This window comes from Salinivibrio sp. VGrn1, from assembly GCF_009377995.1.
In the GTDB taxonomy this organism is placed as follows: Bacteria; Pseudomonadota; Gammaproteobacteria; order Enterobacterales; family Vibrionaceae; genus Salinivibrio; species Salinivibrio siamensis.
The window spans coordinates 346028-403698 of record NZ_SATA01000002.1 but is presented as its reverse complement, the minus strand read 5'-3'; the positions used below and the strand labels follow the sequence as shown (position 1 = coordinate 403698).

Annotated in this window: 50 protein-coding genes and 1 tRNA gene (2 of these 51 running past the window's edge); 28 read left to right on the top strand and 23 right to left on the bottom strand. The window is 49.3% G+C overall.

Features of this window, described 5'->3' with window-relative positions; genetic code table 11:
* The 6 genes from EHW56_RS04835 to EHW56_RS04810 form a co-directional block, all read left to right on the top strand.
* Nucleotides 1–235: the 3' portion of a methyl-accepting chemotaxis protein gene (locus EHW56_RS04835; protein WP_172969912.1), read on the top strand. It extends 1364 nt beyond the left edge of the window; only the last 235 of its 1599 coding nucleotides appear in the window; its start codon lies off the left edge, out of view; its stop codon occupies nucleotides 233–235.
* A 16-nt stretch (nucleotides 236–251) separates the two neighbouring features.
* Nucleotides 252–998, top strand: a complete 747-nt coding sequence (locus tag EHW56_RS04830) for an SDR family oxidoreductase (protein ID WP_046075632.1) — start codon at nucleotides 252–254, stop codon at nucleotides 996–998.
* 72 nt (nucleotides 999–1070) lie between these two features.
* Entirely contained in the window at nucleotides 1071–1658 is a 588-nt protein-coding gene (locus tag EHW56_RS04825; RefSeq protein ID WP_152794347.1) for a DedA family protein, read from the top strand.
* Nucleotides 1655–2767: a D-alanine--D-alanine ligase gene (locus EHW56_RS04820; RefSeq protein WP_152794345.1), complete on the top strand. Its 1113-nt coding sequence runs from the start codon at nucleotides 1655–1657 to the stop codon at nucleotides 2765–2767. The genes EHW56_RS04825 and EHW56_RS04820 overlap by 4 nt, the downstream gene beginning before the upstream one ends.
* Before the next feature lie 69 nt (nucleotides 2768–2836).
* On the top strand, nucleotides 2837–3385 hold the full coding sequence (locus EHW56_RS04815; RefSeq protein WP_069360923.1) for a hypothetical protein: 549 nt from the start codon (nucleotides 2837–2839) through the stop codon (nucleotides 3383–3385).
* Entirely contained in the window at nucleotides 3373–4155 is a 783-nt protein-coding gene (locus EHW56_RS04810; RefSeq protein ID WP_152794343.1) for an NRDE family protein, read from the top strand. The genes EHW56_RS04815 and EHW56_RS04810 overlap by 13 nt, the downstream gene beginning before the upstream one ends.
* Here EHW56_RS04810 and EHW56_RS04805 read toward each other — a convergent pair.
* Nucleotides 4123–4632: an outer membrane beta-barrel protein gene (locus EHW56_RS04805; protein ID WP_077606695.1), complete on the bottom strand. Its 510-nt coding sequence runs from the start codon at nucleotides 4630–4632 to the stop codon at nucleotides 4123–4125. The genes EHW56_RS04810 and EHW56_RS04805 overlap by 33 nt on opposite strands.
* 222 nt (nucleotides 4633–4854) lie before the next feature.
* Here EHW56_RS04805 and EHW56_RS04800 point away from each other — a divergent pair, with 222 nt between their 5' ends.
* The 5 genes from EHW56_RS04800 (at nucleotide 4855) to EHW56_RS04780 (ending at nucleotide 10088) form a co-directional block, all read left to right on the top strand.
* The gene (locus EHW56_RS04800; protein ID WP_077457121.1) at nucleotides 4855–5442 is read left to right on the top strand and encodes a nucleoside triphosphate pyrophosphohydrolase family protein; all 588 of its coding nucleotides are present in this window, start codon (nucleotides 4855–4857) and stop codon (nucleotides 5440–5442) included.
* Between the two features lie 314 nt (nucleotides 5443–5756).
* Complete coding sequence (gene fabI, locus EHW56_RS04795) at nucleotides 5757–6530, top strand: enoyl-ACP reductase FabI (RefSeq protein WP_172969911.1); 774 nt, start codon at nucleotides 5757–5759, stop codon at nucleotides 6528–6530.
* Between the two features lie 57 nt (nucleotides 6531–6587).
* A complete protein-coding gene (locus EHW56_RS04790; protein WP_046075639.1) occupies nucleotides 6588–8006 on the top strand; it encodes a bifunctional enoyl-CoA hydratase/phosphate acetyltransferase in 1419 nt (472 codons plus the stop codon).
* A gap of 6 nt (nucleotides 8007–8012) precedes the next feature.
* Entirely contained in the window at nucleotides 8013–9203 is a 1191-nt protein-coding gene (locus tag EHW56_RS04785) for an acetate/propionate family kinase (protein WP_152794339.1), read from the top strand.
* A gap of 195 nt (nucleotides 9204–9398) precedes the next feature.
* The gene (locus EHW56_RS04780) at nucleotides 9399–10088 is read left to right on the top strand and encodes a hypothetical protein (RefSeq protein ID WP_046075641.1); all 690 of its coding nucleotides are present in this window, start codon (nucleotides 9399–9401) and stop codon (nucleotides 10086–10088) included.
* A 32-nt stretch (nucleotides 10089–10120) separates the two neighbouring features.
* Here EHW56_RS04780 and EHW56_RS04775 read toward each other — a convergent pair whose 3' ends face one another.
* Nucleotides 10121–10828 (bottom strand): SDR family oxidoreductase, encoded by a 708-nt coding sequence (locus EHW56_RS04775; protein WP_152794337.1) that lies wholly within the window; start codon nucleotides 10826–10828, stop codon nucleotides 10121–10123.
* Nucleotides 10829–10861: 33 nt separating this feature from the next.
* On the bottom strand, nucleotides 10862–11593 hold the full coding sequence (gene fabG, locus EHW56_RS04770) for a 3-oxoacyl-ACP reductase FabG (protein WP_077578485.1): 732 nt from the start codon (nucleotides 11591–11593) through the stop codon (nucleotides 10862–10864).
* Nucleotides 11594–11801: 208 nt separating this feature from the next.
* On the opposite strand from fabG, the gene EHW56_RS04765 reads away from it, so the two are divergent.
* From EHW56_RS04765 to EHW56_RS04735, 7 genes are all read left to right on the top strand, one after another.
* Nucleotides 11802–12146, top strand: coding sequence for a hypothetical protein (locus EHW56_RS04765; RefSeq protein ID WP_046075644.1), 345 nt, complete (start codon nucleotides 11802–11804; stop codon nucleotides 12144–12146).
* A gap of 297 nt (nucleotides 12147–12443) precedes the next feature.
* Nucleotides 12444–13529 carry a 4-hydroxyphenylpyruvate dioxygenase gene (gene hppD, locus EHW56_RS04760; RefSeq protein ID WP_046075645.1) on the top strand — a complete coding sequence of 362 codons (1086 nt, stop codon included), beginning with the start codon at nucleotides 12444–12446 and terminating at the stop codon, nucleotides 13527–13529.
* A 223-nt stretch (nucleotides 13530–13752) separates the two neighbouring features.
* On the top strand, nucleotides 13753–16020 hold the full coding sequence (locus EHW56_RS04755) for a response regulator (RefSeq protein ID WP_152794335.1): 2268 nt from the start codon (nucleotides 13753–13755) through the stop codon (nucleotides 16018–16020).
* 151 nt (nucleotides 16021–16171) lie between these two features.
* Nucleotides 16172–17179 carry a sphingomyelin phosphodiesterase gene (locus tag EHW56_RS04750; RefSeq protein WP_152794333.1) on the top strand — a complete coding sequence of 336 codons (1008 nt, stop codon included), beginning with the start codon at nucleotides 16172–16174 and terminating at the stop codon, nucleotides 17177–17179.
* Between the two features lie 291 nt (nucleotides 17180–17470).
* Nucleotides 17471–18613 (top strand): HDOD domain-containing protein, encoded by a 1143-nt coding sequence (locus tag EHW56_RS04745; protein ID WP_152794331.1) that lies wholly within the window; start codon nucleotides 17471–17473, stop codon nucleotides 18611–18613.
* 68 nt (nucleotides 18614–18681) lie between these two features.
* The gene (locus EHW56_RS04740) at nucleotides 18682–20004 is read left to right on the top strand and encodes a sensor histidine kinase (protein WP_370517122.1); all 1323 of its coding nucleotides are present in this window, start codon (nucleotides 18682–18684) and stop codon (nucleotides 20002–20004) included.
* Nucleotides 20005–20009: 5 nt separating this feature from the next.
* Nucleotides 20010–21626, top strand: a complete 1617-nt coding sequence (locus EHW56_RS04735) for an EAL domain-containing protein (RefSeq protein ID WP_152798771.1) — start codon at nucleotides 20010–20012, stop codon at nucleotides 21624–21626.
* 15 nt (nucleotides 21627–21641) lie between these two features.
* On the opposite strand, the gene EHW56_RS04730 is transcribed toward EHW56_RS04735, so the two are convergent.
* The 6 genes from EHW56_RS04730 to EHW56_RS04705 form a co-directional block, all read right to left on the bottom strand.
* Complete coding sequence (locus EHW56_RS04730) at nucleotides 21642–23279, bottom strand: sensor histidine kinase (RefSeq protein WP_152794326.1); 1638 nt, start codon at nucleotides 23277–23279, stop codon at nucleotides 21642–21644.
* A 3-nt stretch (nucleotides 23280–23282) separates the two neighbouring features.
* Complete coding sequence (locus tag EHW56_RS04725) at nucleotides 23283–24101, bottom strand: phosphate/phosphite/phosphonate ABC transporter substrate-binding protein (protein ID WP_152794324.1); 819 nt, start codon at nucleotides 24099–24101, stop codon at nucleotides 23283–23285.
* Nucleotides 24102–24335: 234 nt separating this feature from the next.
* Nucleotides 24336–25547, bottom strand: coding sequence for an MFS transporter (locus EHW56_RS04720; protein WP_152794321.1), 1212 nt, complete (start codon nucleotides 25545–25547; stop codon nucleotides 24336–24338).
* Entirely contained in the window at nucleotides 25547–26866 is a 1320-nt protein-coding gene (locus tag EHW56_RS04715) for a lysine N(6)-hydroxylase/L-ornithine N(5)-oxygenase family protein (RefSeq protein WP_227486428.1), read from the bottom strand. Before EHW56_RS04715 ends, EHW56_RS04720 begins: the two co-directional genes overlap by 1 nt.
* A 10-nt stretch (nucleotides 26867–26876) precedes the next feature.
* On the bottom strand, nucleotides 26877–29543 hold the full coding sequence (locus tag EHW56_RS04710) for a GNAT family N-acetyltransferase (protein WP_152798769.1): 2667 nt from the start codon (nucleotides 29541–29543) through the stop codon (nucleotides 26877–26879).
* 111 nt (nucleotides 29544–29654) lie between these two features.
* A complete protein-coding gene (locus tag EHW56_RS04705) occupies nucleotides 29655–31889 on the bottom strand; it encodes a TonB-dependent receptor (protein WP_152798767.1) in 2235 nt (744 codons plus the stop codon).
* A 205-nt stretch (nucleotides 31890–32094) separates the two neighbouring features.
* On the opposite strand from EHW56_RS04705, the gene EHW56_RS04700 reads away from it, so the two are divergent.
* Nucleotides 32095–33813, top strand: coding sequence for an IucA/IucC family siderophore biosynthesis protein (locus EHW56_RS04700; RefSeq protein WP_152798765.1), 1719 nt, complete (start codon nucleotides 32095–32097; stop codon nucleotides 33811–33813).
* Nucleotides 33814–33861: 48 nt separating this feature from the next.
* On the opposite strand, the gene EHW56_RS04695 is transcribed toward EHW56_RS04700, so the two are convergent.
* Nucleotides 33862–34167 (bottom strand): DUF496 family protein, encoded by a 306-nt coding sequence (locus tag EHW56_RS04695; RefSeq protein WP_046075653.1) that lies wholly within the window; start codon nucleotides 34165–34167, stop codon nucleotides 33862–33864.
* Between the two features lie 276 nt (nucleotides 34168–34443).
* The gene (locus EHW56_RS04690; RefSeq protein ID WP_046075654.1) at nucleotides 34444–35373 is read right to left on the bottom strand and encodes a chemotaxis protein CheV; all 930 of its coding nucleotides are present in this window, start codon (nucleotides 35371–35373) and stop codon (nucleotides 34444–34446) included.
* A gap of 427 nt (nucleotides 35374–35800) precedes the next feature.
* Between EHW56_RS04690 and EHW56_RS04685 the strand changes: the two genes are divergently transcribed.
* From EHW56_RS04685 to EHW56_RS04675, 3 genes are all read left to right on the top strand, one after another.
* Nucleotides 35801–36745: a chemotaxis protein CheV gene (locus EHW56_RS04685; RefSeq protein ID WP_046075655.1), complete on the top strand. Its 945-nt coding sequence runs from the start codon at nucleotides 35801–35803 to the stop codon at nucleotides 36743–36745.
* Between the two features lie 73 nt (nucleotides 36746–36818).
* The gene (locus tag EHW56_RS04680; protein ID WP_152794311.1) at nucleotides 36819–37310 is read left to right on the top strand and encodes a histidine phosphatase family protein; all 492 of its coding nucleotides are present in this window, start codon (nucleotides 36819–36821) and stop codon (nucleotides 37308–37310) included.
* A 328-nt stretch (nucleotides 37311–37638) separates the two neighbouring features.
* Complete coding sequence (locus EHW56_RS04675; RefSeq protein WP_046075657.1) at nucleotides 37639–38997, top strand: hypothetical protein; 1359 nt, start codon at nucleotides 37639–37641, stop codon at nucleotides 38995–38997.
* On the opposite strand, the gene EHW56_RS04670 is transcribed toward EHW56_RS04675, so the two are convergent.
* From EHW56_RS04670 to EHW56_RS04660, 3 genes are all read right to left on the bottom strand, one after another.
* Nucleotides 38994–40913 carry a bifunctional diguanylate cyclase/phosphodiesterase gene (locus EHW56_RS04670; protein WP_152794307.1) on the bottom strand — a complete coding sequence of 640 codons (1920 nt, stop codon included), beginning with the start codon at nucleotides 40911–40913 and terminating at the stop codon, nucleotides 38994–38996. The two genes, EHW56_RS04675 and EHW56_RS04670, sit on opposite strands and share 4 nt — an antisense overlap.
* A 103-nt stretch (nucleotides 40914–41016) precedes the next feature.
* Complete coding sequence (locus EHW56_RS04665; RefSeq protein WP_172969910.1) at nucleotides 41017–41532, bottom strand: oxidoreductase; 516 nt, start codon at nucleotides 41530–41532, stop codon at nucleotides 41017–41019.
* 323 nt (nucleotides 41533–41855) lie between these two features.
* A complete protein-coding gene (locus EHW56_RS04660; protein WP_046075659.1) occupies nucleotides 41856–42233 on the bottom strand; it encodes a glutaredoxin in 378 nt (125 codons plus the stop codon).
* Nucleotides 42234–42427: 194 nt separating this feature from the next.
* Between EHW56_RS04660 and EHW56_RS04655 the strand changes: the two genes are divergently transcribed.
* Complete coding sequence (locus tag EHW56_RS04655) at nucleotides 42428–43270, top strand: 2OG-Fe(II) oxygenase family protein (RefSeq protein WP_046075660.1); 843 nt, start codon at nucleotides 42428–42430, stop codon at nucleotides 43268–43270.
* A gap of 82 nt (nucleotides 43271–43352) precedes the next feature.
* On the opposite strand, the gene EHW56_RS04650 is transcribed toward EHW56_RS04655, so the two are convergent.
* Nucleotides 43353–44360: an ABC transporter substrate-binding protein gene (locus EHW56_RS04650; protein WP_152798763.1), complete on the bottom strand. Its 1008-nt coding sequence runs from the start codon at nucleotides 44358–44360 to the stop codon at nucleotides 43353–43355.
* A gap of 133 nt (nucleotides 44361–44493) precedes the next feature.
* Here EHW56_RS04650 and EHW56_RS04645 point away from each other — a divergent pair, with 133 nt between their 5' ends.
* Nucleotides 44494–45249 carry a PilZ domain-containing protein gene (locus EHW56_RS04645; RefSeq protein ID WP_152798761.1) on the top strand — a complete coding sequence of 252 codons (756 nt, stop codon included), beginning with the start codon at nucleotides 44494–44496 and terminating at the stop codon, nucleotides 45247–45249.
* Here EHW56_RS04645 and EHW56_RS04640 read toward each other — a convergent pair.
* From EHW56_RS04640 to EHW56_RS04630, 3 genes are all read right to left on the bottom strand, one after another.
* The gene (locus tag EHW56_RS04640; RefSeq protein WP_077666068.1) at nucleotides 45246–46373 is read right to left on the bottom strand and encodes a PQQ-dependent sugar dehydrogenase; all 1128 of its coding nucleotides are present in this window, start codon (nucleotides 46371–46373) and stop codon (nucleotides 45246–45248) included. The genes EHW56_RS04645 and EHW56_RS04640 overlap by 4 nt on opposite strands.
* Nucleotides 46374–46385: 12 nt before the next feature.
* Nucleotides 46386–46625 (bottom strand): YdcH family protein, encoded by a 240-nt coding sequence (locus tag EHW56_RS04635; protein ID WP_046075664.1) that lies wholly within the window; start codon nucleotides 46623–46625, stop codon nucleotides 46386–46388.
* A gap of 103 nt (nucleotides 46626–46728) precedes the next feature.
* Nucleotides 46729–48603, bottom strand: coding sequence for an alkaline phosphatase D family protein (locus tag EHW56_RS04630; protein WP_152798875.1), 1875 nt, complete (start codon nucleotides 48601–48603; stop codon nucleotides 46729–46731).
* A 236-nt stretch (nucleotides 48604–48839) separates the two neighbouring features.
* Between EHW56_RS04630 and EHW56_RS04625 the strand changes: the two genes are divergently transcribed.
* Nucleotides 48840–48915: transfer RNA gene (locus tag EHW56_RS04625), tRNA-Asn, on the top strand.
* 325 nt (nucleotides 48916–49240) lie between these two features.
* Here the strand turns inward: EHW56_RS04625 and EHW56_RS04620 are convergent.
* Complete coding sequence (locus tag EHW56_RS04620; protein WP_152794299.1) at nucleotides 49241–50848, bottom strand: ABC transporter substrate-binding protein; 1608 nt, start codon at nucleotides 50846–50848, stop codon at nucleotides 49241–49243.
* 321 nt (nucleotides 50849–51169) lie between these two features.
* Here EHW56_RS04620 and EHW56_RS04615 point away from each other — a divergent pair, with 321 nt between their 5' ends.
* Complete coding sequence (locus EHW56_RS04615) at nucleotides 51170–51790, top strand: glutathione S-transferase family protein (protein WP_152794297.1); 621 nt, start codon at nucleotides 51170–51172, stop codon at nucleotides 51788–51790.
* 13 nt (nucleotides 51791–51803) lie between these two features.
* On the opposite strand, the gene EHW56_RS04610 is transcribed toward EHW56_RS04615, so the two are convergent.
* Nucleotides 51804–52466 (bottom strand): glutathione S-transferase, encoded by a 663-nt coding sequence (locus tag EHW56_RS04610; protein WP_046075667.1) that lies wholly within the window; start codon nucleotides 52464–52466, stop codon nucleotides 51804–51806.
* A gap of 90 nt (nucleotides 52467–52556) precedes the next feature.
* A complete protein-coding gene (locus EHW56_RS04605; RefSeq protein WP_052708116.1) occupies nucleotides 52557–53087 on the bottom strand; it encodes a hypothetical protein in 531 nt (176 codons plus the stop codon).
* A gap of 191 nt (nucleotides 53088–53278) precedes the next feature.
* Here EHW56_RS04605 and EHW56_RS04600 point away from each other — a divergent pair, with 191 nt between their 5' ends.
* Entirely contained in the window at nucleotides 53279–54835 is a 1557-nt protein-coding gene (locus EHW56_RS04600; RefSeq protein ID WP_172969909.1) for a cryptochrome/photolyase family protein, read from the top strand.
* A 48-nt stretch (nucleotides 54836–54883) separates the two neighbouring features.
* Here EHW56_RS04600 and EHW56_RS04595 read toward each other — a convergent pair whose 3' ends face one another.
* The gene (locus EHW56_RS04595; protein WP_069360956.1) at nucleotides 54884–55522 is read right to left on the bottom strand and encodes an OmpA family protein; all 639 of its coding nucleotides are present in this window, start codon (nucleotides 55520–55522) and stop codon (nucleotides 54884–54886) included.
* Nucleotides 55523–55807: 285 nt separating this feature from the next.
* On the opposite strand from EHW56_RS04595, the gene yiaY reads away from it, so the two are divergent.
* Nucleotides 55808–56956 (top strand): L-threonine dehydrogenase, encoded by a 1149-nt coding sequence (gene yiaY / locus EHW56_RS04590; RefSeq protein WP_152794293.1) that lies wholly within the window; start codon nucleotides 55808–55810, stop codon nucleotides 56954–56956.
* A 96-nt stretch (nucleotides 56957–57052) separates the two neighbouring features.
* Here the strand turns inward: yiaY and EHW56_RS04585 are convergent, their stop codons facing one another.
* Nucleotides 57053–57671, bottom strand: the 3' portion of a protein-coding gene (locus EHW56_RS04585) for a 2-hydroxyacid dehydrogenase (RefSeq protein ID WP_152794291.1). Its footprint extends 395 nt past the window's final position; 619 of the gene's 1014 nt are visible here — the last part of the coding sequence; its start codon lies beyond the right edge, outside the window — the gene reads right to left on this strand; the stop codon is at nucleotides 57053–57055.

Below are 57671 nucleotides of genomic sequence, written 5' to 3'. Positions count from 1 at the left end.
TTGCCAGCCTCTCACCGGTGATTATGCGCAAGATATCACCGGAAACCGGACTAAACGCTTATTTGATGACCGAACAGGTAGGCGTTGCGGTCAACATACTGATACCATGTTGTTGCAGACCTACAAGCGCGATACCGGTGAGGTAATGCATGATCTTTCTGTTCCTCTTTTTGTTGCAGGTCAACATTGGGGCGCAGTGAGAATGGGGTATTATCCACCGGTATCGGCGGATTAAGCGAAAAGGAGTAGCAATGAATCCAGTTGCGATTGTAACCGGGGCAAGTGGCGGCATTGGCCGTGAGACGGCAAAACTATTGGCACAGCGTGGCTATGCCATTTGCATCAATTATCTTAGCAACAGTGAATCTGCTTTTGCGCTTGTTGATGAGCTTCAAGCGATTGGTGTCAATGCGATTGCGGTTCAGGCGGATGTGTCGAGCGAAGAGGGCGTTAAACGCTTATTCAGCGAAGCAGACAACCGTCTGGGAAATATCACTGCACTGGTGAACAACGCGGGGATCATGTTGCCACAGTCGACGGTGAGCAGTATGGATGCCGATCGGATTAACGCGATGTTCCAAGCGAATGTCACTAGTGCCTTTTTGTGCTGCCGCGAAGCGGTACACCGCATGGCGCAGTCCCGCGGCGGGAACGGTGGCGCGATTGTCAACGTATCTTCCGCAGCGGTAAAAACCGGGTCGCCCAATGAATATGTTGACTACGCAGCCACCAAAGCAGCGCTTGATACGCTTACCATGGGGTTGGCAAAAGAAGTGGGGCGTGAAGGGATTCGTGTGAATGCAGTGCGGCCAGGACCCATCGATACGGATATGCATGCCGCAGGCGGTGAGCCGGATCGCGTCGCCCGTGTCGCGGATAACATTCCACTGGGTCGCGGTGGCTCTACCCTAGAAGTGGCAGAAATGATTGCTTGGTTATTATCTGATAATGCCTCGTACTCGACAGGAAGCTTATTTGATGTGGCGGGCGGCATGTAGCCTTATTTTTTCATCAATTTGTAAGTAACTTGGGCTTTCTCCTGTCTATGATTAATAAGGAGGAGAAAGCCAATGGTTGAGAGCATGATACCCAGTTTGGCGACCTTACCGTCACTGGGTTTATTTTTTGTCATTATAATTGCCTCGTATGTTTTTGAGGACGGTGCGATTGCGCTGGCTGCTTTTGTAGCGGTTGAATCGGTCTTGGCGTGGCACACGGCCTTGTTGGCGATTTTCCTGGGCATCGCAAGTGGTGATATCGCCCTATTCTTACTGGGCCGGTACGCGCGACGCTACCGGCGTTTACGTGCCCGTCTGTTAATGCTAAAAGGCGTCCGTGACGCGCGCCACTTGTTGCGTCGGCATGCTTTTTTAAACCTGTTTCTTATACGCTTTATTCCCGGGCTTAGAACGGTTACCTACAGCCTCAGTGGGTTTCTTTTTATCCCGTTTCGTACGTTTTTATTGTCCGTGGGGATTGCCACCGCCTGTTGGACAGGCGTGATCTTTTGGGGGGCATTCACCATTGAGCACAGTGAATGGCTAGCAGAGAAACAACTCACTGGGTGGGCCTTTGCTATTGCGGTTATCGCGTTGGTGCTGATGAATCGTTTTCTTCGTCGTCGCGCATTGTTAACCCCCGCAAAAGGATCGGTATGACAAAGCCCTCGATGATGCTCATCGGTCAAGCTGGCATGCCCAATTACCCTGTGTCACGGCCGTTGGGCTGGTTTGAGTTTCTGCCTGCTTGGTGTTTCTACACGCCCGTCGTGGTTCAATCAATCGGGCTTGGCCTCTACTATCGCAGTTTGACATTGCCATTGATTGCCAACCCAGGCATCTCCCTTTCTGGAATGGTGGGTGAGGCTAAATCAGAGGTGTTTGCTCAAGCGGGCGACACGGCGCAACGATACATCGCTGCCTATTGGCGATGGACGCGGCCCAATGCCATCACCCCCAGCATTAAAAAAACGCTACTTGCCGAACTTGCGGAGGCAGGTATCACTATGCCGCTGGTGGCTAAGCCGGACAAAGGCTGTCGAGGGGCTGGTGTTCAGCGCATTGATACGGAAAAAAAGCTCTTCGCCTATATCCGCACATTTCCACCCGACAGAGACATTATTTTCCAAGCATTGGCACCTTACGACGCGGAAGCGGGGGTTTTCTATATTCGCTATCCCGGCGAGGAAAGGGGGCAAATATTTTCCCTCGGGTTGAAATACTTGCCCGCTGTGATCGGTGATGGTAAGCGCACCTTAGCCGCGCTTATCCAACACCATGATGCCGCCTCTGTGCGTGGACATCTTTATCATCAGCGCCACCATCATCAGCTTGATGAGGTAATACCAGCTGGCGTACGTATTCCGCTAGCCTTCTCGGGTAGCCACTGCCGCGGTGCCATCTTTAAAGATGGGGCGGCTTGGGTGACGCCGGCGCTGACGGCAAAAATAGATACGATCGCCAAAGACATTAATGGCTTTTACTTCGGCCGCTTCGATATCAAGTTTCGCGATATCGCGTCGTTACAACAAGGGAAGGGGCTGTGTATTGTCGAGATCAACGGCGCGAGTAGTGAGCCGGCGCATATTTGGGACAGTGAGGGGGGCTATTTCCAAGCCATTAGAGCACTTTTGCACCAATATCGGCATTTGTACCATATTGGCGCACGCTTGCGATTGCGGGGGCACCAACCACCTTCTGTGTTTGCTTTGCTACGCGCCTGGTATCAAGAAAGGCGCTGGATGAAGCAATACCCAGGAACGGACTAAAACGGCATGACATCTGCTTGTATGAAGATGATGGCGCCAAATTGCCGCAACATGTACTAAGGTGAGGGTATGCATTCGAGTCTAACCAAAGCAGATAGTGCGATTATTCGTGGTAACCTGGATGTGGCTTATCAGGCACAGCAGCTACTAGCGAGTGTCACGAACGAAGCTTATAGTCGTATGCAGGCTGATGGGTTTACCAGCACCATTGGCCAACATATGCGTCATGCGCTTGATATGTATTGGGCCTTACACCAAGGAGAGGGCAGTGGCGTCATGGATGCAGATGAACGTCGGCGAGGCCATCGTGTAGAAACCGATAAATCCCTTGCCCAAGCTGAGTGGCAAGCCATAGCCAGCTGGTTGCACACGCTGTCTAATCAACAACTCAAGCAGTCGATACACGTATCGACACAAGTCACCTTATATGCCTCCAACACAGTGACCACCCCCTCAACCATAATGCGTGAATTGATTGCAGTGGCCAGTCATGCCACTCACCATTTTGCTATGATGCGCACAGCAGCCCACGATCTGGGCGAAGTGTTGGATAAAGAGATTGGCATCGCCGCCGCGACAGCAAGTTATCAGCGAGAGCAACATCAATGTGCACGCTGACATGGTTGACCTCGGAGCAAGGGTTTGAGCTGTGTTTTAACCGTGATGAGGCACGAGGTCGAAGCCGTGCAATACCGCCGAAAATTTATCAAATCGCGGGAACACGCGTACTCATGCCGATTGATCCTGATGGGATGGGAACCTGGATAGCGGCGAATGAACATGGGCTATTGGTCTGTTTGTTAAATGATTATCAAAGTCAACCGTCTGTTGTGCCCAAGCGTAGTCGGGGCCAGCTGGTGAAATCCGTGGCGAGGGCAAGCGATCTGTCTCAGGTGGCAGCCATCGTGACTGAGCATGAAATGACGGATTTTGCGCCTTTTACCTTGTTGGTCTTTAGCCCGATGAATACCGATAAGACCCAACACGCGGCGTGTTCACCGGTGGCTTGGCAGTGGAATGGACGCACGTTGCAAGGTATCGACTGTGTGCCACCTATTGTCTCCTCTGCGGTGGTAGCAGATGACGTACGTCGCACGCGCTCAGCGCTCCTCGCCGCAAAATTGCGTGATTCATCTTCTTCCGCCCATGCGCTACTCGATTATCATCGAAGCCACGAGCCAGTATTGGGGAGTTTATCTGTGTGTATGCACCGAGAAGACGCCAGTACAGTGAGTTTGACACATATCTGCGTGAACGCGGATACCGCAAATATGTATTACTACGATGGCGCCCCGTGTCGGGTCAGCAGGCCATTAGTGGCCCACTTACCCCTCGAGGTTGATCATGCCATGCCACTAAAAGCCAATACTGGTTCCGACACTTACTGAACTAGTTTCTGCATCGCCTCGATCGGCATAGGTCAACTCAAACGCCATTTTGGGGCCGACGGTAGGCTGTAGTTCAAAACCTACGGTGCCTGTTGCACCCCAGCCAATATCCTTATCTGTGCCGAACTCAGTTTGATAGTAGTTGCCACCGCCGCGCAGGTAGACACTCCCCATTGTCATGGGGAAATTCACTTGTAATCCAACTGGAATATAGGATGAAGTGAGCTTGGTTTCAGTGCCATTTTCATTGTCGAAATCGGCACTGGTTTCGCCATACCCGGTGTACAGGCTTGTGTAATCGGTGACACGTAAAGTGCCATTGACTTCCCAAGTGTGGCCTGTCTCAGTTTGAGAGCCATATTTTACGTCGGTAACACTTGCGCTAGCACCGATACTGAGCGGAGAGGTTTGTGCTTGTGCGGTTGTGGCCAGCAACATACCAGCACACAGTGTGGCGAGCGATAAACGTTTGGTCATAGTAACTATCCTTTTGGCCGAGCGTGCAAATGACGTCATAGATTCAGTATAAGGTGTTAGCGGCGGGCGTACACCAAGCTTGAGTGATATTTGTGCTTTAACGCTGTCTGGTGACAAAGAATCATCATGATCGATTTTAAGTCTGAGTGAGCAGTGCTATTGTAATGCCCCTTGTATGTCAGCATGAACGCATGCGTGTTTGTTTCTCAAAGGGCCCTATAAATGAAATTTGCTGTTCTCAATCAAGCGATCTACGACCACCTTTACCGTGATATTGAAGCCTTTCGCTCCACCTTTGATCTGCCCTGCAATGATCCTGATTCTCTCGATGATAAAGCCGATGATCTGCACACGGCGTTGGCGGTCGAGGAAATGACAGAGCTTGCGGAAGCCGACTCGCTGGTTGAGCAAGTGGACGCTATTGTTGATAGTGTCTACGTGCTGATGGGGCGCGCTGTTCAAATGGGGTCGCGTGGATACCGGGAACAACTCGAAGTGAGCTACATGATTGATATCTTGCTTCAAATCGCCTCGCGCCTAGGTGTTGATTTTGTGACCTGTTGGGATGAGGTGCATAGCAGCAATATGAGTAAAGTCTGTCGCAATCAACAAGAGTTTGCCGACACCCAAGCGTTTTACGCTCAAAAAGGCATTGATGTTGTCGCCAGTCCCAAAGAAGATGGCATCATCGCCAAATGTGCCGCCGATGTCAGTGTCGACGGCAAGCTTATCCGTGAAGGCAAGGTGATGAAATCGGTCTACTATCGTCCCGCTGACCTCGCCAAGTGTGTGATGGCCGAGTTGGCGTAGTCCTACGCTTCTCGCTTGTGTAAAACGCCACCGTTGATCGCGGTGGCGTTTTTGGTTGTGAGAAGAGAATACCGATTAGAGTGAAAGCTCTTATCGCTGTGGTCCAAGGCGCGGCTGTCATAAAAAATTGTCAAAATTGTCTTTTTATCTAGCACGTCACTCGGCCTTTTTTCTTCTATACTTTTGCACCTAACGCTGATTTAAGTCTACGTTGAGGGTTTGCGGTTGATTTAAAGTGGATGATGTCTGTTTTAGTGTAATCACTCAGGTTCCTGAGCGATGAACGCGTCGTTATCCAATGTAGGGAGAATATTGTGGAACATCCTTTTTCACTTGCAGGTAAAGTCGGCATTGTCGCCGGACTGGCCAATGAAAACAGCATTGCGTTTGGGTGTGCTCAAGCGCTGAGCCAAGCGGGTGCCGATGTGCTGGTCACTTATGGCACACCCAAGGCAGAGCGATTTGTGACCCCGCTCAAAGCGGCCATGGGCGATCCAGAACTGATGCTGTGTGATGTGCAGGACGATCAACAACTGGATGCACTATTTGCGCGTGCCAAGGAAAAATGGGGACGGGTCGATTTTGTTGTGCATTCCATTGCCTTCGCGCCTTTGGAAGATTTACACGGTCGCGTGGTCGATTGCTCACGAGAGGGGTTTTCGCTGGCGATGGATATCTCTTGTCACTCGTTTATCCGTATGGCGAAACGCGCAGAGCCACTGATGTCTGAGGGCGGCACGCTGTTTAACATGTCCTACTATGGGGCGGAGAAAGCCGTCGATAATTATAATCTAATGGGGCCTGTTAAAGCGGCGCTTGAGTCGACCACCCGTTACTTGGCAGCAGAATTAGGACCAAAAGGGATCCGGGTGCATGCTATTTCCCCCGGCCCGATCAGAACGCGTGCTGCGTCGGGGTTAAAAGAATTTGAAGCCTTGGCCGTGGATGGAGAAACGCGCTCGCCCCTTCGACGTTTGGCCACAGTGCAAGATGTTGGTCATGCCGTGGTTTACCTTAGCGCCGATGCTGGCCAAGTGTTGACGGGACTCACCCACTACGTTGATGCCGGTCATCACCTTAGGTTTTAAGCGCAACGAGGCTAACACATACTTTTTTTGACTTGATCGATTATTGAGGAGCCCACCATGTCAGGGACGAATAACGAGGAAGTCATCGAGAATAAGACGTACGATGAGATTTCATTAGGCGATGAAGCGTTTTTAGAAAAGCGCCTCACCATGGAGGACATTAAGCTTTTTGCGATTATGTCGGGGGATGTCAATCCTGCCCATGTGGATGATGACTTTGCCAAAAGCAGTCGCTTTCAGGAAGTGATTGCGCACGGTATGTGGGGCGGAGCATTGATTTCTACCGTATTGGGGACAAAGCTACCCGGTCCTGGCACTGTCTACCTCGGACAAACACTCGCGTTCAAAGCCCCCGTCATGCTAGGCGATGTGCTGCGCGTCGCTGTTCGTGTCGATAAAATGGACGAAAAGCGTCACCACATTGTGTTTGCTTGCCGGTGTGAAAACCAACGCGGTGATACTGTGATTGAAGGGGAAGCACGCGTACTGGCGCCCACTAAAAAAGTTCGACGTCAACGCACGGTATTACCAGAAGTGCGCTTATCTGAGCGCGGGCAGTTGCATGCGATTTTAACCGCGGCCGATCACCCTGATCCCATGCATACCGCGGTGGTGCACCCCGTTGACGACAGCTCGATCCGCGGCGCGGTGGAGTCGGCGAAGCAACAGCTCATTATTCCTACCCTGGTCGGGCCTCGTGACAAAATAATGGCGGCGGCGGATAAAGCTGAACTGGATATCCGCGACTTTGACATTGTTGATGTACCCCATAGTCACGCGGCGGCGGAAAAAGCGGTGGCTATGGCACGTGCGGGGGAGATAGAGGCGCTGATGAAAGGCGCACTGCATACCGACGAATTGCTACATGAAGTGGTTAAACGGGAAGGAGGGTTGAGAACTGAGCGTTGCCTCAGTCATGTGATGGCCTTTGATGTGCCGACCTATCCGCGCCCGCTATTTATTACTGATGCCGCCATTAATATCTATCCAGGGTTGGCTCAAAAGCGCGATATTATTCAAAATGCCATCGAACTGGCTCATGCGATTGGCAACAGTCATCCACGGGTGGCGATTTTGTCGGCCGTGGAAACCATTAACCCTAAATTGAATGCGACCCTTGATGCCGCGGCACTGTGTAAAATGGCGGAGCGTGGTCAAATAACGGGCGGTATCTTAGATGGACCGCTGGCGTTTGACAGTGCCGTCTCCGAAGACTCTCGCGTGACCAAAGGGATTAACTCCCCGGTTGCAGGGTGTGCGGATATCCTGGTGGCCCCTGATCTTGAGGCTGCCAATATGCTGATGAAACAGCTGAGCTACCTCGCAGATGCCACCGGCGCGGGTGTGGTGGTGGGGGCGCGTGTGCCCATTATGCTGACCAGCCGTGCCGATGATGCATTGACCCGCATTGCATCGAGTGCGCTGGCGTTGTTGCTTGCGGAGCATCAACGTAAAGCACTGGATAAGTATAAGTAGGCGACAATGGCGAACATACTGGTCATTAACAGCGGCTCGTCGAGTTTGAAATTCGCGCTGTTTGACGTCAATGCGGATCCGGTTGAGGAAACGCGTTGGCAGGGTGTTAATCGGTTAATGGGTGGACAATTTTCCGGTTTGGGGACCCAAGGTTACGCGGTGTCCGTTGATAGCGGCGCGGATGGGCTTTCTATCCCGCCCGCCAACGCAGCGGATCACCATGCCGCGATTGTTTCGCTATTGGCGTGGCTCGAACCGCGAGGCTTTCTTGATAATCTGATTGCTGTCGGTCACCGCGTGGTTCATGGTGGTACGCACTTTCAGCAAGCAACGTCTCTTGATGCGCGCAGCGTCAAGCTGTTGGAGGCATTAACCTCGCTGGCGCCGCTTCATCAGCCTTATAGCCTTGCCCCGATTAAAGCACTTCAGACCCGATTACCCAACATGCGCCAAATTGCCTGTTTTGATACCGCCTTTCATGCCCAGCAGCCCAAGGAGGCGCGCCAGTTTGCGCTTCCTTACGCAATGTATGACAGGGGCTTTCAACGTTATGGCTTTCATGGCTTGTCTTACGACTTTATCTCGCGTTGCTTACCCGAGGTGATCCCGGATTTTGATTGCGACGCCAAAGTGATTGTTGCGCATCTTGGTAATGGCGCGAGTTTGTGTGCTATCCAATCACGACAAAGTGTGGCTTCCACCATGGGCTTTACCGCGCTTGAGGGGTTACCAATGGGAACGCGAAGTGGCGCCATTGATGCGGGATTAGTGCTGCATCTGATCACCGAAGAAGGCATGACTGCAGACGACGTCAGCACGCTCTTATATAAAGAGTCTGGGCTGTTAGGTTTATCGGGTATCAGCAGTGATATGCGCACCTTATTACGCAGCGATAAACCAAGAGCTAAGCAGGCGATAGCGCACTATTGTTATCGGATTGCGCGAGAAATCGGCAGCCTCTGTGCGGCAATGGGCGGTGTCGAACATCTGGTGTTCACCGCTGGGATTGGCGAGCATGCTGCACCTGTACGCGAGCGTGTGGTGGCACAGTGTGATTGGCTAGGTATGCGCTTGGACGCCTCGGCCAATCAAGCCAATCAAGCCTGTATATCCGCATCGGATAGTCAGATCGGTGTGTGGGTGATCCCCACTGATGAAGAGCGCGTTATTGCCGCTGATTGTGTCGCGATGCTGTGATGACGATCGCTTCTTGGCGTTGCCCGCCGCCAATGGGGGACATATTGGCTCAAAAAGGTTCAAGGTGGATTGATGATTGCAGCGCCAGTTATACGCTAAAAGTGTGATATTCCATACAAGATTTTTTCTAAGAGTGCACCGAGCGGGCGTAAATCGTTATGCTAGCGCCGAGTTAGAGGATGCAAGGATGTTGTTATGATGCGCTGGGTATGGGTGAGCGTATTATTGCTTAGCCTTACAGGGTGTGCGCAGAAGCTTGGTCGGCCATTTGATATTAAAAATCTCGCCAAGTCAGACATGGATTTAATTACCGATATTCACATTGCTGAGATTCGTGATCTCAGCGAAGCCCTCATCGTGAAACTGTACAAGCGTAACCCGCGTGAACTCAAAAAAGTGCCCGGCATGACGATTGAAAAACGCGTGGCGCAGTTGATGACGGCAGAACGCCCCGACAATGGCTTTCGAGAGCTGGGAGGAATGGATGGCATCGCGCTGCTGCCTTTAGCCTTTTCAAGTGAATTTGAGGGCGACCGCGTGTTTGCGCTCATGGCGGGTGTTACCGGCATGATCAGTGCGAGCTATAATCATCAACTTGAGTTTTTTTTGCTCGATGATATTGACCAACAAAAACTCTATAACAGTGCTCGAAACCTAGAAAAAATTGCCTGGCTTTTAAACAATCAAAAGGACGAACACGGTCAACTGCTGTTGCTGAGTAATGGCATGGGCAAAAATGGTGTGCCCAATTATAGTTACGAGCGCTTGTTGGGTCAGATGATTATTATTCAAGACATGATGGCCATTATGGTGGCGGACAGTACTAACCGTAATATTAATCAGGTGGTACACAGCATGGCGTCGATGACGTTCTTCCCTATCTAATTAACGAGGCGGCGCAATCACCGCCTCGCTCCTTACCAACCAATTTCTTGGCCTTGATAATCAATAAAGTTGCCGTTTTGACTGTCCGTTAGGGTATCGAGCACATACTTCAACCCTTGGGCCGATGTGGCAGTATTGATAAGGGCATTGGGTCCACCCATTTGCGTTTGTACCCAGCCGGGGTGGAGAGCAATCGAACGAATGCCTTTACTTCGCAGGTCAATAGATAGACTTTTGATCACCGCGTTGAGCGCGGCTTTTGAACTTCGATAAATATACCCGCCGCCTGATTGGTTATCACTCATGCTCCCGACTTTTGAGGATAGGAAAGCGAAAATGGGTGTATGGCCACTTTGGCTTGCCTTTTCAAGATGCGGGGTGAAATGTTCAGCGATAACCAGGGGAGCGATGGTATTGACTTCCAGCACCTCGCGCCAGGCCGCTGTATCCACGTCACCGAATTGATACCCTTTGGGGCCATATAGACCTGCATTGTTGATCAGTAAATGGATAGGCGTGTCGATAAGCTGTAATGCAAGTTGCTGTATTGCCGTATGATCCGTGACATCTAATCCGTAGGTGGTGAGTGTTGAGTAACGGTTTTTTAGTGTCATCAAGTGAGGCGCAGAGCCGGGGAAGCGGCAGCAGGCAATCACCTGCCAACCGTGCTCGAGATACAGCTCAGTGAGCGCCAGGCCAATCCCACGGTTCGCGCCTGTGATAAGAAGTGTTGGAGTCATTGTTGCCTCATAATGGCCGGAAGTGTCCTTCCATTATATGACTAACCCTCCATCGACTTTAAGCGTTTGACCTGTGATAAAGCTCGCGTTATCGCTGGCAAGAAAACTAATCGCGTTGGCGATATCCTGCGCGGTACCCATGCGGCCCAAGGGTGTTTTCCCTTTCATCATCTCAATGACTTTATCGGGTAAATTTTCCGTCATGGGCGTTTCAATAAAACCGGGAGCGACACAATTGGCGCGTATTTGCGCACCGTGACGAGCGAGTTCTTTTGACCAAGTCTTTGTCATTGCAATCACGCCACCTTTTGAGGCGGCATAGTTGGTTTGACCAATATTGCCGTCGGTGCCGACGACCGAAGACAAGCTCACAATCGCGCCTTTCTCTTGCGCCATCATCAGTGGCGCGATAGCTTGTGTCATGGTAAAGACGCCCTTTAGATTGACGTCAATGACCGCGTCCCAGTCACTTTCGCTCATTTTGGTCAGCAGGTTGTCACGAGTGATGCCAGCATTGTTCACCAGCACATCGATAACTGCGTGTTGTTGGTGCAAGCTCTGCACCCAATTCGCGACAGCCTCTTGATCGCAGACATCCAGCGCAACGGGAACGATAACCCGATGTGCTTGCCAGTCTTGCATGTTGTCAATATTCCTATCTAATGCATAAATCTTGGTAGCGCCTTGTTCGACAAAGGTTTCAACGATGGCGCGGCCGATCCCTTGTGCGGCACCTGTAATGACACAGTGTTTACCGGTCAGCATGGTGTTTCTCCTCATTATATTCATCGTGCTTTTCTTGGGCGTTGGGTCACCTAAGCCCCTGCTTCTACGTTGGTATCTCGCGGCCAACGTCAGATAACGTGCAACAACTAGGCCAGTGGTGACATCCTCTATAGTAAATTGAGATATCAATTTGTGGGCGTATGGGCTAAAATTTAATCAAGTTGTCACCTTGTTCGAGAGAGGACCTATGCCGACGTCAATCAATTCGCAACCTTTAGCGCAGCAATACATGCAGCGTCAGCGCGATCGTCAAGATGATCAGGTCAATGGCGGTCTCAATAACTCGATGAGCGTGCAAGAGCGTGCCGAGCTGATCCGTAAAGAGCGAGAAGAGCAAAAAGAAGCCGCAGCATCGGGCGAGCAGCGTGAGGATAAGCGTGATTATCAAGCCCTCATTGATCGTGTGGCGGAACAAGAAGCGCAGAAAACGCGAGCGGATGCCTACAACCAACAGCAACAAGCGCTGATGGATCAGGTGCAAAAAACCATCACACCCAACGGCCAGCAAAACAGTTACAGCCTCAAGGTTTAATACGCCCACCCGCCTGCTTTTTGGTCGCCGCCTTTGGGCGGCGTTTGTGTTTTCGCTGTATGGCTTTCATCTCGCGTTGCAAAAATGTAAAATGTAGTGGCGTTTTGGTTGCTATTCTTTACACTTTTTATTGGCTTAAACCCTTAAAAAAACGCGGTTAGCGACGCTTTTCTCTCACTGTTCAGCATAAGTGACACTATTGGTTAACATTTGATTAACCAGCTGTCCGCTTGTCTTCTCTAGTCCCTGTCACCGTCTAATGCTATCTCTAATGTTACACACAAGGAGGAAGCGATTATGACGTCAACCATGCAAGCACCTGTCAAAACGATTAATCCATTGGGCACAGATGGGTTTGAGTTCGTCGAATACACAGCGCCCGATCAAGCGGGTATCGATGCACTTAAAAATTTGTTCTCGTTGATGGGTTTTGCGGAAATTGCCAAACATAAGCACAAAGATGTTTGGCTGTATCGTCAGGGTGACACCAACTTTATCGTAAACGGTGAGCCCGAATCACAAGCGCAAGGCTTTGCGAAGCAGCACGGTGCGAGTGTCAACGCCATGGCGTTTCGAGTGAAAGATGCGGTACACGCGATTGCGTATGCGGCCAAACAAGGCGCCAAAGTGGTTGAGCCAAACATTGGTCCAATGGAGCTCAGCATTCCTGCGGTATACGGCATTGGTGATTCATTGCTTTACTTTGTCGACCGCTATGGTGACCAAAGTATTTATGAAGTCGATTTTGACTTTTATCCAGACTGGCAATCGCGCCTGAAAGAAGCGGATGCAGGATTGAAAGTTATCGATCACCTGACCCACAACGTGGATATTGGCAACATGGATGTATGGGCTGACTTTTACGAGCGTATTGCCAACTTCAAAGAGATCCGATTTTTTGACATTGAAGGCAAAAAGACCGGGCTGAAGTCGCGAGCGCTGACCGCACCTTGCGGAAAAATCCGTATTCCTATCAATGAGTCAAGTGATGACAAGTCACAGATTGCAGAATATTTGAAAGAGTATAACGGTGAGGGGATCCAGCATATCGCCATGACCACCGACAACATCTACCAAACCGTGCGGACGTTACGCCAACGAGGCATGGCATTCATGGATACGCCGGACACCTACTATGAGAAAATCAACGAGCGTGTCAATGGCCATGAAGAAAGCATCGATGAGTTGCGAGATACCCGGGTATTGATTGATGGTGACGTCGACAGCGGTATCTTACTGCAAATCTTTACCAATACTGTCATTGGACCGGTTTTCTTTGAAATCATCCAACGTAAGGGTAACCAAGGCTTTGGCGAAGGTAATTTTAAAGCCTTGTTCGAGTCTATCGAGCTGGATCAAATGCGTCGTGGTGTATTGGACTAACCGAAACGGTACATAACAAACTCGCTTGAGGCTGCGATACGGGTTATCCGGATAAACTGACTCAAGCCGATAGGGTGTCGTTATTTGTAGACATCCTATGTTATAGGCGCTCCCTTGTGAGCGCCTTTTTTGTTCTTTTTCGCCCACTAACTAGGACATTTCTCGCCCAAAATAAGATTAGACTCTATGATTAGCAGAGAAGCTTTTTCGATAAAAGGTGATTATGAAGGTAGGCAGCCCCCTGACTCGCCCCTCTCTTTCTGCGGGAATCATTACCAAGCTAGCCTTAAGCTGGACCGTACTGACTGCGTTATTTGCGGCGCTTCTCCTGCTGGGCGATTACCAAACGCATAAAGCAGATGTCGATCGCGCCTTGCAAGAGGTGGGCAACAGAGATCTCAGTGCAATGACTGGACATCTATGGCGTGTGGAAACGCAAGCGTTTGAGCAACGGATAGAGCAGCTCATCGCCCAACCTGAGATTGATTATATCCATGTGTATGATGCCGATGGCTCGTTAATTGAGCGTGGCGTGGAGCCTGCTGCACAATCGTTGCAAAAGCGTTGGTCGTTAATTGCAAGAGACGAGGGGAACGAGTATACCCTTGGGCAACTTGAGGTGGCGTCAAATTATACGGCGTTAAATGCCTACTTTGGTGATAGTGCCCAGTGGGTTTTTCTTGGATGGTTGGCTATTTCAGGATTGGGGATCTTAAGCTCGATATGGATTGCGCGTCGCCACTTAGAAAGGCCGTTAGTGGCGCTACACCAGCAGGTCAACCAGTGGGATAATGGCGTACCCACGCCGATTCAGGTCCCCCCCCAATTCCATCATTGGCGAGGTTTTGAAACGCGTTATAACGCTATGATCACGGCGCTAGGGCAACAACTAGCTCAGTTGGAGGACGCGAAGCACGACGCTGAAAAGGCTAGCCAAAAGAAAAGTGAGTTTTTGGCCAACATGAGCCATGAAATCCGTACTCCAATGAACGGCATTATTGGGATGGCCTCGCTGTTAAAAAGCACTCGCTTAAACAACGAGCAACAAGAGTTTGTCGAGATGTTGGAAACATCGTCGATGTCGTTATTAGATATCATTAACGACATCCTCGACTTCTCTAAAATTGAAGCAGGTAAGTTAGAACTGGAACCATTAGAGCTCAATATATTTGAGTTGGGGAAAGATCTTGAGAATCTGTTCATTCTCCGAGCGAAGGAAAAGCAGCTCGCTTTTCGCTGCGAAATAGATGCTGATATTTCCCCTTTGTTGATCGGTGATGCACCTCGATTACGCCAAGTGATGATTAATTTGGTGGGTAATGCAATCAAGTTTACTGAGCGTGGGGAAGTGGTTGTCTCTATCAAGCAGGTGAGTGACGAGGATACGGCCAGTGTGCTTCGTTTTGAAGTGAGTGATACCGGGCCAGGCATTCCCGTTGAAGAACAAAGCCGTATTTTTGGTAAGTTCGAACAAGGTGACTCCTTAACAGCAACCGCCCGAGGTACCGGGCTTGGGCTCGCCATCTCACAGCAAATTGTCAATTTAATGGGGGGGCGAATTACCCTTAACAGTGAAGTGAATGTGGGCAGTGTGTTTACCTTCACCGCGCGTTTTGATTGTGCAGATATTCCTTTAGCCACGCCAGTTGAGGCGTATCTTTTCGCGGGCGCCCCGATGTTATTGGTAGACGATAGTCGTTTAAACATGCGCATCACCACGGCACAATTGAGCAACCTTGGTTGCCAAGTCACATGCTGCATGCACCCGGATGACGTGATTCCTTTAATTCGCGAACGCCTTGATAGCCACTATCCATTTAAAGTGATTTTACTCGATAAAGTGATGCCCAAAATGGACGGTTTTCGCTTGGCTGAACAAATCATTACCACGTTTGGAGATAAAAGCCCTGCGATTATGATGTTAACGGCGGCGCCCGATGCATTGGATAAGCCGCGGATTGAACGCTCAGGCATAGAGGATTACTTAGGCCGTCCCTACCAATTTAATGACTTAAAAGCGCATTTGGTGCGCATCTTACAACAGCGCCAACCGACACTGGGGGTCGTACGATCTACCGGAAAAGGCACATCGCTGGCTGGATTGCATGTCTTGGTCGTGGAAGATTCCAAAGTTAATCAACGAGTGACTGAGGCGATGTTGACCCAACTAGGGATACATGTTCGCTCGGCTGCCGATGGTGAGCAGGCGCTGGAACTGTGGAAAAGCCAACCTTTTGACGCGATTTTCATGGATTGTCAGATGCCTGTGATGGACGGTTACCAAGCCGCTGAACACATTCGGGCACAAGAATCGCGCTTTAATCGAACCCCCATTATTGCACTGACCGCCAATGCGACAACGGAAGACAAGGAAGCGTGTTTAGCCGCGGGTATGGATGATTATATTGCCAAACCGGTCAGGCAGCATGAGCTCGCGACCATGTTGAGAAAACACACCTTTACCTCGCAAACTTACTTAGTGACGCATTAATGACGTAATACAAGGAACGTGAGCTTAGTTACAAAAATATCAGAAAAAGTAAACAAATCCTGGGGCGGCTCACGCCATTTTCGTTAGGCTTCTAATCTTTTGGTGGGCGAAACACCTAAAACAATTAGAAAGCAAAACGAAAAGAGGAAACATGAAAATCAATAAACTGCTCTCAACGGCAGCTGCGTTGCTGCTTAGTCTCAGTGCGCATGCGGGTCAGCTCAATGTCATGGCGTATAACATTATGCAGCTGAGTAACCTTCAGGATTGGGATCAGGCAGAGCGAGCGGCCCGTTTGCCGCAAGCCATCTCTGATATGGACACTCAACCGGATGTGATTCTGATCAGTGAAGCCTTCAATGCTGAGGCCGAGCAAGCGATGAATCAGCTTGCAAGTTTGTACCCTTATCAAACTCCCAATGTTGGGCAAGACTGCAGCGGGGAAGGTTGGGACGCCCTCACTGGGGATTGTTCTAATTCGTTGTTTGTGGTGCGAGGCGGCGTGACTATCCTATCTAAGTATCCCATCTTGACTCAAAAGGCTCATATTTATAATCACAGTTTAAAGGGCAGCTGGGACTATCAGGCTAACAAAGGCTTTGCATATGCCAAGATAGATAAAAACGGTGAGATTTTTCACCTGATTGGTACCCATTTACAAGCCACACATGATGGGATGTCTGACGAAGAGCATCAAGTTCGTCTGGGTCAGCTGGGAGAAATCAAACATTTTATCGACCAGGCAGCGATTTCCGCTGACGAGCCTGTGATTATTGGTGGTGATATGAACGTGGAGTGGAGCCGCCAGGATGAAATTAAAGACATGAAAGCGGTATTAAATGGCGCATTGCGGTTCACCGAGCCTGAGGTAACGTCTTTTTCCGCCAAGCATAATTGGTTCACGAAAGCGAACGCGTATCACTTTGAATATGACCTTAACTACAACACGACGCTAGATTATATTTTGTGGAGCCGTGACCATGCAGTGCCTGCCAATCAACCTGAGATGAAGGTGGTGCAATTGACCGCCAACGATGACTGGTATTGGGACTACCTTGAAGGCGAGTGGCCGCAAGCGGCTGGACAAACCTATCATGATGGTTACTACCATGAACTCTCTGACCACTATCCAGTCATGGTACAGTTTGAATTTGAGTAATTTCAGCGCTTGATAGAGTGCATTGTTACAGGGCTCAAGCATGTTGAGCCCGCTTTCCCTCCCTCCCTCCCTCCCTCCCTCCCCCTATTAACGTTATCCAGACACCGCTAATTTCTTCCCGTATGCCAAGACAGTCTGGGATTTTGGACTACGCTTACTGAAAGGATTGCTGGGTATCTCACCTTGGATAAGGTTCCACTGAGATAAGCCGCAGCGTTGATTACTCTCTCACTGACTGCCTAACGATAGCGCTAGGTCGTTTGAGGACAACGATGAGAATACGAGGGAAGCATGAGTAGGCCGCGTTTCCATGTCATCTACGTTGACGATGACGCGCTCACATTAAAGGCGATTGGTCGGGTGATTCGCCGCTTGAAACCGAGTTGGGCTATCAGCTTGATTAAGAATCCTACCCATTGGGAGAAAGGCCTGTTAGATGATCAGTCCCCTTCTCTGGTGATCAGTGATCTACTGATGCCCAAGCTAAAGGGGGATGCGTTATTAGAGCAGGTTCGAGCGCGCTTTCCTGGTACGATACGTGCCCTGATAACAGGGGATACGCGCCAAAAAATTACCGAACTCGCGACGCCTAGTGTGCACTTCGTCCTACCCAAACCCTTCTCTGAAGATGACTTTGATAATGTGCTTAATAGTGTTGAGCGCCTCTATAAGTTGCCGATTGATGCTGAAACGCGTAACCGGTTAGTCGGTATTGAGGATTTTCCCGTCTTGCCTGACTGCGTGCGCCGTTTACGTGCCACGATTAATGATCCCCATTCAGACATGGAACAAATTGCACGAGTGGTCAGCGAAGAGCCTCCCCTAGTTGCCCGACTTTTACAGCTTGCTAATTCTGCTTATTTGGGCTTTCGAAACCGGACTTGGTCAATAGAAACAGCGATTAATCGGCTGGGCATTCAATCGGTCGAGTCAATTGCTGCCACTATGGTGGGACATAATGCCTTTAAGCACTTGTCCACCAAGGAGCACTATGAAGTGGTCGACGAACATATCGAACTGGCTAATCTAAGCAAATCACTGGGTGTCTTTTTAGGGCACGACAAAGCGCATGCTGAGCGCTTATATCTGGCATCTGTCTTGTCATCGTTGGGAGAGTTAATGGCACGAGAGCTAGGTTGTCGGGAAAGTGGTAATAATCCCATTTGTGATTTACCCACTCGCTTTGATACCGCGCTCATTGTGTCCAGCTATATCGTTATCTTATGGGGCTATGATTTTGAGCTTGCAGAGATTGTGTTGGCAAGCGGCGCCATTCCGTTATCCCCTGAAAGTGAGCGAACCAAGGATGGCGCGCTATTGCATTACTGCCGGCAGTGGATTCACGCGAACGATATCGAGAAAGCGAAACTTTTACAGTCTTGGTCGGCGAATATTGGTGCTTTTTTTACTCAATCCTACCAGGAGACGATCTGAGTGTGTTGGCGAGTAATATACGAAATCGTTGTTTGTTTTTTCCTGTCCGGTGAATAGGGAGGGAAAACGTGAAGAATAGCGATATGTCACTAGCATTGTTTAATCAACTGGCAATAGCGATATGCATCGTCGATCATGAGTACACCATTGAGAGTGCAAACGCGTGCTTCTTTGCTCGCTTAGCAGCAAAACCAGGTACAGTGGTTGGACGCTCACTATTGGCATGCTTTCCTGACCACCGTCAATTTTTACAGCAAAACATCGATTCGGTCTTCTCGACGCAAACGCCCTTACAGTCCTCCGGCTCTGTCATCATTGATACATTTGTGGAAGTGGGTAGCGACGTCGCTCATAATTGGCAAGATACCGAGTTTCTTCCCATCCCGTCAGCGTGTGGTGTGGTAACACAGGTTGCGATTTGTTTTTACCGACCCACAGCGTTGGCGGCCTCTAAGCAAGACACACGCCCTAGTATTTCTGAGAGTCAGCGATTCAAACGAAGCTCGGACGCCTATCAAGAAGTAGTGTCAGAGCTTAAGCAGCTTCAAGGGCAACTACTTCAGTCTGAGAAAATGGCGTCGATTGGGCAAATATCGGCGGGAATTGCCCATGAAATCAATAACCCTATCGCTTTTATTTCTTCCAATATCCGCACCTTGTACGACTATCTAGAGAAATTTTCCGCTTATGTCCATCAGTTGGATGAAAAGATTGATGCGAGTGAGAACAAGGTGTTAGTCGCTGATAGGCAGGCGCTAAAAGATAAGCTCCAATTGAGCTATTTACTCGAGGATGCTAGTGAGCTGATTGAAGAGTCGTTAGAAGGGGTCACGCGAGTGATGACGATTGTCAAAGATCTCAAAGAGTTTTCCCGTGCTGATAATAGCGAATGGGTTTTAACCGATGTTCGTCGCGGTATCGACTCGACACTGAAGATTATCCACAACGAAATTAAGTATGCGATTGAAATAGAGAGAAACTACTCGCCTCAGACACCTGATATCCTTTGTCAGCCTATGCAATTGAATCAGGTTTTTCTCAATCTGTTGATTAATGCCGCTCAAGCGATTGAGGGCGAAGGGAAAATAAACATCGATGTTGCGCCTCTCGATGTTGAGCACTTAATGATAAAAATTAAAGATACCGGTCTCGGGATCCCTGATGAAGTGCTGACGACGATTTTTGAGCCGTTTTATACCACCAAGCCTGTGGGGCAGGGAACCGGGCTTGGGTTGTCGGTGTCACGCGATATTATCGCTGCACATGGTGGCCAGATAACAGTAGAAAGTGAGCAGGGAAAAGGAACCACGTTTACTATCGTGCTGCCTTGTTCCGATGGCTGCGCCGACGAAATTGCCCCGTCTGATGCAGAAGGTATAAGAGGAGACTAAAGCGCATGATGGCGTACACGGAAATCTTACTGGTTGATGATGAGCCACATATTTTGCGCGCATTAAAGCGAGAGTTACGTCGTTTTGTGGCGCATATTCATACCGCAGAGTCGGGGCAGCAGGCGCTCGATATTTTAACCAAACATCAAATTGGTCTTGTGATTTCCGATTACCGCATGCCGAATATGGACGGTGCAGAGTTACTGATTAGTATTCACCAACGTTATCCCGATATCGCGACCATTATGTTGTCCGGGCAAGCCGATCTACCGGGCGTTTCTCGAGCGATTAATACTGGTGCGTTGAGCCAGTATGTGAGCAAACCATGGGACCGCGACGTGTTGTGTGACACGGTGAAAACCATTTTGACCCATAAACACGCGTCTTTGCCCAACGACACACTGACGGCTTGCTTTTCAAAAGAGGCGCTCAACGAGAAAATTCAAGGTATGGGGGTGGATGCAAAAACACCGTGGTTGGTGGCGATTGTTGATAACCAAGGCACGAGTAATCTTAATGAAACCGAGTCGGTGATGGTGGGGAATCAACGTCTGCAAAGGGTGAGTGAACACTTGCATGAGTTGGAGGTATTTAAATGGTATCGGATCGCCGACAAATTTATTGCTCTATTTGAGTATTCATCAGAAGGCCACCGGTTGTTAAGCGAACTGATTGAAAGTTTGCACGCCGCAGAAGAGAAAGGCCTGTCGACACAATTAATGATCAGTGCCCTTCGCTCTTGGCAGGAATTGTCTTTTGATATAGTTCAGGCGCGTAAAGCAGAAAAAATACCACTTTATGATGCGCTCTATTGGCTACCTTGCCCTGAAGAACATCAAGACGACGCATCGTTACGCGCCTTGATTCATGATATTGAGGCCAAGCACTTCGAGGCATTCTTTCAACCTCAGTTAAATATTGTAACCAATGAAATAGATGGTTTTGAAGCGCTAGTGAGGCGTCGACTCGCATCGGGACACTACCAAAGCCCTGCGGAGTTTTTGCCGTTATTGAGTCAATATCGACTTGAAAATGTACTAACCACCTCGATGTTTGAGCAAGCACTGGAAGCGATTGGGCGACTACGTCAGGCGGGTTACGCGAAAACGGTGAGTGTTAATGTCACTGCAAAACAATTAGAGACTGGGTTTGTGGTTGATGTTATCCAGCACCTTTCGCCGCACTACCCCGATGAGATTGCACACCTTGAAGTCGAGTTGGTAGAAACTGACCGGATTGATGACTTTTCATTAACGCGCCAGCAAATGGAACGTTTGAAATCCCTCGGGATCTCCTGTGCGCTAGATGACTTTGGGACTGGTTTTGCGGGGTTTGAGTCCATGTGCGACCTCCCCTTTGATGTGATAAAAATAGATGGCCGCTTTGTTCGTAATATTGGTCAGAGTGAGATGGATGAAGTGATCCTGACTTCAGTGGGTCAGAGTGCGCGGCTGATGAACGTCGAGGTGGTCGCTGAGTGGGTACAGAATCAAAACCAAATCGACTTTTTGAGAGAAAAGGGGTGTACGCGAGTACAAGGTTATGGAATTGGCGCACCGCTCAGCGGAGATAAACTCCTTGAGTTTTTAGCTAACTTTAAAGCACAAGAGACGCCTTATTAACGAGGAAGACTGTCATCATGAGGCATGATTTGCGATAGCATCACTTTTGTGTCGGAGTAGGGTGATAGCGGCTGTGGTGCCGTGGACTGATGAGGTGAGTTGTATATCGCCTTGGTGATGGCGGACAATGTCGTAGACATAAGTTAACCCGAGCCCCATGCCTTGTCCAACCGGCAAGGTGGTAAAGAAAGGGTCGTAAACACGATGACTCTGATCATGCGGTAACCCAGGCCCCGAGTCTTTCACGGTGATGGTGCACGATTCACCATTGTCTTCACCCTCTATATCAATACTGTGTGCAACGTCTGGAGTACCGCGATCACAGGCTTGCTGTGCATTTTTGATCACTTCTTTAAACAGCATTACCAGCTCATCATAGCGTCCCATAACTCGGGGGAGTTGATACACGCTAGCGGCAATCGATATCTTGATATTAGTCGGCGGTGATAGAGTGTTCAGCGCCTCATCAATCACCGTAAAAATCTCAACGCCTTGAAAGTGTTGGCGTGTTTGTTGGTTATAGCTGGAGTACTGTTGTAAGGCGGAAACAATATTGACTACGCGTTGCACACAGTCGTTGGCATCGGCAAGGCTATCATTAAAATCATCATAAAGGTCATCGACATAGTGGCGATTTTTCCAATGAGTGAGGGTTTCAAGCTGCTCTGATTGGTGAACAACCTGCTCGGCAATCTCAGTCCACTTTTGGTAGGTGCCAAGATATTCTTGGCATATTTTTAGGTTACTTTTCACTGCGCCGATGGGGTTATTGATTTCATGGGCAACTCCTGCCGCCATGGTCCCAATTGAGGCCATTTTCTCGCTTTCGACCAGCTTTTCTTGCGTTTGTTTGAGTTGATGGTTTATCTCACGGAGTTGGTCATTGGACCGCACTAAATCGGCCGTGCGTCGCGCCACCTTGCTTTCTAGTGTCTGGTTGGCTTCTTCTAGCCGTTTTTGGTAGGTCGCGGTTTTATTCTCGGACTCACGTAATGCTGTAATCATATTACTAAACGCAGCGGCCACACTGGCCAGTTCATCCTTCCCGTGGGTTGAAATGCGTACGTCTCGCTCGCCACTGGCGATGGTATCGGCAGCATTTTTAAGTTCTGATAAGCGCTGAGTGAGGTAGTTCCCCAACAGATAAGAGAATAAGGCCACCAATAGCATCTCGCCTAGCACAATGAGCATGCTCCAGTTTTTGGCATCTTGTATCTGGCCAAGCAGACCCGTCATGTCAAATCCAATCCAGACCGAGCCAAATTCAATATTCGACTCGGAAATACTCGCGCGTACATCATATAGTCCATCCGTAACGGACTGTGCATTCATCTCAAGAATGTCTGTAGTGAGAGAATCAGGAAGGTCCCCGGCTGATGATAGGATGCTTCCGTTATCGCCTAAAACCGCGACATACATAATATCGCTGTTATGGAGTAGCTCTTGAGTAAAGGAGTCAACAGTGGCGAGATCGAACGATAACACCGCATTTTTTACCGTGGAAGCGAATAACTGGGTTGTTGAACTGGCACGTTGGTTGAGCCCTTGATAGTTGGTGGTTTCTAAATAGTTGAGAGTCAATGTCAGCAGAATCGCCAACAGGATCGCCTCAATCAGGGCGACACCTAAGATGGTCTTTAATCGTAAGGACATGGGCTAGTCACTCAGCAAGTGTTGCAACAGCGTAATGTTTAACGCTCTTACATCGTCCCAATCCTCGTTCTGCGCTGGCTCTATCCCTTTAAAACTGATATTTCCCAGCAGCGTTTGGCCTTTTTCACTGTTATTGAGGGAGAGAAAGGCCGCTTTAATCGCATCGGCGACTTGAGGGTCAAGGTCAGGATGAAATGCGAACGCATGAGGCGTATAGCCGGGGGTTTTCCATAATACTCGCAACTGTTTGCTAACCTCGGGATCGGTATTATTAAACGTCCGTTCAATGCCACCACCAGCAATAAAGAAATCTCGCGCAACGTTTAAATAAACGGAGTCATGAGACGAGACATATTGCGGTGTAATGTTTATGCCTTGATTTTTCAGCGCCGCGCGAGGCACTACACTGGCTGCGAATGCCGCTGGTGAGGGAAACGCTAAGCGCTTGCCATCTAGCTCCTCAAGGGAGGTAATGGACGTGTCTTTCTTGACGACTAAAATACCGTGAATCCGCTTATCTTTTTGCTTCGCAAACGCTTGGTAGCCGGGTTTTTGATGGAAAACCGTGTAGTGATAAGGATTCATGTACGCGACATCATATTCACCGGTGAGTACACGTCCTTCGAATTCGGGAATGTCTTTGGCAGTACGAAAGACAAGGTTGTACCCTGATTGTTGAGAGACGTATTCTAAAATCGGGCCCCAGTTGTTGGCCAGTGTAATAGCAGATTGTTGTGGCACGATACCAAAGGTAATGTCTCTCGCTTGAACATTGCCAATAACGGCAATGCTTAGCAATAATGACAGTAAAATTTGTTTCATCTGATCATCCCTCACCCAGTAACTGACGAACTATTAGACAGTGTAGTTACCTGTATCTATCCTTGCCATGCAATCCTGTGTGATTAAGTTAATGAAATCAGGTTGTAACCTACGAACCGTTTTTTTCTTTCTGAACTCAGGCCACATTGCTCGCCCTCGATGACAACTTGATGTTTGCATACGAGGGCGAGAAAAGTGGCAGTCATCTTTCGAAATGATGAAATTTTCAGGTGGCTAACGAGACAAAGTGGGAGGTGAGGGTTTGATAGTCAGTACCCCAATGATGACGGCGCAAGAAAGCATAATGCAGGTGAAAGTTGGCAACGGCGGATAATTTAACGTGAGCGTTGCTAACAAGGAGGCGAACCCATAACCCAGTGTGTGCGCCATGGCGATATAACCACTGACTCTTCCCGGTTCATGGTCGAGCCGTTGCATCGCTTGGCTGGTATAGGCGGGAATCAGGAGTGCACAGGCGCCAGATATCACCACCATTGCCATCACTAACGCCGCAAAATGTGGCACTAATAGCAAGGCATAACCTATCACCATACTGATTGCGCCAAGGCTTAGCATACGCTCGGTGCTCAGACGCTGTCTTTTTACCACTAACACTTGTACGGCTAAGGTGGCGATACCGCTTAACGTCAGCAAATAGCCGATGGCTTGGCTAACTTTATCGGCGGACCATTCGGTGAGGTGATTGAGCATGGGGGTGAGATTGTATTGCAACAGAGCAATCGCTGCACATACGGCAAGACCGTAACCCATGTAGGGCCAAATGGCTTTTGGCGCGAGCCATAGATGGGCGGATGAATGAGGTTCGTCCTTCTTATCCGCGCAGTGAGGCATCATACTGATAGCGATTGCGCCTAATAGTGGCAGTAATAGCATCAGCGTCAGTGACGCGTAGGGGCTGATCAATAATACGGCCGAGGCAATCAACGGGCCAGCTAATCGGCCGAGGCTTAAGCCAATACTGATGGAGGTGATCGCTTGCATACGACGCGCCTCACCGGCGAGTAACACGGCCCAATGCTGATTGGCAGGCACCATCCCTGCAACCGTTAAGCCGTAGATCACCCGTGCCAGTACTGCGAGCGCTAACCAAGGCCATTGGATAGCGCTGCTTTGCGCGCCCACTGTTGCAGCGAGCAATAACGCAAAGCTAGTCGCCATGCCGATTAGCGCTTGCAGGACCACAAACTTGGGACCATATTGGTCGCTGATCCGTCCCCAAAATGGCGCGGCGGGGAGAAACAACACGCTCCCTACAGCAATAATCACTGCCCATGTCGACAGTGAAAAGCCACCTTGCGCCACCAGTAGGGGGAGCGAGACCAAGAGTCCGTTCTGACCGATGCCCATCAAAGCCGCAATCAAGGTCAAAGTGATCGGTTGCCACCTTGCGGTTTGTCTCGCCGCTTGTGTTTGTGCGTGGGCCATTACCAACCTGCTACTTTTTGCATTTTAGCTGTGGAAGAGGTGGACGCCGCCAGTGTCCAATCAAGTAGGCCGTGGTGATGGGCAATATCGTACAGTGGTGTACCGTTAATCGCATTGATAATGGTGGCGGCTCGCCATGCCGCAAGACTCAATTGCGGCTCAATAATGCCATGACAATGCGTGCCGACATTCATCATATACAACGATTGCACGTAGCCTTCACGCATCTTTACTCGGTAGTGCGCATTCACACTTGGCCGATCTTTGTCATCGAGATCGAGACAATCGCGCAGGGTATCGAGACACTGAGGCAGGGCACGAGAAAAGCCGGTACACAAGATAACCACGTCTGCATCGACTGTCGCTGAGTCACCGGTCAACGTTGCCGTTGTGGTTAACTGGTAACCGGATGGATGCGATTGCATACCCGTGAGTGTTTGTCCTGGAAGCAGTCGCCACCACAGCGGTGACCGGCGTACATATTTGTCATGATAGAGGCGCTGATATAGCCCTTGTAAGCAATTCTCGGTGATCCCATCACTGGCCAGCTTTTGTTGTGCCAGCTGAGTGTGTTTGACCTTGGGGTCGAGACCGTGAAACTGCTCTGCATAATCAGGCATAAAGTACTGATCAGTAAACGGGTTCTCATCCAACCCTTGTAGGTTAGGGCGGCGAGATATCCAATCAATATGCGCGACTTTGCCAAATTCACCATCAAAGAGGTGCTGGAAGACATCGGCACCAGTTTGGCCACCACCAACAATGGCAACTTTTTTACCCTTCAAGTCCGGTTGTCGAAGTGCCAGTTCGCTGGCATGAAAGACCTGATCACCCACAAACGGCGCAGCACAGTCAGGCATAAACGGGTGGGTACCAGTACCAAGGATCAAATGATCACAGGTCAATTGTCCGTGTGGCGTATTCACCGCGAAGCCTGAGCCGTGTGGCGTAATGTTAATGACGGGGGTGTCGAATTGGGTATTGGGAAGCTGGTGAGCCACCCAAGCCATATAATCTGAAAATTCTAAACGCGAGACCGTCTGTTCGCCCCGCGCCGTAAAAGGATAGAATTTTTTGGTTTTAACCAGATAATTAATAAAGGTATAAGGGCTGGTTGGATCAACCGCCGTTACCATGTCTTTCAGGTACGAGGTTTGCATTTTGGCATCATCCAGTAATAACCCAGGATGCCATGCAAAGCGTGGCTTTTGCTCAACAAACAAACTTGAAATCGTTTGAGTGTGGGGAGCCAGCAGTGCCGCCGCACTAAGATTAAAGGGGCCAAGCCCGACACCTAAAACAGAGTAATGCCTTGTCATCACTGCATCCTTATTGCGCATAATGTGCGAAAAAATCGTTACGCTCACATTGCAACAGTGCGGCGCGCTTATGCGGGAAATCGAATTCTTTTTGTTTTTTCATGCCTACGCCACGACTAATACGTACCACACGCCAATTTGCCGCGTTCGGCTCTCCCATCACATTTAAGGTGCGAGATTCGGTTAAAAAGCAGTAGTGGATGATCGATTGCGCCCAAGTACTAAAAAACTGACGTCCTAAAAAATGCGGATTGCCGACCAGCATATGGATACCACGATCGAAAGCATCGACATCGTAGTAAGGCCCAAGCCGGTCTTCGGCGACCCAATAAATTTCAAAGTAGCCGAAAGGCTGTCCATCAAACTCGCCAATCACGGGGATAAGGTGTGCGTCATGGTGCGCCTTTTGTAGATATTGGCGATGAAAGTCGAGCGAGCCCTCTAATTCCCAAATCGGGGCTATATCCGGATGGTTATGCCAGGCGTGAAAGCATGCGAGATCGCGTTCTATTTCCACCGGACGCAGCGTCAGGGTGCGTTTGAGATGATAAAAGTAGCGACGATAGAACACGCCTTGTGGTTTCTCAGGCCGCGTTGGGTGGGTCAAGCCGTTCTCTGCGGTTTGGTACGTCGCATTGGAGGGGGCCTGAGCTTGGTGCCAAATCGGGCAGTGCTGTTTAAACTGCGACAGTGTCAGCGGTGTGCCGGGGGCGACGACGGATTGCAGAGCGTGAGGGTAATCACTGGCATACAGCGCTTGGCATTGATGCTGATAAAAGGCGTGCTCAATGGCCGACCACCAGAGCGATTGATCATTGCAATAGCGCGTGGTTAGCGTCGCGGTGTCCTTGTCCGGCTGGTGCAGCACGAAGGTCGCTTTGGCTTGACCATGCTCCATCACGTCGATGAGGTGATAAGACGCGTCGAGCGAGTGGCTGCGAAGTCCCACGGTGCGATCAAGATTGACCGGTTTAAATACCCATGAGCCCAGTGAGTTATCACCATAAAATGGGTTATCGATATCCGTGTAAATTTGACTGGGATCGGCCAGTGTCGCTTCATTGTGATCGGCGAGGAAGGTGGTAAAGTTCCGTTTCCAGTGCAGGGTCGGCGAGTCGAGAAGATAGTCATACAGGCGGCTATCCACAGGGTGGCTCGCTCGCCACGTTGCGAAAGCTTGACGGCAGACCTGCCACAAACGCTGCTCGGTGACACCGGTGGCTTCGCTGATCGCCGAAAGTGTATTGATTAGTGTATTACCGATCAGATAGTAACTCAGATATGGGTCAACCTTGTCGGCTGTGACGTAACAGCTGGGTAACCCTTCACTGAATGCATCGGGGAACAGCGTCGGGGCAGGGTCGGTGACCCAAATACCTTGGCAGTCTCTGTACATCATGGCATTAGGCAAACCGTGCGCGGTACGCAGCAAGATATTTTGCTGGTGGGCCAGTAACAAAATGCCATAATCGCTGCGTGCCAAACACAAGGGATACAGAATATGGTCTAAGAAGGCGACTAACCAATGGTGTGCAGCGTCATGTTGTGACAATTGATGATGCTGTGCGGCTTGCGCGATCAGTGCGCCAATTTGACTGCCTTGCTCATGCGGCTGGTTGATACTGGCGAGCAGGTGGACATCTTGATCGGCTTGGTGGGCGAAAATATTGTCGCGCAAGCTCACCAAAGGCAGTGATAAAGGCTCACCTTGCGCGGACAAAATGGTGCACCAGACCGGCTCCTCGATAAAGGTCGTCGTGGGGGTTCGCTGCTGCAGCGTTTTCCCGGGGGCTGCGTTGAGCATTTTACTTAGTAAGGTACCACGCTTGGCTTCAGTGGCGGTTAATAGTCGTACCGAGTTAGTGAGCTTGACAGGCAGAGAGACTTTTAACATCCACTGATGGTCGGGATGATAGATGGCGCGTGATGATGAGGTGGCCAGCCAGCCGCTACTGGTCAAGGCTAAATCAATCACGCTGTTTTTGAGTGCACGTGCGTCATCACTGTCACGCCACGCTTGCGCTTGTAGCGGATGCATGGGCAAGGGAAGCCAGCCTTGCGGCAAATTGGCCGCATGGGTTAAGCCCACGCTATCGACAAACAAGGATTGCAAGGTGTCGAGTACATCATGGTTAACCCCTTCACCTGTCCATTGCCCCGGCGCAACCGCAAACCATTCAATCGTAAATGACTGGGAAAACTCGGGTAGATACGCTTCTTGCTGTTCAGGCGTCAGTGGTTCATTGCTCTTGGGGGCAGGGTGCATGCTATGTCCGCCGGTCAGAGACTGCTCCGATTCGATAAAACGCTGAGGCCAGCGGTCGGCGAACCTGTGTTGCCAATGTGCCTCTGCCCGTTGCACATAGGTGTCAGACTGGCTAACACGTGATGCAAAGCGGTCGAGACGCTCGCCACTGACCTCAGGCACTGATTGCGCGATACGGCAAACCGCATCGGCAAAGGTTGTAGGGACAGTTTCACCGTCGCTACCGCGCCACAGTATCTCACCTTGATAACGATGACGGCCGGTTGCTGAGGTGTAGGTGAGCGGTAACAATAATTCTCCCTGTTCACACGGGAAACAGGCGTGGTCAGGCTGACCTTTTATCACCCGCGTGTGTGGGTGCTCGACAAACAACGCATTGAAAAACGCATTCAAACTCAGGGGATGTGTCATGACAACTCCTTACAGACACGGGCTTATTGGGCAATGTTGTGGTGCAACTATGGTTGAAACACATTGGGAGAAAAGGCGCCCAGCGAGGACTGGGCGCGAAAAGGAACATAATTAGAACGTGGCGCTGTAGCTCAAGCTAAAGGTACGGCCAACGCCGGCGTAGTCAAACAGTGCTGCGGCAGTTTGTTTCGATGGTTCAGGCTGTTCACTGTAGGCGTTTTGTGCTTTACGACTCCAAATGGTTTGATATTGCTTATCAAGTAGGTTTTGGATACCAAAATTAATCTGGCCTACTGGTAAGGTATAGTAACCATTAAGGCCGACTAACTCGTAGCCTTCTAGTTTATATCCTGCCTCGTCCGACAAATCACCAACGTGTTGGAGGTTGAGCTCGGTGCCCCAATCGAAGTTATCGTAACCCACTGCCGCCATCGCGGTGGAAGGGCTCGCATTGTAGATACTCAGCTCATCCCAGCTACCATTGTGCTTGGTTTCGCTTTGCACTAAGTGACCCTGTGCACGGCTGTACCAAGTGTCTGTGAGATAGTATTTGATTTGCCCCTCCAAACCATAAATACGCTTTTTGTTGCTATTTAATTCTAAATCAGCGCCTTTGTACTTATAAGTTTTATCGGAGAGGGAGTAATACGCGGCAAGCTGCGCATTGTAGCCTTGTTGTTGGGTGCGCCATCCAAGCTCAAAGGAGTTCGTTTTAGCACCGTCAAGAGGCGTATTATTAACGTTTACGCTATTCGATATTTTACCAGTATATTCTGTTTTCTTTGGATCATTAGATGCATTTTCATAAATCCCTTTCCCATAAAATTTACCAGGATCGGGCATATTAAAGCCTTGACTAAAGTTAGCCCAAACCTGTTGATTGGCTGTTAGGTCATACTTGAGACCTGCATTCGCAAGCAAAATATCCTTGTCTGTGGTGCCGCCTGGGATGGCATCGAATTTTTCAAAGGAGTTACTGAGGTTAGAGTCAGTTAACTCTGCGATTTGCTGGTTAAAACCAACAAAATCGTCTCCTTCGTAGCGAGTATACTGATAACGTAAGCCAGCGAATGCGTTAAGCTTGTCGCTCAGAGACCAGTCTATTTGAGTAAATATACCCGCATTCTGTGTGGTAAAGTCGGGATAACGACCGACATCCCCGATGTGTTTGAATTTGAGTCCATTGCTCGCGTAGCTAGTGGCAGCTTCATAAACGCGTTGGAGCGCATCAAACTCCTCATGATTATAATCGACTCCATAGTTGAGTGTGAATGCCCCCATTTCTTTCTCTAATAGCAGCTTTGCTCCGAGAACACTATTGCTCTGCTCTGAACCACTCAGATTAGCTCCTCTCGGGTAGGGGAAGTATCCAAATGTTTCTTTACGATAATAAGCTTGGGCCAGTAAGGAATGGTTAAAGACATTAGCATTACTGTATTGAGCGTTGAGCATCATTCGCTCTGTAAAGGGTTGCTCATCTAGCTGGAGTCCATCTGAGCGTTTAATTAGTGAGCCATCTTTAAGCCCCGTAAACATATGCCCATAATCAATCCCATAATCCGTATCTTGTTGACTGTCATAGTATTGAGCAGTTAGGGAAAGGTGCTGTTCGTCATCAGGGGTATAATCCAAGCTACCCATCACATCAATGCTGTCATTGAATTGGGTATCGGTTTGGGTCACATCGGGCAGGATAGGATCGCCATTGCCGTCGTAGGCCGCGCCTTTGCCTTCATACGCTACGGATAAGCGCCCTTGCAAGGTATCACTGCCACCGGAGACCGCGACCGCGGCTTTTTTGGTCAGGTCGTCGCTGTTGTTAAACCCAGTGGTGACGCCGGTGTGAACCTCAAGTTGCGCATCACCCGCTTCACCGCGTTTGGTGATGATATTGATAATACCACCGGTAGCCCCCGCGCCATAAATGGAGGTTGCGCCTGACAGTACCTCAACACGTGCGACATTAAAGGGGTCGATACTATCCAGTTGGCGGCTGATGGTGCGAGCAGCATTCAATGCCACGCCATCAATCATAATTTGTGCGCTGCGGCCACGTAGATTCTGTGAGGCGTTGGTGCGCGCGTTGGTGCTGCCAAAGTCAAAGCTTGGGATCAGCTTCCCGAACGCCCCTTTTAAAGACTCACCGCCTTGAATTTCACGGGTTAATTCTTCATTGGTGATCACCCAGTTGGTGCTGGCTGAATCGGCGATCGTGGTTTGAATTTTACTGCCGGTGACAATGATGGTTTCGGTATTGGCCGCAGAAGGGGCGGCATGGGCGAGATGGGCGCTGATCACTAACGCCAGCGGCGAGAGCGAAAAGCCGACTGCTTTTTTGGTGTTCATAATTATCCTTATTCGTCACAACGCTGCAGGGCATGATGAGGCTGCGTCCCTGCAGTACTTCTTCGTCACTACCTTAATTCCAAAATCAAATGATAATGGATATCATTATGATTATTGATATTTACTCCTAATGTCAATACATTGATAACCGAATTGCCACATTTCACCTAAATTGGTGAAAAATAACGCATAAAGGACGTAAAAAATGCAGGGGAATTATTGGCAAGCGGCCAATCAGAAACTGCTCGCAAAAGCGATCAGTGAGCTTCATTTTGAAAATGCGATTACCGTTGACCACCTTGAAGAACATCGGTTTAGGTTGGCGTTGCCCGATGCAGAGTGGTGGTTTACGGGTACGATGAATGTTTGGGGAATGGTGATAGTAGACAGTGGCAGCGTGTCACGGGGCGACAATCACCATCCGGAGTTGATGACATTGGTGATGGACTTACAGCCTGTTATCGATATGGCGCCTTTGCATCTGGGCGGTTTTATCGAGGAGTATCAAGAAACACTCATGGCGGAACAACAGCATCTCGCGATGCTTAGCAGTCTGCCAGCCGATAAACTCGTGTCGTTATCAGAAACCGATCGCCAGCCTTACTTGGATGCTCATCCCAAGGCACTTGCCAATAAAGGGCGATTAGGGTGGGGCCAGCAAGATAGTCATCAGTATGCGCCTGAGTATGGCAACACATTTGCGTTGCACTATCTCGCCGTGCATCGAACGTGTGCTCGCTATGGTTTTAGTGATGGACTAGATCAGGCCTCTTTACTCACTGAGACCCTATCACCGGCCGCTTATGATGCACTCATGACGCGCTTAGCGGTCGATGAACGGGATGATTACCTGATAATGGCGGTGCATCCGTGGCAGATGCAGCGTTATATCTACAGCCAATATGCGTCTTTATTCGCTTCAGGTGACATCATTGACCTGGGTGCGAGTACAGAACAGTGGCGTCCACAGCAGTCGATTCGTACCTTGAGTCCGGCGGATGAACAAGGCAAGTATGACGTAAAAACAGCGTTAACCATTCTCAATACCTCCTGCTATCGCGGCGTACCGGGGAGTTTTATTGCGCATGGCCCAGTGCTGTCAAAATGGCTGTCAACCTGTGTACGTCAGGATGCGTTATTATCGCGTCTTGGTATGCATGTGCAGCAGGAAGTCGCCGGCGTGTACTGTCCGCAACCTTATCAAGCGCAAGTTGACAGCTGTTACAAATATCACGAAATGTTGGGATGCGTTTGGCGTGAACGTGCCGAAAGCCTGTTGCCGTCTCACCAGCGACCCATGAGTATGGCGACCTTAATGCAAGCGGGTGGTGATGGGGTCAGCTGTGTCGAAGCGCTGATTACGCGCACCAAGTTAACGCCTAGCGAATGGTTGCAGCGTTTGTTTGATCACGTTGTGGTACCCCTTTATCACTTATTGTGCCAATACGGAGTTGGGTTAGTTGCGCACGGACAAAACATTACCGTGGTACTTGAAGGCGATATCCCTGTGGGCTGCATGATCAAAGATTTTCATGGTGACTTACGCTTTGTCGATCAACCGTTTCCAGAGTTGGATGGCTTGGATAAAGCCGTGCGAGCGGCGATCAAACACTTACCGCCACACTATCTGGTGCATGACTTATACACAGGACACTTTGTCACCACACTGCGGTTTATTTCGCCGTGGTTTGTATCTCTTGGAATAAGCGAGGCTGCATTCTATCGTCAATTAGGTGATACCCTTCGTCGCTATCAACAAGCACACCCTGAGCTTGGTGAGCGATTTAGGTTGTTTGATGTGTTGAGTCAGACTAAAGAGAAGGTGTGTATCAACCGGGTTAGATTTAATATTGGCTACGACGATAGTAACGAGCGACCGTTACCGATGTTTGGTGAGCCTATTACTAACCCTCTCGCGCAATAAAGAAACCCGCCAGTTGGCGGGCTTCTTCGGGTCAATCAAGCCAAGCGATTACTTACCGCCCTTGCTTTGTTTAGTTAGCTCTTTGATAGTGCGGCTGATTTCACGGCGCTGCTTAGAAATTTCCGCATTTTTGATGATGTGATCATCAACGCGATCTTCGTAATCGCCTTTCATGTTTTTGATGATCTCCACGATCTCTTCATAGGACATCTCTGGCTGGATGTAGTCGAGCAAGTTTTCTAACAGCACCACCCGCTTTTGGTTGTCACGGATTTTCTTGTCGTTGTCCTGGATTTCGCGCTTCAGTTTGTTCTTTTGTCGTGAGTGCTTAACAATCTCGTATACGCTGGTCATAGTAGTCGCCTTCTATTTTTTGAAGTATGAAAAAATTAAACCACAAGCGCTGCGGCAAACCCAGTCTTTTTGCGCTTGAAGTGGGGAGTTTTTAAACACTTGAATGAAACAGGCGGGTGAAGAAAAGACATTGTGAGGCCAGTTTATCAACAACCTCATTAGCTGGCTAAACCGTCACCCTACCTTCTTCGCTGATTGATGGTGGCAACGATAACAGGTGAGCATTGACAGTGTCATGACACATATCAAGGCTCACCGATAGCGTGGTAATCACGCTCAGTAGTCGGTTGGGCTGCCCTCGAGCTTGACCGATGAACCGGATGTTTTCATCATCGCGCCGCGCAACATGGCTTGCACTAGCTCAGTGGCATCGAATTTCGTCAGTGCTTCGTGCGCCCCGACTTGTTTGGCACGGTCGACACTAATATCACTTGATAGCGAGGTGTGTAATATCAAGTAAGCTTCCGCCAGTTTATCGTCGCTGCGGATTTCAAAGGCTAGCTCATAGCCATCAATCCCAGGCATTTCGATATCGCTAACAATAATATCAAACGGCTTGCCGGCTGAGGCGGCATTTTTCATCATTTGCAGCGCTTCTAGGCCGTTATTGGTGACAAAGTAGGGGATGTTTATACTATCAAGCGCCTCTGATAATTGCCGTCTCGCCGTCAATGAGTCATCGACCAAGAGGATATTCATGGGTTTGAGTTTCTCACGATCGACGTCGGCTAAGATGGGGTGCAGCTTGTCAGGATCAGAGGGGAAAATGTGCTCCATAATGTATTCAACATCAAGCAGTTGCACCAACTTGTCGTCGATGTTCATCACGCCGGTAAGAAACGCGCGTGTTCCTAAGGTTTCCGGTGGCTCTGAAATAGAACGCCAATCGCACTCGCTGATCTTGTCGATTCCACGGACCAAAAAGCCCATCACCCGGCGCTGACAATCGGTCACGATAATGTAGCAAGACTCCCATTCTGACTTAGCCACGGGTTTGTAGCCAATCGCTTTTGCCATATCAATGACAGGGGTCGCGATGCCACGGAAGCTAGTGGTTCCGATCACCGTTGGGTGAGATCCCGGCAAATCCGTGAGCGGCTGAAAAGGAATGATTTCTCGTACCTTCAACGTGCCAATCGCGAAAGATTGGGTGGCGGTGAGGCGGAACATCAACATGCCTTGTGCTTGATTCGCTTTGCTCTTCATAGCATCACTCTGCGTGTTATCGTCAGTCTTCTGTTTAGGGTAACAGTGTTGTCTTTAAACACCTATTCTTACCCCAAGGATAGGGCTAACGGGTGAAAAGATAAAACTTTTGCCTGCTATTGTCTCACATTTGAAACTTATTGATAGTCTCATTTAAACGTGGTGTATACCACGCTTTTAGGCCACGGTTTTTGTTAAGATAGCGAAAGATATAGGCTAAGTGAGCCAGTCATTTAGACGTCACCTTCTGCAAAGAGGTTGCCTGTGGCTGTATCTTACCTAAAATAAGAAAGAACACGCTTTTTGTCTCGGTACTTGAAAGTCTCAGTGCAATGCGACACAAAAGCCCCAACATTGAGGCACGTTAGCAAGGATTTACGTGTCCGGATAAATGCGAATGAGCAGTAATACGACGGTTGAGTAGACTATGACCAATATTTTAGATTCGGTAGATTCGCGGACACGATTGGTGGGTGAAAACCGCCTCGAGCTTTTAATGTTTTACCTTGGCTCTACCCAACCTTTTGCCATCAACGTGTTTAAAGTACGTGAAGTCATTAAAGTGCCAAAGCTCAACCAAATGCCTGGCTCCCATCCGAACATCCGTGGCGTTGCCATGATTCGCGGCAAATCTATTCCGGTGATTGACCTACGTCAGTCTATCGGCATGGGCTCGATAGGCATGTCGGATGAATGTAACGTGATCGTGACTGAATATAACCGCACTATCCAAGCTTTCCTCGTTGGGCAGGTGATCAATATCAAAAACATGGGCTGGGATGAGATCATGGAGCCGCCCTCCAGCTCTGGGCGCAATAATTACTTAACGGCCATTACTCGCCAAGACTTTGATGGTCAAACGCGTTTAGTGGAAATTGTGGATGTGGAAAAAGTGCTGGCTGAGATCGTTGCGTATGAAGTTGGCGTTTCTGAAGATGTCCTCGACCCGCAACTGACCCCTTATATGACGGGGCAGCGAGTACTGGTTGTCGATGACTCATCCACGGCGCGCGCGCAGGTTAGTGAAACCTTGTCGCAGTTTGGCGTTGAGTGCATCATCAAGAAAAATGGTGCTGAAGCACTGAACTTGCTCAAGAGTTGGTGCGATGAAGGCAAAAACGTGAGTGACGAAATTTTGCTTATGATCACTGATGCGGAAATGCCGGAAATGGACGGTTATAAACTGACGCATGAAGTGCGCTCTGATAGTCGGATGAGTGATTTGTACATTGCACTGAACACCTCACTAAGCGGTAGCTTCAATGAGGCAATGGTTGAAAAAGTGGGCTGTAATCAGTTTATCTCTAAATTCCAGCCCGACCTTTTGGTCAATGTGGTGCAGGAGCGTTTGCGCCAAGTCGTGGCGAGTTAAACCGCCTAGACACCAGTGAAAACCAAAAGCGAGCCGTGGCTCGCTTTTTTTATTGAACATTGAGGGGGTGACGATGAAAACGGTATTTTTGATGCGCCACGCAAAATCGAGTTGGGATGATCCGAGCCTCGATGATCACGAACGTCCGCTCAATCCGAGAGGATTTCGGCAAGCGCCGCAAATGGCGGAGCGCTTGAATGCTTGGTTGCACCAGCCACAAACGATTGTGACCAGCACAGCGCAACGCGCGAAAGATACGGCAGTGCTGGTGGCACAAACGCTGACCGATAAGCCGCCCATTGTTTTAGAGGAAACGTTATACAGTGAGCATGCATCGGCAATCATTCATACCATCCAAGCACTCGAGTTAGAGCATGATGTGGCGATGATTATTGGCCACAACCCCGCACTAAACAATTATTTGCATGGCGTGGGAATGACTAAGGATAACTTGCCGACCTCAGGTGTGGCGGTGGTGCAGTATCCCGTCGAGCACTGGACAGAGATCGCGAATACGCATGCACAGCTTTGCTTTCTCGACTGGCCTAAGCGACTTCGAGGCTAGCGTCGTCTATGGAACAGGATGCTGTCATATGCATACTAGATATGGTGCGCTCTGAACTATATTTAGCGCTTGGATTGTAAAGTTATCTACTGTACCTGTGGATAACCCCGTTAATTTCTTTGTAGGCAATGGCGGCAGTACGCGCGAGTCGTGGAGAGCAACCCCAAGACGATCGATTGAACAAAAAACAACCAGCTTGATTGACGCGATATGGCGGTTTTTCACTTGTGTTGCGGTAAATGTGCGATACTCGTAACACCTTGGTCGTACGCGTATTATGGGGGATCGGCTTGGTAGCAAATTTATTGGCGTTCACAGGAGAGCAGTCGTGATCACAGTAGACAAACATGAGGGCTTATCAGTCAGGGTGGCTGTGCTCAACGAGGAAGTCAGTGCCCAAGAGGTCGAGTTTTATCTCTTCGTCCCTGGTGAGCTTAAGTTTGGTAAGCATGTGCTTTCTGAAGATGAGTTTTACTACCGTGTCCTCGCCAATAGTCGAACGTATTTTACGTCTCGTTATCATCTGCCCTTGGTACATGCTCGCCTAGCCAGTCGTGACAAACTGCCAACCGAACAATATCGAGTGAGCTTGAGTCTCTATGCGTACCAGTATGCCTTATCGCTTGAAAAAGCGACGCACGATTTTTTTGAATCCGTTTCTGGGCTAGAGGATGAACAAGCGTTAGAGCAGTTAGAAGATACGATAGAGATGGCGGTGGAGATTTTACGGCGACTCCGGCGCTACAAACCGCAAAATACCAAGCTACTCAAGTATTACCATAATATAGACAACTATTTATCTTGGTTGACGGAGCAACGTTTTCTGTCGTTATTAGCCCATATGCCGCGTGGAAACGTCTACAAGGGGGTACGCCAGCAATTGATTGAATTGTGCCAAGCTGAAGAGGCACACCGCCTCGTTAACCGTTATAACTCGGATAAAGCACGGCGCGATCCCACTCGTATGGTCAATAAGATGCGCTTGGCGCGCCGCTTGATTGAGTTTCCCGTGACGATTCGCCAAGTGCCGCAGGCGCTAGGTAAAAACCTTAACAAACTGGCTAAAGCGTCCGCGACGGCGTTTGTGATGTTGTTTGTCACCACTGTTATTGTCCGTGCACGTCAATATTTAGGCGAAATCACCCTATCGTTCGTGTTGGCCATGGCGGGTGTGTATGCATTGCGAGAGATCTTTAAAGATGATTTACGTGACGCGTTGTGGCGCTGGATTCGTAAAGGACGTCCCAAGTGGCGAAAACGTTTTATTGACCCCACATCCAATCGACAAATAGGTCGGCAGTTAGAGTGGCTAGATTATATGGATTTTGCTGCCCTACCCGATGAAGTGAAGAAATTGCGTCGTGGCAAACTGCGTCAACGGGAAGAGGCGGTAGTGCGTCTTAAAGTGAAAACACAGTTAGAGACAACCCGTTTTTTGTCGGGTTATGACACCACTCGTGACGTGTGGAAATTTGATTTCCGCTCTTTTTCTCGCCTTATGGACCGTGGTAGTCAGCGCTTATATCGGCTTAATGAAGGCCAAGTACTCAAAGATTCGGTTGAAAAGCGGCATCAGTTTAACCTTATTAGTTGTCAGCGGTTAAAAGGGCAGCCGACGGTGTATCAGCGTTGGAAAATTACGGTTAACCGCTCAAAAGTGGTCGATATAGAAGAAGTGTTTGATTAATCACTCATCAATAACTTGTCTTTATGATTTAAGTGATCGATGCAGAAAGCATAAAAGTCGAGTGCGGATAGCGGCTTGGCGAAGAAGTAGCCTTGGAATTCGTCAACGCCCATCTGTTTTAGGCTGGTGAGTTGTTCTTGTGTTTCGACGCCTTCGGCTACCACACAAATACCGAGCTGATGGGCCATATGACAAATGGTGTCGACTAACACATGCTGGCGCGGTGTATTGGCCATGCCGGTGACAAATGAGCGATCAATTTTGACTTTATCAAAACTCAGGTGGCTGAGTACCGACATGGATGACCAACCCGTGCCGAAATCATCCAGCGCTATCCGAATACCGACGTCGCGCAGTTGATTCATCAGCAGATTGAAGCGACCAATATCGTCGATGGTCATCGTCTCTGTGATCTCAAAAATCAGTTGTTTACGTTGTTCTGGGTGATCAGCAAATACAGTGATCACATCGGCAATCAAGGACTCGTTGAAAAACGAGTCAGAAAGGTTAATCGCAATATCAATATGGTCATTAATGGTTTGCCATTCGGTGTTTAATGCCAGATAAACTTGACGCAAAAGCCAAGCACCGAGTGCCCGACCCAGACCAGATTCCTCGGCGATATTGATGATGACCGCTGGATTTATGGGGCCAAACTCAGCATGGTCCCAGCGAATCAGACACTCACAGCCAAGGCGTGTTGACGTCGCTGCCACCATGGGTTGGAACAAAACATAGAGTGTCTCTTGATAAGGATCGTCAAGGTGAGCTTTGAGCTCATCGCGTAATTGACGACGTTGCTTCGCTTCTTGCTCGTACTCCGCTTTAAAAATATCAACACTGTCTTGCGTCACAGGCGCTTGTTTGGCTCTCATCAGTGCAAGGTCTGCGTTGTTTAACAGTTGATTGGCAAACTGACGATGATTTCTGATGACGTTGTCATCCAAATCGAGGCTCTTTGCGACGCCAATAGCCACCGCTAATCGATGACCTGGGTAGACACTGTCGATCGCGCTTCGCAGCGCGTTGCACAAAGGCTGAGTAAAGAAGCTCAGCTGACGATTGTCGGTGTATGCGAGAACCGCAAACTCATTACTGCTGATCCGCGCGCAAGGATAACCGTAAGGCAAACACATGCTTTTTAATTCATTGGCCAACTGTGTTAGCGCGACATCGCCTTGTTCGTATCCCATCAGGTCATTGATGTCTTTAAAACGACGAACATCGATCAGCAATAAGGTATGTATTTGTTTTTTATGTGCTGCTTTGTAGAGATACTCCAAAAGGTAATTGCGATTGGGTAGGCCAGTGAGACTATCGTGCCATGCCATTTTTTGCTGTTTGCTACTATTGCGATAGAGGCGAAAGGCGAAAAAAATCAATAACGACATCAGTATAATGATGGCCGCGTACATGGTTTTTATTTGGTCTTGTAAAAATTCACGCTGTTCGATAGCTGCCGGCCCGGTAAAATTATTGACCATCAGATTTCGTACCTGAGGAAGCACAATATCCATTTCATGAAGAAGGCCAGAAAGTCGCTGTCGGTCACCGTTCAATACCGCTTGCTCATGTTGCTGAATTAAACGAAAAGCACGTTGTACCACGGGCTTAGCATCAAATGCTTGGCGCATGGGCGCAGCCTCTTGGCTGCTTAAAAACGTATCATAACGGCTCCATAGGATATCATAAGAGAGGACAAGAGATTGTTTGTCTGAGGCCGTGGCGAGGTACAAAGCGAGCTCATTACGAAACTCTAAGGTTTCGAGTTCCATTTGTGCTAAAGCCCATGCTGACAATTGGGTATGCAGTGCCTGTCGTGCGTAGGCATTATGAAACTGGTAAAGCGCTGAGGCCGCGAAGGCTAACGTGGTAAATGCAAAAATGATGAAACCGATAAGAGGGCGCTTTACCATACCAATATATTCCTTTACTGCTGTGTTTTGCCCAGCTGCTTGTGGTTGAGTCGGGAAGCTCGTGGAGTAGGCAAAAACCGTGGTTGAGCTAATAGGGCTGTTGTTATTCTTCTTCTAATATTTCGATATGGTTAACTTGCCATACCATACGACTGTGCAAAATCTCATTATCGTACTGATTAAATTCGGATAATGGGTAGATAACCCAAATCGGCCCTTTGTCGCGAATCGGCATCCATTCGCCATTTTTCTTAATGGCGAAAACAGGGTTGTACTTATTAATCTCGTCACTCGGTATTGTTGACCAATAATCATTGAGGGCGTGAACTTTCAATGCATGGCCTTGTTTGTCATACGTTTTCAGCAGTTTTTGTGCTGACACACCGAGAAAAACCTGCTGACCTTCCGTCCAAGGGGTTTCCGTTTCAATTGTGCGGTCAGCCAGCTGCATCAGCTCCTCACGAGTAAAGGATTGCTTGGCGACATCACCATAAATGGTCAAAATCGGTCTTGCTTCGACAGCATGACTGACCAGCATGAGACACAACAGCGCCAGCAAAATGAGTTGGTCGGTATAACGGCTTTTGCGGATAGTATATCTGGGATCGTACGTTGTCATGTCACACTCCTTATTATCTCCATCTTTTTAAAGCTAGTTTGTGATTGAACCTAACTCAAGACAGAGCGGTGACCGCCATGATATACGCTCCGAAGGAAAATGGGAAAGGGTCCATTTCTCCCGTAGTAACGGCGGGTGGATCGTACAAATCGATCAGACACAGTCACGAGATTTATTGTTGAATTGAAAAAGAAAACTGCCCACGCATAGGGCTAGGGCAGTTTAGCAAAGCCCGATAAAAGGCATAAGCCGGTCGGGCGACAAGGGGCAAGCGAAGGAGTCTTGTCACTAAAAACATAGACGCTAGCTTGGCGGGTGTCTAATTATTTTTCGATAATTGGTGTGGCCTGTTTGTTTAAGTAGGCAATAATATCATCCGATTCGTACATCCAGCGCGCCTCACCGTTTGCCTGTTGGATACGCAAACAGGGTACTTTGATTCGCCCTCCCCCTTGTTCAAGCTCTTTTCTGGCATCCATGTTGCGCTTCGCGTCTTTGGTCTGAAGCGGTAAGCCGAGTTTTCGGCTTGCCTGGCGCACTTTTACACAAAAGGGGCAGGCCGCGAATTGATATAGAGTGACCTGCTGTGCCAATGTGTCCATCGCTTGCTTTTGTGCTGCGTTTAATTGAGGGGATTTGGGTTGGGTCAATGACTCAACAACCAGAATAATTTTACCTAGGATCCAACGAATAACGCCCATATAACCTCCATGCGTTGACAACGGCATAGAGTGTAACACGTGATACACGTTTGCCTATCTTGAGGTTAGATTGTCCCCTTATAGAAACAAAGCGTTTCTCTCTAAAAACAGGATGGCATTGTACCCGTTAACCTGCCTGTTAAACTATTGTTTCACTTACCTCATGATAAAAAGCAAACGATTACGAGAGTATTATGACACTGCAAGCCATTGACTTTACTGCGCCTGATGCAGAGCAGGCGTTTGTTAAATCCCTACGTGAAACAGGTTTTGGTGTATTAAAAAATCACCCATTACAGCAACAATGGGTCGCCGATATCTATCAGCAATGGGAAGGTTTTTTTAATACCGAAGACAAGCACCGCTTTACCTATAAGCCCGACACGCAAGACGGCTTTTTTCCCTCAAAAGTCGCAGAGACCGCGAAAGGCCATACCAAGCGTGATCTGAAAGAGTTCTTTCATTATTACCCGTGGGGACAGTGTCCAGACGCCTTGAGAGGCAATTTACAGTCTTATTACGAGCATGCCACGCATTTAGCGGAAACCTTGCTCTCGTGGGTTGAGCGCCAATCACCATCAGATATAAGTCAACACTTCTCGCAACCACTTTCTAGCATGATTAATGGTAGCCAACAGACCTTATTGCGTGTCTTACACTACCCGCCGTTAAAGGGTGATGAAGAGCTTGGGGCGATTCGAGCGGCTGCTCATGAAGATATTAATTTGCTGACAATATTGCCTGCTGCCAATGAGCCTGGCTTGCAAGTGAAAGCGAAAGATGGGAGCTGGTTAGATGTACCTTGTGATTTTGGTAATTTAATCGTCAATATTGGTGATATGCTTCAAGAAGCATCCGGCGGTTATTTCCCTTCTACCACTCACCGTGTCGTGAACCCGGAAGGTGCGGATAAAACCAAAGCGCGTATCTCGCTGCCGCTATTTTTGCACCCTAAGCCAGATGTTGTACTGTCTGAGCGCCATACGGCTAACAGCTATTTGATGGAACGCCTCCGTGAGCTTGGCGTGATCGAGTAACACACTTTTATGCTTGCCGAGGTCATGTTTGACGCTCGGCAAGTCATGTCTGTTTACGTTTCCCACCGTGTATGCGCTACCATTATCGCAGCGCGTCTTCGACACGTTGCGCGGTTTGTGCATCAACCCATTGATGCCAAACGGCAGGGTAGCGGCGAAGAAACTCGTCTGCGGCTATTTCACCGTCTGCCTGGTAGGTGTCCATCCAAGCCAGCATGTCACTCATTACTTGGTTATCGTATTCACGGCGGCTGATATAGTTAAATGCCGCGGGCGCTTGTTTGGCAAAGGATGCTGTGGTTAGCGAATGCACGGGAGAGGTGGGAAATGCGGTGACCTGGGGGGAACGGCAGTCCGCTTGGGTGATACATTGTTTGTAGTGCGCTAAATTGACATCGGCACCCAAATCGACTTTAACCATTTCATACTTTCCCATCACAGGGGTCGGCGCCCAATAATAACCAAACCAAGGTTTTTTTCGCTCATTGGCTCGTGCGATGGTACCGGCTAAGCCTGCCGCAGAGCCTGGGTCGACAATTTCAAAGCCGGCTTTGTCCAATTCAAGGGCGTTAAAAATGTGCTGGGCTGAGATTTGACATGTCCACCCCGCCGGGCAGCCCATAAATGCGGCTTTGTCAGGGTCTTCAGGGTGAGGGAACAGCTCTGGATGCGCTTTGATACCTTCAATGGTCGCTAACTCGGGGTGTTGATCGACCATGTATTTGGGTACCCAAAAGCCTTCGTTGCCACCTTGTGAGAATGCATCGCCTGCATACCTTAACCGTCCTGCTTGCACGCCTTTATCCAACATTGCTTTGTGTGAGTTTGTCCAAAACTCTGGGGCAATATCAGGCTCGCCTTTTTCTGTCATTGAGACGCCAGTAGGCATGGTGTCGCCTGGGACAAGAGAAGCATCACACCCATACCCATGGGCTAAGATAAATTGATCAACATGTGCCATGAGTGTGGCTGAGTTCCAATTCATATCCGCGATAGAGACCTTGCCACATGCCATCTCATCGCTTGCTTGGGCGAGGGGGGAGTAGGCCAGTATTGAGCCTATCAGTAGCCGCTTTAGCGTCCCTTTCATGATGTGTCCTTGATAGATGAGTGCTTTATGTATCGAAAAAGTAACATGGGCGAATAGGGCGATCTATACTCAACGCAACCGATCTTAATAAAAATACTGAAATCCTTATTAGCGGACGACAACGAACGCCATTATGCCAAGAAAAGAGCAACTTAATGCGATAGACAAAAACCAAGAAGCCATCGCTTTAGCTGTCACTCACGCGGTACTTAAGTTGGGGGTGGCAACCTTGGTGCGTGTTCACATTCAGACGCCTACTAAAGCTTTGTTCCGATTTAATGGGTTGTTGATTGGCAGTGATGGACAACGTTTTTGTTATCTGCAACTACCTAAACTGTCGAGCCAACAGAAAAAGCAGTACTTTGGGGCGGGTTATAGTTTACGTCTTCATGGTGTTTCTGCCGATGGATCGCTGATTCGATTTGGTGGAAAAGTACAAGGCTTGATGGAAGCTCACCATACCCTTTTATGTGTCGAGCTTGTTCGTGACGGTGCGAACGCCACGCCTTTGCGCCAAGACAAGCGTTTCAATGTCGAGCTCTCTGCAGCGTTAAATATAGACGGTAAAGCCAGCGTGCCCGTGACGATACACGATCTCTCTGTGGGCGGGTGCTTGTTTTCTTACCGTGCGATTGGCTTGCAGATTGATGAGGAGAAAAGTGCAGCGCTTAGCTTGACAGGTATCCCTGCCAGCCAAGCGTTGACAATGAGCGGCGTGATATTGAGTCACCGTCTTAAAGGTGAGCGTTATCATTGTGGGCTTAAATTCGACGACCGTTCTAAGTCACGAAGCGCGTGGTTAGTCACCAATTTAGACTACGATGGTGAGCAATATCGTCTGTCGATACCTCACAATGATGGCGAGCTGACCTCCAGCCTTTCTATCTAAGACTGAGGTAATGGTGTGACACGCAGTACACTGCCGTTTCTTCTATCGGTGAGGATGAGTAAACTGCCATCACGTGCTTGTATCACATCGCGAATGCGGCCAAACTGACCCTCTAACATTCGCTCTTCATGCCTGACTTGGCCGTTCTCCAGCTCTAGCCTTACTAGCAAGCCAAACTTTAACGACCCGAGCAGTAAATCCCCCTGCCACATCGGAAACTGCTGGCTGTTCACCATCGTCATGCCTGATGGTGCAATAGAGGGATCCCAGTAATAGACAGGTTGGCGCATGCCAGGTTTGGATGTGCCTTCTCCGATCTGTGTGCCTAGCCCATAGTTAACGCCATGTGTAATGGTTGGCCAGCCATAGTTTTCACCGGCGAGGATTACGTTGAGTTCATCGCCACCTTGGGGGCCGTGCTCATGTGCCCAAATACGGGTGCCGTTGTTATCTAACGCGATACCTTGGATATTCCGGTGCCCGAAGCTAAAGACCTCCGATTGCTTACTCGGTGTTTGGACAAAAGGGTTTGACTCGGGCACGGTGCCGTCATGATGAAGGCGCACAAGAGTGCCAAGATGATCATCAGCGAATTGAGCGCGATCACGGTGTCCTCGGTCACCGAGGGTAATATACAAATACTCAGGCGTGACTAATAAACGACTGCCAAAATGGCGCCCGCCACCGCGCTTGGGAAGGGCTTTAAAGATAACGCGACTGTCAATCAGTACATCCTTAGACAGTGTGGCCACCATTACCTCAGTACCTGCCTGCCCTTGCTCGTCGACGGCGGCATAAGAGAGGTATAAACGCTGATTGGTCGCAAAATCAGGCGCCAAAGCAATATCTAATAGCCCCCCTTGCCCCTCTTGAAACACGTTTTTCGGGGTACCTAAAATGGAGACGACCAAGCCATTGGGGGTTAAGCGCTTCAGGTTACCGTTTCGCTCAGTGATGAGCAGATCACCATCCGGAAGTTCAGTGATCCCCCATGGGTGAGAAAAACCGGACTTCAGTGTTTCAACACGAAGGTTCACCGCCTCCGTGTTGATGGTTTTCGCGTGGGTCGCCCCTACAATGCCTAGGCAAAGAACCAACAGGCAGAGTCGATGCAACATATGCATTGTCAGCTCCTGTTAGTGCGTGCGTAGTTTTTGGTATAGACGGTCTTTGAGGTGCGCGCGCTGTCGTTTCATGGCGGTAAAAACATCGTCGCTGGTAGGGATTTGGTTCATCTCTAAACCACGAATATGATGATCGAGTTGATGGTAGCGTTGTGCATCGAGCTGAAACGCTGGATCATATTGTTTCAGGTGATGGATACGATCGCGGTGCTCTGGGAAATCAAAAACGAGTGCGTGGTTTTCTCCTTGCATAAAGCCTCCTATTATCGGCCTACCTTTAATAAGGTTAGGCCTGCTTACCGCGATTATCCAAACTTCATCGATGATAATCACGGTGATGTAGCAGGCGAGCTGTCTATGTGTTTGTCTTTTCCGGAAAAGAGACGCGTTGACCATCGGTCTTCAGAAGGCTAATGGTGCGTGGAGAGCCATCTTCATTCAGGGTGACCAATCCCACGGCGCTGGCATTGACGAGACGCTTCGGGCCTGGCGTATCAGGGTCGCGCCGGTCAATGCGCATACGCTTACGTTTCGTGAGCCAATTCAGTGGAGACAGTGGGCTGAATAAAACGCGATCGCACCACTCGCAAAAGCTGAGCAGTGGCTCGGGGAAGCGGTTTTTGAAACCACTGGCAGTTATTTGCCACAATCGCGGACTATGGGCGCGAAATCGGATTCGGATATCATAAGCAAACGAGTAATGCACATCCCCAGATAAAATCACATAATTGGTGGGTGTCCGTTGATGGCGAAAAATACTGAGTAGCGTATTGGCACTCCCTGGGTGTGCCATCCAGTTTTCCGCATCGACAACAGTTGGCGCGCCCAGCCAGGTCGCGACTCGTTGCAATACTTCAATAAACTTAATACCGAACATGGGGGCGGCAGAGACGATCACCGCGCTATCATGCCTTAACAGATCATGTTGAAAATCCATCAGCGCTTCCCAGTCCATCAGGCCCGACGGTTTATTCATTCGTGACTCGGATCGCCAGCGACGAGTGCGTGTATCTAACACAACGAGATGTGGCGTCGTTGGCACCGTGTAATGCCAGTGTTCAAAGCGTAGACATTGCTCCACCATGGCTTGATGCGTCTCTGTTTGTGTGTCCAGATCGCAAACACTCATGGGCTGATAGGCGCTTTGGCGGGCGGTAGTGATAAAGTCTTGGCTAAAATTATCGGGCGCATTGCCCCAACCTTGGCACAACCAGTAAGCCATCAGACCATTGCCGATAATACGACGAGAAAAGGGATTGAGATACGCGGCGTGCTCCCAACCGACGGTGATATTCCAATCATCCGTGATGTCATGGTCATCAAAGATCATATAGGTTGATAGGTGTGCGAATAGTCGCTGCACGCCGATTAAACCGGAACGAAACACATTGAGTGCGAGTGTTTCTTGTTGATAGCGCTCGCGTTGACTGTCGGTCAGCTGACTGGGGGGATGAAGATGAGGTCCGTCTGTTAGCGCCCAAGAAACGGGCGCCCAAACCAGCAAATACATGGCGACGTGTTCTGCAAAGCTTATCAAGTGATTGGAGACGGTTTTGGATGTAAAAATAGGCAGTGGTTGACCAAACAGTCTCTCTAAACGGCCGCCCTTTTCCGCGCGCTGGCTAGGGAGGAGCTTGCCGCGTTGAACATAGCTGTCAGGGTGTGTATCCAAGGCACGGCAGTCGACAATGGGCGCGGCCTCGAAAAACTCATTTTTAAGACCTAATACGGCAATTAACCGGCGAATACGCTGCAGCATCGGCGTGGCGACGTCATCTGCGTAGATTTGATCCCCACTCATAATCAACATATTAGGCCAGTGTGTCATAGGGGTCGTGGCCAAGTGTTGGTCGAGAGTGACGAGGGCATCATCGCAGTTGTGGTGTGGGTGTCGGCATGAGCCATGCGCGATGTGGGTGGCTTTTGAGGGAATACAAAAAGAGGGAGCTTGCTCGTTGTCATACAAGAGCTCCGGTTGGATGTCTGCCATTCCACTGTCGTTGATCTGTATGTCGTATGACAATGGGCTATCGACGGGAAACCCATGGGCTGACCGGAGATGATGAAGCACGACCCAAGCGCGCTCGCCAATACGAAACCAATGCCCGGCTGACAATGGCATGGATGCTAATATCTGGTGGTGCTGATAAACGGACACGGTACCATCATCGGGCTTTTGTGTTAGCACTGACCATAAGGTCACTTCATGCTGTGTGGTACGTCTTAGCATGGGGCCGGCAATAAACAGTGGGAGTGCGTCTTTATCCAATGTCTCTGGGTCCTTGAAGTCAGCTACTGGGTTGTATATTTGCACTTTTACCTACGTCAGTGCAAAGACGATAGTTTAATCGTCTGATTTGTTGCCTTTTTAGCCATTCGAGCCGAGTGTGTGGGGATTTATTGAAAAAAGGGTTGCACCGAGATAATGGATTGCCTATCATCTCGCTCGTTGTCGCAAAAGACGATTCCCCCATAGTTCAGTTGGTAGAACGGCGGACTGTTAATCCGTATGTCACTGGTTCGAGTCCAGTTGGGGGAGCCAAATTGAAAAGAAGCGCTAGCCGAAAGGCTGGCGCTTTTTTGTTCGAATTCCCAAAGTGTTCTCGCGAATTTGAATAACCTTGGAATCTAGTCTGTCGTGCGGAGAGTCGTTTCAATCAAGGCTCTCAAATTTTTTTAACTGTTCCGCTGCGCGGAATATGTCACTGGGCTGGGCGCCCCCGTTGAGTCCAGTTGGGGGAGCCAAATTAAAAAGAAGCGCTAGCCGAAAGGCTGGCGCTTTTTTGTTTTTGTGCGTATGAATAAAAACGCCACGCGTCAGAGCGTGGCGTTGGCCTCATTGATAGGTTGCCTTTATTCAGAGGCGATCAATTTTTGGTGATATACAGGTTACGTGTATACCTTAGCTTGTTGGGGTTATCGGTGTTATACCCGCCCACTTTCGGACTCTTAATCACGCTACGGGTATAGAAATACAATGGGATCGCTGGCATGTCTCGGGCGAAAATACGCTCTGCCTCTTGGTAGTACGCTTTTCGTTTCTCGGGCTCCGCGACCGTTAGAGCCTGATCAAGTGCCTTGTCATAATCTTCATTGCCCCAACTGGTTTTGTTCATACCATCACTACTGAAATAGCTCAGGAACGTGGACGCTTCGTTGTAATCACCTATCCAACCGTCGCGGGCGACATCAAAGTCTTTTTGTAAGACTTTTTGTAAGAAGGTTTTCCACTCTTGATTGGCCAAATTGACATTGACAGGAAGATGACGCTTCCACATAGACGTCACGGCTAACGCCAGTTTTTTGTGTGACTCCATGGTGTTATAGACCAGCTCAAATTCCAGTGGGTTATCTTGGGTATAGCCGGCTTCTGCCAGCAAGGCTTTGGCTTTTTGATAGCGCTCATCTTGGCTCATTTCCGCCCACTCGAGCTTAGGTGGCTCAAAATGGTTGATGGCTGGCGGTGTGGCGCTATATGCCGGAAGCTGGCCCTGACCGAGGATAATGTCGGTAATGATGTTTCTATCAATCGCATACGACAACGCCTTACGGACTCGCACATCGTCAAAGGGCGCTTTCTCTGTGTTAAACAAATAATAGTAAGTCGCCAGAGACGGCATAGTGATCAGTTCATTAGGGCGTTCCTTTTTAATCTGATCAAAGGCCTCGAGTGGAAAACTCGAAGTGATATCAATTTCACCTGTTCGGTAGCGGTTATATTCAGCGTTGACATCACTGGAAGCGACATACGAGGTTTTATCAATCACTGTTTCGTCGTTATTCCAGTAAAGTGGGTTGCGCGCCAAATCAATCCGTTCGTTGATGACCCAGTTGGTGAGATTGTAAGCGCCTGAGTTGACCATGTTATCTGGGCGGGTCCAGCTATCACCAAAAGCTTCCAATGCATGCTGTGGCACCGGATAGGTGGACGAGTGGGTGAGCATATTCGGGAAGTAGGGCGTGCGGCGCTCAAGGGTAAATTCTATCGTGTGATCGTCGATGGCTTTGACGCCAAGCTGCTCAGCGGATTTTTCACCGTCGGTGATCGCTTTGGCATTTTGGATATTGGCAGTCCCTAGGTACCAGGCATAAGGCGCGCCAGTGACTGGGTCAACCACACGCTGTAGCGTATACACTACATCGTCTGCGGTGATGGGTTCACCGTCAGACCATTTTGCTTTGCGAAGGTGGAATGTATAGGTGAGCCCGTCTTCGCTTACCTCCCAGTCTTTGGCCAGGCCAGGTACGACGTCGCCATTTGGATTGCGTACCATCAATCCTTCAAACAAATCCGAGATGATTTTATTGCTGGCGGTATCACTGGACTTGGTGGGGTCCAACGTGGGTACTTCCCCCGCGACACCCCAGATAAGCGTTTGGTTTTCGGCAAGGGTGACGTCATCAGGGACTTGCGCGGCAAACGCCGAGCTGCTCAATGCGAGTGCTAGCGCACTGGCTAATACCGTTGTTTTCATAATCCTTCCTTGGTTGAGTGTTTTGTTAATAAGTCATAACAATCAATAGATTAACGCTGATACCCGGGTAGGCCAATACGTGATGAAAGAAATGTGACATAGCTGGATAAGCCCACCGTAATTTGGCGTATCCGTTTCAGAAGGAAACATCACAAAAAGCTTATAACGAGGTGCAACCTGTTGCTTTTGTGATGCATTATTGGTCAAGTCTTGAGGTTTTTGGCTGATCTACCCGATTACTTGCTATGGAAAAAGGATTGTGCGAGCCTCGAAGGTGCAGCCGAGCAAGGAACTGCTTTATCGCGTGACAAGGAGAGCAAAATGAAAGTTTATGGGCATCCGCTATCGATTAATGTTCAGAAAGTGATGTGGCTAATCGATGAGTTAGATTTAAGTATCGCGCTAGAAGAAGTGGATATTCACCACAATCGGCACGATGCACAAGCGGTCGCACAGCGGTGTCCGATGCGCCAGGTGCCCGTGCTCGAAGATGGTCCCAATAGTGTTTGGGAGTCACACACTATATTGCGTTATCTCGTCGCGTGTTACGGCAATAAAATGTGGTATCCCGATTGTGCCTTTCAACGTTCCTGTTATGAGCGCTGGATGGACTGGTGTTTGTCTTCTTTCCAGCCAGTTATCAAAGCCGCTTTGTTTGCCTCTACCCCTGACGGTTCCGATGAGGGGCAAGCGAAGCAACGGGCGATGGAACAATGCCGCTATGAGTTAGAGAGAGTCAATGATGCACTCGACGACCAGCAGTATCTCACCTCAGATCGCATGACGTTGGCAGATATTGCCGTGGGAAGTTTAATCCATTGCCTTAGCCAGCAAAGCGACTGGGTGCTACCACCCAATGTTTCCCGTTGGCATCAACAATTGAGTGACCGACCCGGTTATCAACGCTGGGTGATGCAGGCAGCATCAACGCTGCCCACATAAGCGTTGGGTGGTTTTATAACGCTTGTAGAGGGCCGACAACACACAAGGCATTTTGATACCCAGGCTGTTGCTCAACGTGTTCAAGGTAGCGAAGAATATTGGCGTGCTTTTGAGCATCCAATTGCTTGCGCGCCGCTAGTAACGGAAAGCTCATCTGAATGTCGGCCGCTGTTAGCGTATCTCCACACAGCCAGGTGTGTTTGGCGAGATGTGAATCAATCATCGCAAAATGATCGCGAAGCTGAGGGGCGAGAAACTGTTCAGTGACGCCTTTCATCAGCTTTTTTGCCACGGGACGAATAAAGAATGGCATCGGTGATTCTGGGATCTTGCTAAAGATCAAAGACATCACCAACGGCGGCATCAGGGAGCCTTCCGCATAATGCATCCAATAGCGGTACAGGCCCTTTTCTTTATCCGTGTTGGGGGTTAGCGTGCCATCGCCGTACTTGTCGATAAGATATTCAATGATCGCCCCTGACTCGGCAATCACCACATCGCCGTCTTCGATGATGGGTGCTTTCCCTAAACTGTGTATCTTCTTCAGTTCGCGAGGCGCAAGTTTGGTTTTTGGATCACGTTGGTGACGTACCAGCTGATACGGAATCGCCAGCGACTCTAATAACCAGACAATCCGCTGCGATCGCGATTGCTCTAGATGATGTAAGATAATCATAGTGGACCGTTTTTTTGACTGTAATTTAAAAACTAGGCTCGGGATTAACGTACGGATTGACAACTAATTCGATCAACGCCGAGCGCGAGATCATTGATTTAAAGAAGGAAGCACTTGGCCTTCAATACGAAGATCGGGGCTGACTGACTGGATATTGGTACCGCGGATATAGAGATTTCCGCCTACGTAGATATCGTCAGGAATGCGCTCAATGGGTGAATTTGTCAGGTATAGATTTCCTTCCACAAACAAACGGCGCGGTAATTGCGTAAGCGGTGTGTTGACGAGGCTTAAATCACCCCGAACGACTAAATTAGGAGGAAGGCGGTTAATGGCGGTATTGGTGAGGTTGATATATCCCCCCACTTTCATTCTTGGGAGTTGTCTAATCGCTGTATTGGCGGCATTAAAGTAACCACCAACATCAAGCCCACGCGGGAGACGTACGATATCACTGGCCTCGATATCCAAGTAACCTTTGGTCTTAAAACCTGCCGGTAAAGCGGTAATCGGGGCAAAGCGAAGTTTCACATTGCCATAATTGTCGATATAGCCATGAAAGCGAAGATCTTGAACAAATTGGCTTGCCGGTTCATTCATGGCACGCGCTGGCTCAGCCACTATCATTGCTATTGGGAGTAAAAAAAGCCCGACAAAGAATGCTCTCATCGCCTCGCCGCCGCATGGGTGATCAATACTGGCTCTAATGTAGAGGGTTTTCCCTAAGATTCAAGCACCCGCCAGGGTTAATCATCGAAAATGTGGTTTGCTGCGTATCGCTTAACGCTTATTTGATAAATACCGAGGTGCCAGTGACCAATAGCCAGTACTCAACGTTGCGTCTTGTGTTAGGTGATCAACTCAACGCCAGCCACTCATGGTACAAAAAGACCGATGAAAATGTGCTGTATCTTGTTGCCGAGCTCAAGCAAGAAGCAACCTATGTCAAACATCATATCCAAAAGGTGTGCGCTTTCTTCGCTGCCATGGAAGCGTTTTCCCATGCCCTGAGTCAAGCGGGGCATCATGTTTGCTACCTAACCTTGGATGACACGCAAAATTACGAAAACTTACCGGCGTTAGTGGCTGATCTGTGCGAGCACTATCAGATCAAAACGTTTGAATATCAACGCCCGGACGAATACCGGCTAGACGAGCAATTAAAAGAGATGGCTTTACCCCAGCCTGTCACAGTGACATGCGTGGATACCGAGCACTTTTTACTGCCGTTCGATCAAATATCCAAGCAGTTCACTGCCAATAAACATCGCAAAATGGAGTATTTCTATCGCGATATGCGACGGCAGTTTGGCATTTTGATGGAGGGAGAATCTCCAGAGGGAGGGCGGTGGAACTTCGATCAAGACAATCGTAATAAACTCAAGAAAAGTGATTTAGCGGCTATTCCAACCCCCTTAATATTTAGCAATGATGTACGCGATATTTTGGCGCGTATTGAACGGCATCACGTGGCGACGATCGGAGAGCCTGCGCCAGACTTGCTCTGGCCTGTGACCCGTTCACAGGCTAAAACGTTGTTGGATCATTTTTGTCGTCACTGTCTGCCCCTGTTTGGTCAATTCCAAGACGCTATGACAGGGCAAAGCGAACACCAATGGAGCCTCTATCACAGCCGTCTATCCTTTGCGTTAAATGCCAAGCTATTGCATCCAATGCAGGTGATTGAAACGGCGATTAGCCACTTTCGAGCGGAGGAGGCGATTAACCTTGCTCAAATTGAAGGGTTTGTGCGTCAAATTCTAGGCTGGCGAGAGTATATACGCGGGGTATATTGGACAAACATGCCTGCCTACGCTAACAAGAACGCATTATCCGCGCAGCGGCCGCTTCCTCGTTTTTTTTGGACGGGCGATACCAAAATGCGTTGTGTCTCACAGGCGGTCACGCAATCCTTGCAGACCGCATACGCGCATCATATCCAACGCTTAATGGTGACGGGCAACTTTTGCCTATTGGCGGGCGTCGCGCCGGATGAGGTAGATGATTGGTATTTGTCGATTTATATCGACGCGATTGAGTGGGTTGAGATGCCTAACACCCGAGGGATGACCCAGTTTGCCGATAACGGGCTTGTGGCGACTAAGCCTTATGCCGCCAGTGGGGCCTATATTCATCGCATGAGTGATTATTGCGGTGATTGTCATTATTCGGTGAAGGACAAAACCGGCGAGAAAGCGTGCCCGCTCAACGCACTTTATTGGCATTTTATGCATCGGCATCGCGAGCGATTTGCGCATAACCCGCGTACAGCAATGCCTTATAGAAATTGGGACAAAATGGCGCCGACCCAGCGTGATGGCATCTTACGTCACGCAGAAGCGTTGCTCGATAACTTAGATGCTTTGTAGTCTGTTTATTCGGCGCGCTCACGTACGATGAACGCGCCGGACTCATGATCACTGGGTATTAGGAACGACTTGGATCTCGACGCGACGGTTCAAGGCGCGGTTAGAGGCGCTGTTGTTGGCGACGAGAGGACGCGTTTCACCAAAACCAGAGGTATAAAGGCGCGCATTGTCGATAGACTGGCTGGCAAGATAGCGTTTAACGCTCATCGCACGTCGTTCAGACAAGCCTTGGTTATACGACGCCGCGCCAGTGTTATCCGTATGCCCCTCGATGCTTAAAAAGGTTTTATCGTATTTACGCATGACGTTAGCAACGGCGTTCAGGGTCGGATAAAAGTCAGCGGCAATAGCGTCTTGGTCAAGCCCAAAGGTGATGTTTGACGGCATAATCAGGCGAATATTATCCCCTTCTCGAACGACCTGGATGCCAGAGCCAGCCAATTCCTCACGAAAAGCCTGCTCTTGTTTATCCATGTAGTTGCCGACCGCTGCGCCCCCAATGGCACCAATCGCGGCGCCAATAAATGCGCGCTTGTCTTTGTGGTTGGATGTTGACTTACCCGCGATAGCCCCAGTAATGGCACCAATGGCTGCGCCTTTTTGGGCGTTGGACATTGATTCACACCCGGTGAGCGCCAAAGATGCCGTCAATACTGCCACAGCGGTTAGTGTGTATTTTTTTCCCATGGTTTTCTCTCTGTTTACGCGTTAGCTTCCATAACCTATCGCACGTTAGACAGTGTTCTTCAAGAAAGTGTCAAAAAAATGAATGGTTGCTGCCGTTTTAAACGATATGGTGCGCGCCGATGACATAACTCTCAATTTTGCCTTTTTATCTCTGCATCCTGCCAAGCGAATTGCGCTGGATCAAAATGTGACGAACAAACCACGTGTTACAAAAAGGCTTCAAAGCAAAAAGGGAGCACCGTTTTCGTGCTAGCCCGATTATCCCTACAAAAGGAGCCAACGATTATGTCGAGCACTTTCTTTATCCCAGCCGTTAACCTGATGGGGGCCGGTTGCCTTGCAGAAGCGGCAGACGCGATTCAATCACATGGATTCAAAAAAGCGCTGATCGTGACAGATAAGGTGCTGAACGAAATTGGCGTGGTAAAACAAATTGCAGGCCTGCTTGATAGCCGACAGGTCGACAGTGTGGTCTATGATGGCACGCAGCCAAACCCGACCACCGAAAACGTGGCGCAAGGGCTGGCACTGTTACAAGAGAACCAGTGTGATTGCGTGATTTCACTCGGCGGTGGCTCCCCACACGATTGTGCAAAAGGGATTGCCTTGGTGGCCAGCAATGGCGGGCAAATTGGTGATTATGAGGGGGTTGATCAATCAGCTAAACCTCAGTTGCCGTTAATCGCAATCAATACCACGGCGGGAACCGCATCGGAAATGACGCGTTTTTGCATTATTACTGATGAGGCACGCCACATTAAAATGGCGATTGTCGATAAGCACACCACGCCTATTATTTCTGTCAACGACCCTGAGTTAATGTTGGCTAAGCCTGCGTCATTAACCGCGGCCACAGGTATGGATGCGCTCACTCACGCGATTGAAGCCTATGTGTCTACCGCGGCGACGCCGATTACGGATGCAGTGGCATTAAAGGCGATGACGTTAATTCAACAGCATCTGCGTACTGCTGTCGCTGATGGACAAAACATCGAAGCGCGCGAGCAAATGGCGTATGCCCAGTTCATGGCGGGCATGGCATTTAATAATGCGTCTTTGGGCTATGTCCACGCCATGGCGCACCAGCTTGGTGGCTTTTATGACTTGCCGCACGGCGTGTGCAATGCCGTATTGCTGCCTCATGTTCAGCGCTATAACGCGCAGGTTTGTGCTGAGCGTTTGCGTGATGTCGCCACTGCAATGGGCGTGGATACAGAGAATATGATGGCTGATGAGGGAGCGAAAGCCGCCATCCAAGCGATTCAGTCGCTTTCAACGGACGTAGGCATTCCTGCAGGCTTGAACGAATTAGGTGCCAAGCAAGAAGATATTGATGTGCTGACTGAAAATGCGTTGAAAGATGCGTGTGGTTTCACTAACCCGAAACAAGCAACACACGACGAAATCGCCAAGATTTTCATGGAAGCCATGTAACGTATCAAAGCGTATCGCCCCATTATAAAGCAGGCCTGATGATTCAGGCCTGCTTTCTTAGTTAGAGGTCAAGATTAATCAATGGTCCAGTCTCGATTAATCACTACGATCTTCCACTTCGGCAATCTGGTTTTGGCAGGCTTGCCCGCTCAAAACGGTTTGAATATTGGTTAAAGTCGTCTCGGCGATATTGTGCAGTGCTTCTTTGGTCAAGAACGCTTGGTGGCCGGTGATCAGCACGTTGTGACAGGCTGAAAGGCGACGGAACACATCATCGACAATCACATCATTCGACTTATCTTGGAAAAATAATTCACGCTCATTATCGTAAACATCGAGTCCCAACGATCCGATGCGCCCCTGTTTAAGTGACTCAATCGCGGCAACCGAGTCGAGTAGCTCGCCCCGACTGGTATTAATCACCATCACGCCATCTTTCATTTGCGCAAAGGCGTCGGCGCTAAGCAAGTGGTAGTTATCTTGAGACATCGGGCAGTGCAGGGAAATAATGTCGCTTTGGGCATACAGTGTTTCTTTCGAGACATATTCAGCACCAAGCGCCATTGCTTCGGGGTTTTCATAGGGGTCGTGGCAGAGAATACGCATGCCTAGCCCATTAAGAATGCGCATGGTAGCAATACCGATTTTGCCCGTGCCGATGATCCCAGCTGTCTTACCATGGAAATTAAACCCAACTAAACCCTCCAGCTCAAAG

Coding starts and splice junctions, on each gene's coding strand:
- EHW56_RS04765 (WP_046075644.1), top strand. CDS start 11,802: ATGCCGACGTCAATCAATTCGCAACCTTTAGCGCAGCAATACATGCAG.
- EHW56_RS04810 (WP_152794343.1), top strand. CDS start 3,373: ATGTGCACGCTGACATGGTTGACCTCGGAGCAAGGGTTTGAGCTGTGT.
- EHW56_RS04800 (WP_077457121.1), top strand. CDS start 4,855: ATGAAATTTGCTGTTCTCAATCAAGCGATCTACGACCACCTTTACCGT.
- EHW56_RS04670 (WP_152794307.1), bottom strand. CDS start 40,913: ATGGTAAAGCGCCCTCTTATCGGTTTCATCATTTTTGCATTTACCACG.
- EHW56_RS04695 (WP_046075653.1), bottom strand. CDS start 34,167: ATGACCAGCGTATACGAGATTGTTAAGCACTCACGACAAAAGAACAAA.
- EHW56_RS04780 (WP_046075641.1), top strand. CDS start 9,399: ATGATGCGCTGGGTATGGGTGAGCGTATTATTGCTTAGCCTTACAGGG.
- EHW56_RS04640 (WP_077666068.1), bottom strand. CDS start 46,373: ATGCATATGTTGCATCGACTCTGCCTGTTGGTTCTTTGCCTAGGCATT.
- EHW56_RS04725 (WP_152794324.1), bottom strand. CDS start 24,101: ATGAAACAAATTTTACTGTCATTATTGCTAAGCATTGCCGTTATTGGC.
- EHW56_RS04665 (WP_172969910.1), bottom strand. CDS start 41,532: ATGACAACGTACGATCCCAGATATACTATCCGCAAAAGCCGTTATACC.
- EHW56_RS04610 (WP_046075667.1), bottom strand. CDS start 52,466: ATGATTATCTTACATCATCTAGAGCAATCGCGATCGCAGCGGATTGTC.
- EHW56_RS04690 (WP_046075654.1), bottom strand. CDS start 35,373: ATGAAGAGCAAAGCGAATCAAGCACAAGGCATGTTGATGTTCCGCCTC.
- EHW56_RS04615 (WP_152794297.1), top strand. CDS start 51,170: ATGAAAGTTTATGGGCATCCGCTATCGATTAATGTTCAGAAAGTGATG.
- EHW56_RS04785 (WP_152794339.1), top strand. CDS start 8,013: ATGGCGAACATACTGGTCATTAACAGCGGCTCGTCGAGTTTGAAATTC.
- EHW56_RS04630 (WP_152798875.1), bottom strand. CDS start 48,603: ATGCTAAGACGTACCACACAGCATGAAGTGACCTTATGGTCAGTGCTA.
- EHW56_RS04710 (WP_152798769.1), bottom strand. CDS start 29,543: ATGACACATCCCCTGAGTTTGAATGCGTTTTTCAATGCGTTGTTTGTC.
- EHW56_RS04735 (WP_152798771.1), top strand. CDS start 20,010: ATGATGGCGTACACGGAAATCTTACTGGTTGATGATGAGCCACATATT.
- EHW56_RS04650 (WP_152798763.1), bottom strand. CDS start 44,360: ATGAAAGGGACGCTAAAGCGGCTACTGATAGGCTCAATACTGGCCTAC.
- EHW56_RS04700 (WP_152798765.1), top strand. CDS start 32,095: ATGCAGGGGAATTATTGGCAAGCGGCCAATCAGAAACTGCTCGCAAAA.
- EHW56_RS04745 (WP_152794331.1), top strand. CDS start 17,471: ATGAGTAGGCCGCGTTTCCATGTCATCTACGTTGACGATGACGCGCTC.
- EHW56_RS04620 (WP_152794299.1), bottom strand. CDS start 50,848: ATGAAAACAACGGTATTAGCCAGTGCGCTAGCACTCGCATTGAGCAGC.
- EHW56_RS04775 (WP_152794337.1), bottom strand. CDS start 10,828: ATGACTCCAACACTTCTTATCACAGGCGCGAACCGTGGGATTGGCCTG.
- EHW56_RS04750 (WP_152794333.1), top strand. CDS start 16,172: ATGAAAATCAATAAACTGCTCTCAACGGCAGCTGCGTTGCTGCTTAGT.
- EHW56_RS04645 (WP_152798761.1), top strand. CDS start 44,494: ATGCCAAGAAAAGAGCAACTTAATGCGATAGACAAAAACCAAGAAGCC.
- EHW56_RS04805 (WP_077606695.1), bottom strand. CDS start 4,632: ATGACCAAACGTTTATCGCTCGCCACACTGTGTGCTGGTATGTTGCTG.
- EHW56_RS04595 (WP_069360956.1), bottom strand. CDS start 55,522: ATGGGAAAAAAATACACACTAACCGCTGTGGCAGTATTGACGGCATCT.
- yiaY (WP_152794293.1), top strand. CDS start 55,808: ATGTCGAGCACTTTCTTTATCCCAGCCGTTAACCTGATGGGGGCCGGT.
- EHW56_RS04720 (WP_152794321.1), bottom strand. CDS start 25,547: ATGGCCCACGCACAAACACAAGCGGCGAGACAAACCGCAAGGTGGCAA.
- EHW56_RS04655 (WP_046075660.1), top strand. CDS start 42,428: ATGACACTGCAAGCCATTGACTTTACTGCGCCTGATGCAGAGCAGGCG.
- EHW56_RS04825 (WP_152794347.1), top strand. CDS start 1,071: ATGGTTGAGAGCATGATACCCAGTTTGGCGACCTTACCGTCACTGGGT.
- EHW56_RS04830 (WP_046075632.1), top strand. CDS start 252: ATGAATCCAGTTGCGATTGTAACCGGGGCAAGTGGCGGCATTGGCCGT.
- EHW56_RS04685 (WP_046075655.1), top strand. CDS start 35,801: ATGACCAATATTTTAGATTCGGTAGATTCGCGGACACGATTGGTGGGT.
- EHW56_RS04755 (WP_152794335.1), top strand. CDS start 13,753: ATGAAGGTAGGCAGCCCCCTGACTCGCCCCTCTCTTTCTGCGGGAATC.
- EHW56_RS04730 (WP_152794326.1), bottom strand. CDS start 23,279: ATGTCCTTACGATTAAAGACCATCTTAGGTGTCGCCCTGATTGAGGCG.
- EHW56_RS04680 (WP_152794311.1), top strand. CDS start 36,819: ATGAAAACGGTATTTTTGATGCGCCACGCAAAATCGAGTTGGGATGAT.
- hppD (WP_046075645.1), top strand. CDS start 12,444: ATGACGTCAACCATGCAAGCACCTGTCAAAACGATTAATCCATTGGGC.
- EHW56_RS04705 (WP_152798767.1), bottom strand. CDS start 31,889: ATGAACACCAAAAAAGCAGTCGGCTTTTCGCTCTCGCCGCTGGCGTTA.
- EHW56_RS04820 (WP_152794345.1), top strand. CDS start 1,655: ATGACAAAGCCCTCGATGATGCTCATCGGTCAAGCTGGCATGCCCAAT.
- EHW56_RS04790 (WP_046075639.1), top strand. CDS start 6,588: ATGTCAGGGACGAATAACGAGGAAGTCATCGAGAATAAGACGTACGAT.
- EHW56_RS04715 (WP_227486428.1), bottom strand. CDS start 26,866: ATGACAAGGCATTACTCTGTTTTAGGTGTCGGGCTTGGCCCCTTTAAT.
- EHW56_RS04660 (WP_046075659.1), bottom strand. CDS start 42,233: ATGGGCGTTATTCGTTGGATCCTAGGTAAAATTATTCTGGTTGTTGAG.
- fabG (WP_077578485.1), bottom strand. CDS start 11,593: ATGCTGACCGGTAAACACTGTGTCATTACAGGTGCCGCACAAGGGATC.
- EHW56_RS04635 (WP_046075664.1), bottom strand. CDS start 46,625: ATGCAAGGAGAAAACCACGCACTCGTTTTTGATTTCCCAGAGCACCGC.
- EHW56_RS04815 (WP_069360923.1), top strand. CDS start 2,837: ATGCATTCGAGTCTAACCAAAGCAGATAGTGCGATTATTCGTGGTAAC.